The following is a 56,286-nucleotide window of genomic DNA, read 5'->3' on the forward strand; positions in this document are numbered from 1 at the left end:
CTTCGACGTGGTGATCGCGAACGGCCGGGTCGTCGACGGGACCGGCGCCCCGCCGTTCCGCGCCGACGTCGGGATCTCCGGCGGGAGGATCACGGCGGTCGGGCGGCTGCCGCACCACGACGCCGTCGACGCCGTCGACGCCACCGGCCGGCTCGTCCTCCCGGGGATGATCGACTGTCACTCCCACGGTGACGCGCTGGTCCACGACGCGGGCTTCCAGCTCGCCAACCTGCGCCAGGGCGTCACCACGGTCGTGCTGGGCCAGGACGGGCTCTCGTTCGCGCCGACCACCACCAGGGCCGCCTTCGACTACGCCACCCGCTACTTCGCCGCCATCAACGGCGACTTCCCGGGCGACGGCCCGCTGTCGGTGGCGGAGATCAGGGCGAGCCACGACCGGGCCGCGCTGAACAGCGTCTTCCTGCTCCCGCACGGGACGATCCGCTACGACGTGCTCGGGTCCGCTCAGACCACCGCGTCTCCGGACGAAATCCACCGGATGCGCTCGATTGTGGAGAAGGGGCTCGACGAGGGCGCGGTCGGTCTGTCGACCGGTCTCGAGTACGTGCCCGGCCGCTACGCCGACGTCGGCGAACTCGCCGCCCTGTGCGCGCCGCTCCAGGGTCTCCCGTACGTCACCCACATGCGCGGCTACGGCCAGTCGGCGCCCGTGGGGATGAAGGAGGCGCTCGCCGTCACCCGGCGGGCCGGCGCCCCGTTGCACGTCTCCCACTTCCACGGCCCGGCCGACGTGCTGCTGCCGCTGCTCGACGGCGACACGACCTTCGACACCTACCCCTACCTGCGCGGCAGCACGATCCTGGCGATGATCGTGTTGCCCGCGAACGTGCCGGCGGCCGACCCGGCGGCGGCCCTGCCGATGATCGAGCGGCTCGACCTCGACTACGCCTGGGAGCGCCTCACCATCGCCCACGCCCCGGGCCTCGAATGGTCCGAAGGGCTCACCATCCCGCGGGCGGCCGAGCGCCAGGGGGAGAGCCCGGCGCTGTTCGCCCGCCGTCTCCTCGTCGAGACCGGCCTCCAGGCGGGCTGCGTCAGCGCCCGGCCCGACGAGGGCCCCGAGGGCGAGGAGTCGGTCCGCCGGATCCTGCGCCACCCGGCCCACACCGGCGGCTCCGACGGCCTGCACGTCGGCGGCCACCCGCACCCCCGCGCCTACGGCGCGTTCGCCCGTTTCCTCGGCCATCACGTGCGGGAGAAGGCCGACCTGAGCTGGTCGGAGGCCGCCTCACACCTCGCGGCCCACCCGGCCCGCCGGTTCCGGCTGTTCGACCGGGGGCTGGTCCGCCCCGGCCAGGCCGCCGACCTGATCCTCGTCGACCCGGCGACGGTCGCCGACCGGGCCACCTACGCCCACCCGCGCGAGCTCGCCCAGGGCGTCGACGACGTGTGGATCAACGGGGTACGCGTCCTCGAAGACGGACGAATGACCACAGCCCGCCCCGGCCGGGCCCTGCGACCGGCGTAGTCTCCTATACGATCCACGAGTGCTCATTTCCGGCATGACCATCGACTGGCGCACGCGGGGGTTCGTCCAGCCGGAGCCGGTCACGGCGGAGGAGTTCCTGGCGGCCCGCCACCGGCTGTTCGACGGCCCGTTCACGTGGCCGCTCATGGTCGCCCGTGAGAGCGCCCTCGACCACAACGTGCGGGTGCTGGCGGACCACGTACAGGAGAACGGTCTTCTGCACGCCCCTCACGGCAAGACGACCATGTCGCCGCAGCTGTTCGCCAAGCAGCTCGCCGCGGGCGCGTGGGGGCTGACGGCCGCGACCGCGAGCCAGGTCATGGTCTACCGGAACCTCGGGGTCGAGCGGGTGCTGCTGGCCAACGAGATCTACGACGAGCGGGCCGTCGAGTGGCTGGCCCGCCAGGACCTGGAGCTGCTCGTCTACGCCGACTCGCCGCGCGGCGTCGAGCTGCTGGCCGGGAAGGGCTTCCGGATCCTGGTCGAACTGGGGCATCCCGGCGGGCGGACCGGCTGCCGCACCCTCGACGAGGCGAAAGCGCTCAAAGAGCTCATCGACGCCACCGACGGCGTCGAGTTCGCCGGGGTGTCCGGCTACGAGGGCACCCAGCCCGACCGCGCCGGCGTCACCGCCTACCTGAAGGACCTGCGCCGCCTCGCCGAAGACCTGGCCGCCCCGATCGTCTCCGCCGGGGGGAGCTCCCACTTCGACCTGGTCACCGAGGAACTGGCCGGTATGGACGCCCAGGTCATCGTGCGCCCCGGCGCCTACATCGGGCACGACGAGGGCTTCTACGCCCGCATGAGCCCCTTCGCCGACCGGCTGAGACCCGCGCTCGAGGTGTACGCCCAGGTCGTCTCCACCCCCGAACCCGGTCTGGCGATCGTCGGCCTCGGCAAGCGCGACATCCCCTACGACCTGGATCTCCCGTTCGCCCCCGACGGGCTCACGGTGACGAAGCTGCAAGACCAGCACACCTACCTCAGCGACCCCGGCGGCCGGGTCAAGCCGGGCGACGTGCTGAGGTTCGGCCTCTCCCACCCCTGCACCGCCTTCGACAAGTGGCGGGTCATCCCCGTCGTCGACGACGACCACGTCGTGGTCGACCTGCTCACCACGTACTTCTAGGAGAAAAAGTGAAGGAAGAGATCCGCACGACCGACGGAGCCGCCCCGGTCGGCGCCTACTCGCAGGGGCTCGTGGTCGGCGACTTCGTCTACACCTCCGGCATGGGGCCGCTCGACCCGGAGACCGGCGAGATCGTCGGCGCCGACGTGGCCGAGCAGACCCACCGGACCATGAAGAACCTGGGCGCGGTGCTCGCCGTCCACGGCCTGACCTTCGACGACGTGATCAAGTCGACGGTGCACCTGCAGAACCTGAAGGAGGACTTCGCCGCCTACAACGAGGTGTACAAGTCCTACTTCACGCAGCCCTATCCGGTCAGGACCACCGTAGGATCGCAGCTCATGAACATCCTGGTGGAAATCGACTTCGTGGCCTACAAGGGGCGTTAGTGGATTCTTCGGTGTACGTCTTCGTCGAGGACCTGCGCGACGAGGGCGTCGACGCGGTGCTCGACCGGATCACGGACCTCGGCGTGGCCGGGGTGACCGTGGCCGCCGCCGTCCACCAGATCACGGACGTCACCCCCCACGGCTCCAGCCGGATCACCCTCCGGCACGACGGGGTGCACTTCCCGCCGCCGCCCGACCTGTTCGGACGGCTCTCGCCGCCACTCCAGCCCGGCGCCGACGACAAGATCCTCGACGACCTGCGGGCCGCCTGCCGGGCGCGCGGCCTGTCCTTCCACGGGCAGGCGGTATTCCTGCGCAACGCGACCCTGGGGGCGGCCCACCCCGAGGTGACGGTCCGCAACTGTTTCGGCGACCGCGCCGCCCCCGCCGACCTGTGCCCGGCCAACCCCGACGTGCGCGCCTACGTGGTGGGCCTGGCCAGGGCGGTGGCCCGCCAGGGCGTCGACCGGGTCGTGGCCGACGCGCTGCACTTCGCCGCGTTCGAGGCGGGCCGCTCCTACATCCCCCTCGGCCCCATGGACGCCTTCCTCCTGGGCCTGTGCTTCTGCCACCACTGCCTGCTGAGGGCGACCCAGCTCGGGGTGAACGCCGAGGTGGCCCGCGAGGAGTGCGCCCGGATCGTCGGCGGCGTGCTCGACGGCGACCCGCCCGCCCAGGGCCAGGTGACCCGGGCGGCGCTGACCGCCTACGCCGGCCCCGAGGTGGTCGCCTACGCACGGGCCCGCTCCGAGACCGTGACCTCGCTGGTCGCCGAGGTCTCGGCGGCGGTCACCGAGGAGGGCTCCCAGCTCACCTTCACCGACGCCACCGGCGCGCTGAAGGGGGCCGCCGACGGGCTGCCCACGGCGGGCCTGGCCGCCCACGACGCCTGGCAGATCGGCGTCGACCTGGTGGCGCTCGGCGACCTGGTGCCCTCGTTCGCGGTGCTCGCCTACGCCCGCGACGCGACCCGGATCGCCGACGACCTGGCCGCCTACTCGCGCTCGGTCGGCAAGGACCGCGAACTGCGCGCGGTGCTGCGGCCGGGCATGCCCGACATCGAGGGCTGGGGCGAACGCCGCCGCGACGTCGACTCGACCGAACGCCTGGCCGCCAAGGTCAGGGCCGCCAAGGCGGCCGGGGCGGCCGGCGTCGACTTCTTCGCCTACGGCCTGGTCTCACGGAAGGTGCTGAGCCGGATCGACGGAGCCCTCTCAGGCTGACTCGCGCACGACCAGTTCCGTTTCCAGGATCACCGGGTCGGCGGCCGTCTCGCCGCGCTCCAGCAGGCTGAGCAGCAGCTTCACCATGGCCGCGGCCTGTTCGATGATCGGGTGGCGGACGGTCGTCAGCGGCGGGTCGGTGTAGCGGGCCGCCTCGATGTCGTCGAAGCCGACGATCGCGACGTCGCCGGGCACGCTGCGGCCCGCCTGGCGCAGGGCCTGCATCGCGCCGATCGCCATCAGGTCGTTGGCGATGAAGACGGCGTCGAGCTGAGGGTCGTCTTCGAGGAGCTGGCGCATCGCGATGGCGCCGGACTCGCGGGTGAAGTCGCCGACGGCGACGATCGAGCGGCGGTCGCTGTCGCGCAGCGCGTTGCGGTAGCCGGTCAGCCGGTCCTGCCCGCCGATCATGTCCTGCGGGCCGGCGATCGTGGCGATGCGGCGGCGGCCGCGTTCGAGCAGGTGCTTGACGGCCTTCTCGGCCCCGCCGACGTTGTCGTTGTCGACGTAGGGCAGGGCCACCGGCACGGCCGGGCGGCCGTAGGAGACCGCCGGCACGCCCATGCGGGTGATCGCGGCGGGCAGCGGGTCGGCGCCGTGCATCGAGATCAGCATGACGCCGTCGACGTGGCCGCTCGCTATGTAGCGCTCCACACGGGCGTGGGACTGGGCCGAGCCGCTCAGCATCAGCACGACCTGCTTGTCGGCCGCCTCCAGCTCGACGCTGGCCGAGCGGATGACGGTGGAGAACATGGGGTCGTCGGAGAACACCCGCGTCGTCGGCTCCGACACGACCAGGGCGATCGAGTCGGTGCGCTGGGTGACGAGGCTGCGCGCCGCCGAGTTGGGCACGTAGCCCAGCTCACGGACGGCGCGCAGCACCACGTCGCGGATTTCGGGACCGACGGTGGACTGGCCGTTGACGACCCTGGAGACGGTCGCCCGGGAAACCCCGGCACGAGCGGCGACGGCCTCCAAGGTGGGGCGCTTCATCGACGGGTCCCTCCCACGGGGCTCGGGTTGCGGACGATAACGATATCGGCCCCTAGCCCTTCACACTTCCGGCCAGCAGGCCGCGAACGAAGTAACGCTGCATCGACAGGAACACGATCAACGGGATGATCATGGAGACGAACGCGCCCGAGGTGAGGCGCTGCCACTCGTTTCCTCTGGTCCCGGCCATCTGCGCCAGCCGTACCGTCATCGGGGCGGTCTCGGCGGTGCCGCCCGAGAAGATCAGCGCGACCAGCAGGTCGTTCCACACCCACAGGAACTGGAAGATGCCGAACGCCGCCAGCGCGGGGGCCACCAGCGGCAGCACCACCTTGCGCAGGATCGTGCCGTGGGTGGCGCCGTCGACGCGGGCCGCCTCCATCAGCTCGCCCGGCAGCTCCGACATGAAGTTGTGGATCAGGAAGACGCCCAGCGGCAGCGCGAAACAGGTGTGGGCGAACCAGACCTGGATGAACTGCGCCGAGCCTTCGAGGTTCCAGGCCGGCATCAGGGTGATGCCGAAGACCTCCACGCCCTGCGAGAAGAACGACAGCAGCGGCACCAGGGCCATCTGCAGCGGCACGACCTGGAGGGCGAAGATGCCGATGTAGACCCAGTCGCGGCCGCGGAACCGCGTCCACGACAGCGCGTAGGCCGCGAAGGTGGCCAGCGCCAGCGGGAACAGCACCGACGGGATCGTGATCACGACCGAGTTGATCAGGAACGACGCCAGCCGGCCCGACGACGACGAGCTGCCGAACAGCACCTCCCGGTAGTTCTCCAGGGTGAGCTGCGGGTTGGTGAAGAACGTCCACCAGCCGGTCTGCTTGATGTCGTCCTCGGGACGGAACGACGACAGGAACAGGCCGAACGTCGGCGTCGTCCAGAGCAGCGCGATGACGACCGCGACGAGGCTCGCGACGCGGCCGGAGAGCCGCTTGCGGACCCGTCCGGCCGCGGTCTTCGGCTGCGCCGTCTTGGCGATGCTGGGGGCGATGGTGGTCATGCTCATGCCTCCCGGCGCTGCCGCAGCGAGCGGATCTGGTAGACGACGATCGGCGTGACGAGCACGAAGAGGAACACGGCCAGCGCCGCGCCCTTGCCCGCCTCGCCGTAGCGGAACGCCTGGTTGTACATCTCGTTGGCGATGACGCTGGTGTCGAACTGGCCGCCGGTCATCGTGCGGACGATGTCGAACAGCTTCAGCGTGCCGATCGACTGGGTCACCAGCACCACCACGAGCGCGGGGCGGATCGAGGGGAGCGTGACCCGGAAGAACATCTGGAGCGGGGTCGCGCCGTCGAGCCGGGCCGCCTCGACGATCTCGGCCGGGATGCCCTTGATCGCGGCCGACAGGACCACCGTGGCGAAGCCGGCCTGGATCCAGACCATGACGACGATCAGGAACAGGGTGTTGGTCGGGGCGCTCTGCAGCCACTGCTGCGGTTCGCCGCCGAGCCAGACCACGAACTGGTTGAGCAGGCCGATCTGGTCGGCCTCCTCGGGACGGTAGGCGTAGACGAACCGCCAGATGATGCCCGCGCCGACGAAGGAGATCGCCATCGGCAGGAACACCAGCGACTTGGCGATCGACTCGAAGCGCGACTTGTCCACCACGACGGCGTACACGAGACCGATGGCCGTCACCAGAAGCGGCACCAGCAGCACCCAGATCAGGGTGTTGCGCAGGACCGTGATCGCTTCGGGCTGGGTGAACATCCAGGCGTAGTTGTCGAACCCGACGAACTGGCTGCTGTCGCCGCTCATGAACGACAACATGGTGGTCCGGATGCCGGGCACCACCAGGCCGATCGTGAGCAGCACCAGCGCGGGACCGAGCAGCAGGAGCGAGTGCCCCCACGACCGTTCCTTCATCGGGGCGCGGTCGAGCAGCAGGAGCATGAGGCCGACGAAGGCGAGGAACGCGACCACGCCGATCAGAAGCTGGATGAGTTTGGGCGCCTCTGCGGCGAAATCGAAGAAGAAGTCCATGGGGGAGGTCTCCCGGGTGCGGATGTGCCCGGCCCCGGAGCGCGTGGCTCCGGGACCGGGCAGCGGTCCCTAGATCAGTTCTTCGGCCAGGAGGCCTCGATGAAGTCGAGGGTCGACTTCGTGTCCTTGCCGTTGATCCAGTCGGTCATGCCCTTCCAGAAGGTGCCCGCGCCCACGGCGGCCGGCATCAGGTCGGAGCCGTCGAAGCGGAAGACCGTGCTCGGGTCCTGCAGCATCTCGATCGAGAGCTTGTCGATCGCGTTGGCGGCCTTGCTGACGTCGACCTTCTTGTTGGCCGAGACGTAGGTGCCGAGCGCCATGCGGCGGTTCGGGAAGTCGCCGCCGGCGAGGTAGGCCTGCACGGCCTGGACCTCGGGACGGTCGGCGAACGCGGCCACGAACTCACCGGCGCCGAGCACCGGCTTGCTGTTGGCGTCGTTGCCCGGCAGGTAGAACGCGAAGACGTCGCCGTCCTCGGCCACCTTGGTGCCCTCGGGCCAGAAGTTGGCGTAGAAGGACGCCTGGCGGTGCAGGGCGCACTGGCCCTCGGTGATCGGCACGCCGCCCTCCTGGAAGGCGGTCGCGGCGATCGACTTCACGGGGCCGTAGCCGCCGTTGACGTACTTCTCGTTCTTCAGGATCGCGCCGACCTTGTCGACGGCGGTGACCATCTTGGGGTCGTTGAACGGCAGGTCGTGGGCGACCCACTGGTCGTAGCCCTCGGGGCCGAGGTCACGGAGGACGACGTCCTCGATCCAGTCGGTGGCGGGCCAGCCGGTGGCGTCGCCCGACTCGATGCCGGCGCACCACGGCTTGATGCCGGAGGCCGCGATCGTCTCGGTCAGGGTCATCAGCTCGGCCCACGTGGTGGGGATCTTCCAGCCCTTTTCGGCGAACATCGAGGGGGAGTACCACACGAACGACTTCACGCTGGCGCCCAGGGGCGCGCCGTAGAAGACGTTGTCGACCGTGGAGTACTTGATCCAGTCGGGGGACCAGTTCTCGTTGGCGAGGGACTTGACCTTGTCGCTGGCCGGCTTCAGCTTGCCGGCCTTGGCGAAGCGCTCAAGGAGACCGGGCTGCGGGAAGAACGCGATGTCCGGCGGGTTGCCGGCGTCGGCGCGCACCTGGATCTGCGCCTCGAACTCGCCGGTGCCCTCATAGGAGATCTTGATGCCGGTGCACTTGCTGAAGGGACCCCAGGCCTGCTCGAACAGGTCGGCCTCAGCGTCACGGATCGGCGAGTAGATGCTCACCGTCGTGCCGTCGAACTTGCCGTACTCGGTGAACGGCGCGCAGTCCGCCGACGCCGCGTCGCCGCCGGCGCTGGCGCTGGTCGCCGGGCCGGCGGTGTCGCCGCCGGAGCTCCCGCAGCCGGTGGCGACGAGTGCCAAGCCCAAACTTGCCGCAATGGCGGACAAACGGGCGGGTCGTGAGAGGAGCGACATGGACCCTTCCTCCAAAGTTCTTCCATGAACTCTCATCAGAGAGCGGTTCCGGAAGCTTCACCCCGGTTACGACGGCGTGTCAATCCATGTGAGATTACGGTTACCGCATTGTGAATTGGACAGTTCCGTTATCGTGGAGAGCGCTCTCTGGTGACGTCGCAGCCGGTGGCGGGCCGAGGGTCGACCGTCACATTCCCGGCATTGAGCGCTCTAAGCACCATCGCAGGACACGTTATGAGGACAGGGGTGGGAGCGCGACCACGGTTGTGTTCCGATTCGGTCACCACCCCCCTGTAAGTGTTTTTCCGCATGTATCAACAAATAGGCGGCATTACTCCGCGGCGGTCGGTCGCGGCCGCGCGGGCGGCGTTCCGCCGCGGCCCGGCGGGCCCGCCCGGCGGCTCCTCCGGAAGCCATGATAGAGAGCGCTCTCAGGCGCGGATCGTTGACGCAGCGTGAAGCTCGCGTCAACAGAGCCTCATCCGTCACCGGAAAACACTGTGATGAACGCCCCGCGTTGACATCGAGGCCGCCTTGCCGGGATGCTGGCTGAGAGCGCTCTCACAGGGAGGGCCGGTTGGGTGGGGGCGGCAGCATGACCGTGTCGGCGGATCTGGCCAGGGGGGCGGAGATCCTGGAATTCCCGAAGGGGTTCGTCTGGGGCACGGCGACCGCCGCCTACCAGATCGAGGGGGCCACCCGTGAGGGGGGACGCGGCCCCAGCATCTGGGACACCTTCAGCGCCACCCCGGGCAAGGTCTTCCAGGGCCACACCGGCGAGGTCGCGTGCGACCACTACCACCGCCACCGCGACGACGTCGCGCTGATGGCCTCGCTCGGCATGTCGGCCTACCGCTTCTCGGTCGCCTGGCCGCGCGTCCAGCCCAGCGGCAGCGGCCCGGCCAACCCGCACGGCCTCGACTTCTACGACCGCCTCGTCGACGACCTCCACGCGGCCGGCGTCACCCCGATCGTCACCCTCTACCACTGGGACCTGCCGCAGGCCCTCGAAGACCGGGGCGGCTGGACCAACCGCGACACCGCCGAGCGGTTCGCCGAGTACTCCGCCGCCGTCCACCGCCGCCTCGGCGACCGCATCGAGACCTGGACGACCCTGAACGAGCCGTGGTGCTCGGCCTTCCTCGGCTACGCCGCCGGCATCCACGCCCCCGGCCGCACCGACCCCGCCGCCTCCTTCGAGGCCGCCCACCACCTGCTGCTCGGCCACGGGCTCGCCACCCGCGAGCTGCGCGCCCTCGGCGCGAAGCAGATCAGCATCACCCACGCGCTCTCGCCGGTCAGGGGCGCCGACCCCGACGCCGTGGCGGTGCCCGACGGCATCATGAACCGGATCTTCCTCGACCCGATCCTGCGCGGCGTCTACCCGGCCGACGTGGTGGCCCGCGCCGCCCGCTTCACCGACTGGTCGTTCGTCCGCGACGGCGACCTCGAGGTGATCAGCCAGCCGATCGACCTGCTCGGCGTCAACTACTACAACCCGACCTTCACCGAGCCCCGCCCCGGCGAGCCCGCCAACCCGGTCTTCCCTGGCAGCGAGGGCATCGGCTTCCCCGTGCCCGACGGTCCGAAGACCGCCATGGGCTGGCCCATCGAGGCCGCGGGCCTCACCGAACTGCTGGTGAACCTGTCCCGCGACTACCCCGGCGTGCCGCTCATGATCACCGAGAACGGCGCCGCCTTCGACGACACGCTCATCGGGGGCCGTGTCGACGACAGGCGGCGCGTGGAATTCCTCGACGCCCACTTCCGGGCCGCGCACGCCGCCATCGAGGCCGGCGTCGACCTGCGCGGATACCTGGTCTGGAGCTTCCTGGACAACTACGAGTGGGCCTTCGGGTACGACAAGCGCTTCGGCCTGGTCTACATCGACTACGCCACCCAGGAGCGGGTCCCGAAGGACAGCGCCAAGTGGTACGCCGAGGTGATCCGCAGGAACGGCCTGGCGTGAGCCGGCCCACCCTGGAGAAGGTGGCCGCCCGCGCGGGCGTGTCCCGCGCGACGGTCTCCCGCGTCGTCAACGGCTCGACGACGGTGGCCGAGCACATCCGCGTGGCGGTCCAGCGGGCCGTCGAGGAGCTCGGCTACGTGCCCAACCAGGCCGCCCGGTCGCTGGTGACCCAGCGGGCCGACTCGATCGCGCTGGTCTTCTCCGAGCCGCCGGTCCGGGTCTTCTCCGACGACCCGACCTTCGCCGGCATCATCCGCGGGGTCTCGGCCGAGGCCGACGCGGCCGACAAGCAGGTCGTCCTGATGCTCGCCGGATCGTCGCGCGGGCACGAACGGGTCGAGCGCTACACGACCTCGGGCCACGTCGACGGGGTGATCGTCGCCTCGATGCACGGCGCCGACCCGCTGCCCGCCGCGCTGGCCCGCCGGGGCATCCCGGTGGTGTGCAGCGGGCGGCCCCTGACGGGGTCCTCTCTCCCGTACGTCGATATCGACAACGTCGGGGGCGCGGAGTCGGCGGTGCGGCGCCTGCTGGAGTCGGGCCGCCGGCGGATCGCCACCGTCGCCGGGCCGCCCGACATGGTCGCCGGGATCGACCGGCTGACCGGCTACCGGAACGCGCTGCGCGACTCGGGGAGGCGCTCGATCATCGCGATCGGCGACTTCACCCGCGACAGCGGCTTCGAGGGCATGACCCAGCTGCTCGACGACGACCCGGGCCTCGACGCGGTGTTCGCGGCCTCCGACATGATGGCGCTGGGCGCGCTGCGGGCGCTGCGGCAGGCGGGCCGCCGGGTGCCCGACGACGTGGCCGTGATCGGCTACGACGACGTCCCGGCCGCGCCCTACGCCGACCCGCCGCTGACCACGATCCGGCAGCCGACCATGCGCATGGGGCGCGAGCTGGTCAGGCTGCTGCTGAACCCGGGGGAGCCGTCGGTGATCCTGCCGACCGAGCTGGTGGTCAGGGAGTCGGCCTAGCGTTCTCGATCGCGGTCTTCATCTCGGCGGCGCCGTAGCGCATCCGGATCTCGACGTCGGCGTAGGCGGAGTCGGGGAGGAAGTCGGCCGTCCAGACGAGCACCCCGTCGGGCCGCACCTCGAACGAGGCGTGGTGGTGGGTGAGCGGCGGCCGGGCGCCCTCGACGACCGCGTAGGAGAAGCGCCGGGCCGTGTCGTCGAGAGAGACGATCAGCTCGGTGACGACGTTGCCGTCGGGGAAGGTGAGGAGACGCCGGCCGTCTTCGATCGCCGTGCCGGCGACGCGGCCGGGCAGCAGCCTCTCGTGGACGGCCCCGATGTCGCGGATGACGTCCCACACGTGATCGGGCGGGGCGTCGATCGGCAGTTCGACTCTGACGGAGGCCACGGCGGGACCCTACCGTGTTTCCCGGAGCGGACTCACGGGGCTCAGACGATCTTCCCGTCGATGCCCCAGAGCGCGGCGACGTGGTCGAGGTTCTCCTGGAACACGCCGTCGACGCCGGTCGCCACCCACCCGTCAGGGGGCTCGCGATCGGCGGGGCAGAGGGAGTAGTTCCCCTCCCCATCCATGATGACCTTGAACGTACGGGGGGCCATAACTGCCCCTTTCCACCGACTGAGAGCGCTCTCTGTTCAGAGAACACCCGTTCCACTGGAACGTCAAGAGGTGTACGTTCAATCCCTGAACAAGGGAGATCTTTCGATGGCCAACTCCTTGACGGCTCTGCGGGAGACCAACCGCCGCCTGATCACGGAAACGGTGCGTAAGTCGGGCGCCCTCACCCAGGCGCAGCTGGCCCGCCAGACGGGCCTGTCCCCGGCCACCGTCTCGACCATCGTCAGGGAACTGCGCGACGCGGGGCTGGTGGAGATCTCCCAGGCCGGCGGGCGGCGTCACCTCATCTCCCCGGCCCGCGAGACCGGGCTCGTGGTCGGCGTCGACTTCGGGCACTCGCACCTGCGGGTGGCGCTGGCCGAGCGGTCCCACCGCGTGCTGGCCGAGGAGGCGATGCCGTTCGACGTGGGGGCCCGCGCCCCCGAGGGCCTGGCGGCGGCCGAACGCCTGATCGTCGGGCTGCTGGGGCGGGCGGGCGTGAACCGCGCCGAGATCAAGGCCGTGGGGCTCGGGCTGCCCGGCCCGATCGACCCCGAGACGGGGATCATGGGGTCGAGCACCATACTGCCGGGCTGGGCCGGCGTCGATCCCGCCGCCGAGCTGGGACGACGTCTCGGCGTGCCGGTCGTGGTCGACAACGACGCCAACCTCGGTGCGCTGGCCGAGGCCACGTGGGGGGCGGCCAAGGGGTGGCGCGAGGTGGCGTACATGAAGATCGGCACGGGGGTCGGGGCGAGCATCCTGATCAACGGGCTGCTCTACCGGGGGGCCACCGGCACGGCCGGGGAGCTCGGCCACATCACCATCGACGAGAACGGCCGGTTGTGCCGGTGCGGCAACCGCGGCTGCCTGGAGACGCTGGCCGGCGGCCAGCAGCTGATCGACCTGGTCCGGCCGACCCACGGGCAGGTCACGGTGTCGCGGCTGGTCGAGCTGGCGCACGGCGGCGACATCGGCTGCCGCCGCGTGATCGCCGACGCGGGGCGGCACCTCGGGGTCGCGGTGGCGAGCCTGTGCAACATCCTCAACCCGGGCCTGGTGGTGATCGGCGGGGCGCTGGCCGAGGCCGGTCCGCTGCTGATCGAGCCGATCATGACCGTGGTCGGCCGGCTGGCCATCCCGAGCGCGGCCCGCGCGGTCAACGTGGTGAAGGGTGAACTGGGAGAGCGCGCCGGAGTGCTCGGAGCGCTCGCGCATGTTCAGAGCCCGAACGTGGAGAGCGCTCTCTAAAACCTTCACCTTGGGCCTTGACGACGTGTGAAGCCGAGCGCACAGTAACGGCAATCTGCGACTTCCCACGTCCCGAAAGGTTCCGATGGCGACCTTACGAGTCGGTAAACGCTCTCTGATCGGGTGGATCGCCGCACTGATGGTCCCGGTCCTGTGCATCGGCGTCGCCAACGCCGCCGTCCCCTCGACCCCCTCGGGCTGGACCCTCGTCTGGTCCGACGACTTCAACGGCTCGGCCGGCACGCTGCCCTCGTCCACCAACTGGATCATCGACACCGGCCACGCCTACCCCGGCGGCCCCGCCAACTGGGGCACCGGAGAGATCCAGAACTACACGTCCAGCACCAGCAACCTCAGCCTCGACGGCAGCGGCAACCTGCGCATCACCCCGATCGGCAGCGGCCAGAACTGGACCTCCGCCCGCATCGAGAGCCGCCGCGCCGACTTCAAGCCCGCCTCCGGCCGCATCCTGCGCATCGAGGGCCGGATCCAGATGCCCAACGTGACCGGCAACGCGGCGCTCGGCTACTGGCCCGCCTTCTGGGCCCTCGGCGCGCCCTACCGCGGCAACTACTGGAACTGGCCCGGCATCGGCGAGTTCGACATCATGGAGAACGTCAACGGGATCAACCAGGTCTGGGCCGTGCTGCACTGCGGCGTCTCACCCGGCGGCCCGTGCAACGAGACCAACGGCCTGGGGGCCTTCAGAACCTGCCCCGGTTCGTCCTGCCAGTCGGCGTTCCACACTTACCGGTTCGAATGGGACCGCTCGATCACGCCCAACCAGTTCCGCTGGTACGTGGACGGCGTCAACTACCACACCCTGTCGCAGAACCAGTTCGACGCGACGACCTGGAACAACATGACCAGCCACGCGGGCTACTTCCTGCTGCTCAACGTGGCCATGGGCGGCGGCTTCCCCAACGGCGTCGCCGGGTTCGGCACCCCGACCTCCGCCACCGTCAGCGGCCGCCCGATGGTCGTCGACTACGTCGCCGTCTGGCAGAGCGGCACCGGCACGACCCCGCCCCCGTCATCGCCGCCCCCGACCGGCGGCGTGATCCAGGCCGAGTCGTACGCCGCCCAGCAGGGCACCCAGCTGGAGACCACGACCGACTCGGGCGGCGGCCAGAACGTCGCCTACATCTCCAACGGCGACTGGCTGCGCTACACGGTGAACTTCAGCGGCGAGACCCAGTTCAACGCCCGCGTCGCCTCCGGCGCGGCCGGCGGGGTCAGCGGGCTCGTGCAGGTCAGGCTCGGCAGCCCCACGGGCACGATCATCGGGCAGATGTCGGTCGGCAACACCGGCGGCTGGCAGTCGTGGCGGACCGTGCCGGCCAACATCTCGGCGGTCAGCGGCACCCAGACCGTCTACCTCACCTTCAGCAGCGGCCAGCCGGCCGACTTCGTCAACCTCAACTACTTCAGCTTCTCCCGGTAGAGGTCGCGCAGCAGCGCGACCTCGGCGCAGTGGTGGACGAACTCCCGGTTCAGCCACCAGACGATCGAGATGAACGGCACCGTGGGGTCGAGCCCCGCAGGGAACTGGCTGAACCCCACGGTGTCGAGCTGCCCTTCGGTCAGCCCGTCGACGTCCTCCATCCACCGCTCGACGCTCTCGAACATCCGCTTCTGGGCGTCGTCGGCCGTGTGGGGGATCTCCAGGTCGTCGAAGAGCAGGCGCCGGTTGCCGAACGTCCAGTCCCAGCGCATCTCGAAGCAGGCGAGCAGGTGCGTCATCCGCCAGCCGATGCTGGTGACGGGCGGCGGGATGGGCTCGTGGGGGCTGAAGTCGGCGATCCAGTCGCCCTTGCCGTAGACGTCCACGTCGCCGTCGAGCCGTCTCCTGACCGTCCAGGAGTTGCCCGGGGAGGGTTCCCAGAAGTACTCGTCGTCGGTCAGGCCGGCCAGCCGGGCCCTGGTGAAGCTGATCGAACTCTCCAGCTGGTCGAGCAGCAGGCCGACCCGATCGGTGCGCAGTTCCATGCCCGGGGCACTACCCCCGGACCGTCCACTCATGAGCGTCGAGGAACGACCGGTCGCCGACGAGGTAGAGCAGCACCATCCGCCGGACCTGCTCCTTGTCGGTCGTGGACGTCGACCTGATGACGCCCTCTTCCTTGAAGTCGACCTCGTAGCCGGGGGAGACCTGGATGAAATGGTGCCCGTAGACGACCAGCGCCATGAACGGATTCTCGGCCGACAGGGTCTCCAGCACGTCGTTGACCAGATTGAGGTCGGGATCGAGGGCGTTGACGCCGTCACCGGTGTGCAACTGGACTTCCCGGTACGCCCCCAGCGGCTCCCGGTTGTGGATCAGGTGGCGGCGGGCGTCGTAACAGACGAGCCCGTGCTCGCGGGCGAACTCGAAGGCGGCGTTCCCGACCTCGTCGACGGCCTCGTCGGGCCCCGACACGAGCGCCCCGTCGACGGTGCCGCCCGGCAGGGCGGCGGCGAGACTCCGGCTGACGTCCTCGGGGATCCGGACCTTCCGGTACCGGTCCCGCGCCTCCTCCTTGGAGATCGGTTCGGGTTCGTACCAGAGGGCCAGCTCGAAGGTCATGCGTAGACGATAGGGCTAGATCTCCTGCGCCCGGCGCCTGGCCGCCACCGCCAGGTCTCTGACGACCTGGATCAGCTCGGCCGGATCGAACGGCTTGGTCAGATAGGAGTCGACCCCGATGCCGAGCCCCCGCCGCTTGTCGTCCTCCTGCGCCCGCGCCGTGATCAGCACGACCTTGACGTGGGTGGTGCGCGGATCGGTCCGCAACTTGGTGGCCGTCTCCCACCCGTCGAGCCGCGGCATCATGACGTCGAGGGTGATCACGTCGGGATCGACCTCCCTGACCCGATCGAGGCAGTCCTGCCCGTCGAAGGCTGTATAGACATCGAAGCCCTCCAAGGTCAGATTGACCGCGATGAGCTGCCGGATGACCTCGTCGTCGTCGACGACCAGTACGCGCCCCAAAACCTCACCCACGGCCGCGAGGCTACCCGGGAGGGACGGCGGGCGCGGGGTTTTCGGGGGATGTGTGCCCGGGCGCGTCGCATAACGGTGTGCGAAGGGGGTGTGGAGTGCTGGTAACCTAGGCTTGTTCCTGAGCCCCCTTAGCTCAGGGGATAGAGCACCGGCCTCCGGAGCCGGGAGCGCAAGTTCGAATCTTGCAGGGGGCACCTGAATCCGAACCCTCACGACCCCGGTCGTGGGGGTTTCCTCGTTCTCAGGCCACGTCCCCGCACATCGCGTCCAGCGCCTCCGCCGAGTGCCCGTCGTGTCCCGCCTGAAAAGTGATCAGGTGCAACCCCGGCGACCCCGCCAGCGAGAACACCTCGCAGTTGACCGCCAGTTCCCCCACCAGCTCGTGCCGGAAGCGCCGCGTCCGGCCCGGTTCGATCTGGACCTCGTACCGGGCCCAGGCGTCGCGGAACTCCGGGCTCTGGTCGGTCAGTTCCTCGATCAGGTCCGACATGCGGGTGTCGTGGAGGTTGCGGCCGGCGTTGGCGCGGAAGTGGGCGACCTTGGCTCTGGCGGTCGACTCCCAGTCGGCGTAGAACTCGCGGGCGACGGGGTCGAAGAACATCGCGCGCAGCGTGTTGTTGCCGATCTTCGGGGTGCGGCCGAGGCCCTTCTCGTAGAAGGCCGTGGCCGAGGGGTTGAGGGCGACCGTCTCCATGTACTGGTTGACGATGAAGGCGGGGGTGCGGGGCCAGCTGTCCATCAGGCGGATCAGGTGGGGGCTGACCTCGTCGGAGGGGCTCTCCTCCGGGTCGGCGGGTGAGGGGCCCCTGGCCAGGGCGTAGAGGTGGGCGACGGCGTCGGCGCCGAGGGCGTAGACCTCGGTCAGGGCGGCGATGACCTGGTCGGAGGGGTTGCGTTCGCGTCCTTGTTCCAGGCGGACGTAGTAGTCGGTGCTGACGCCGATCAGCATCGCGACCTCCTCCCGTCTGAGGCCGGGGGTGCGGCGGGAGCCGGCGTCCGGGAGGTCGACTCGGGCGGGAGCGGTGATCTCGCGCCGGGCCCGGAGGAACTCGCCGAGCTTTCTGTCGGTTTCCATATACGCACCTTATGCGCCCTATGTCTGTTTTGCCTGGGTGTGCCACGGCCACCCACGGTCAGGCGATCCGGCTTACGTTCGGTGGCATGAACAGCAGTTTCCCGTCCGATCCGGGCCTTCGGGGGCTCATGGACGACTGGCAGGACCTGGCCGTCCTGCTCTGCGACCCGGTGATGAACGTGCGCGCGGCCAACGATCTCGGCGCCGCGCTGCTCGGCGGGCTGAGCCATGCCGACAACCTGTTCAGGCTGGTCTTCCTCGACCCGGCGGCGACCGAGTTCTTCACCGAGTGGACGCACATCGCCGCCGCCGCGATCGACGTCCTGCACACGATCGTCGCCGAAGGACAGGCGTCCGGCCTCGACGACCTGCTCGGCGAGCTCACCGAGGGCAGCCGGGACTTCCGGCGGATCTACGCCGGGCACGACCTGTCGTCGGACGCCCGCCGGGTCAAGCGCCTGCGCCACCCCGTGGTCGGCGAACTCACGCTCTTCTGCGACGTCCTCGACGTCGTCCGCCTGCCCGGCTACCGGGTTCTCGCCCTCCAGGCCGAGCCCGGCAGCCCGTCGGAACACTCGCTCAGTCTCCTGGGCAGCCTGGCCGCGACGGCCAGTTGAACGAACGACCGGAGGTCAACGTGACCATCGTCCATCCGTCCCGATCCATCCGTACGCGTTGCACCACGGCGACCCTGCTGCTGGTCCTGACCGTCCTGGCTGTCCTGATCACGCTGGACGCGATCGTCATGCCCCTCCACCCCTCCCTGTCCCTCCACGGGCACGACCTGGAACTGCTGCTGATCGGGTCGGGCCTGGTGCTGACCGCCGTCGCGGGGGCCGGGACCTGGTGGGCCGTCGGCCGGGCGCTGCGGCCCATCAGGGCCATCCAGGGCGACATCGACAAGATCACCGCCAACGACCTGGGCCGGGGACTGGCCGTGCCGCCGGGGGGCGCCGAGTTCGCCGAGCTGGTCCGGGCCGCCAACCTCACCTTCGCCCGCCTGGAGGGGGCGGTCGCCCGGCAGCGCGGGTTCGCCGCCCTGGCCTCCCACGAGCTGCGCAACCCGCTGGCGGGCCTGCGCGCCGAGCTGGAGGACGCCATCGACCACCCCGAGGACACCGATCCGCGGCGCAGCCTGCGGGCGGCCCTGTCGTCCGTCGACCGGCTGGAGACGATCGTCACCGACCTGCTCGCCCAGTCGAGCGTCGACGACGCCGACACCGCCGTCCCGCACGAGCTCGTCGACCTGACCGAACTGCTCGTCCAGGAGACCGCGCGGGCGAACCGGAGCGGGCACGGGGTCCCGGTCCGGCTCTACGTCGAGGGTCACATGTGGATCTGCGGGTCGCGCATCCAGCTCATCCGCGCTGTGACCAACCTGCTCGGCAACGCCCGGCGGCACGCCGCCACCTCGGTTCGCCTCAGCCTGACCACGGTCGGCGACCAGGCGGCGGTGGCCGTCACCGACGACGGTCCGGGCATCCCGCCCGCCGACCGCCAGCGGGTCTTCGAGCGGTTCGTCCGACTGGACGACGCCCGGCGCCTCGACGCGGGCGGCAGCGGCCTCGGCCTGGCGATCACCCGCGACATCGCGCACCGCCACGGCGGCAAGCTGACCTTGGAGGACTCGGTGGCGGGGGCCCGGTTCGTGTTGTGGATCCCGCTCTTCGGCGCCGTCGCCGACACGTGCGCAGACGACCCTGCAGTAGTCCGCTAATTCGTACATATGGTGATGAAATGGACAACGGTAGCAACAATCTCCTCGGCGACTTCCTGCGCGCCCGGCGTGCGTCCACCAGTCCAGCCCAGGCGGGCTTCCTGCACGCCCCCTCGCGCCGCACACCGGGGCTGCGGCGCGAGGAGGTGGCGATGCTCGCCGGAGTGAGCAACTCCTATTACGTCCGGCTGGAACAGGGCCGCGAACGCAACCCCTCCGCCCAGGTGCTCAGCGCCCTGGCCCGGGTGCTGCGGCTGGAATCCGACGCCACCGAATACCTCTACTCGCTGGCCCACCCGTGGGCCCGGCCGCAACCGGAGACGGGGGTCATGGACCAGGTCAGCCCGAGCCTGCTGCGCCTGGTCAACCTGTCTCGCCACGCGCCCGCGCTGGTGCTGGGCCGCCGCTTCGAGGTGCTGGCCCACAATCCTCTCCTCGAGGCCCTGTACGAGGGCATGACGCACATCGACCACTGCGTGCGCATGATCTACCTCAGCCCGGTCGCGGCCGACTTCTATCCCGACTGGGAGAAGGCCGCCCGCGCCAAGACGGCCCAGCTGCGCACCGTCGTGGCGGCCGACCCCGACGACCCCTACCTCCGGGGCCTGGTGGCCGAACTGACCGCCGCGAGCCCGGAGTTCCGCCGTATCTGGGCGCTGCACGAGGTCCAGGCGCGCGGCAACGAGATCAAGGAACTGCGCCATCCCCGGCTGGGCGACCTCAGCCTGACGTGGGAGGTGCTGTCGGTCAGCGGCACCGGCCAGAAATTCGTCTCCCTGTCGGCCGAGCCCGGCAGCCATTCGGAATGGGCGCTGCGGGAACTCGCCACCGAGGCCACTCCGGCATCGATCGCATAATCCGCGATCTGTATAGAGAAGTCGTTCCGGCGTGAGCCGGCCGGTGTCTCGCGTGACGCTCTGAGCAGGGGTTTCGTCACGCGGACCGGCCGGCTTTCGCTTGTCACGAAATGGTAACGACGATGCTTTGTCGAAATATCAACTAACCGTGTCAAGGTACTTGACTACTCTCGGGCCTGCCTGAATTGGTAGTAGTTCGGAATCGGAGAAAGTCCCGATGGAGCCCCTGCACCCGTACTTCCGCCCAGAGTCGGTCCAATGAGCGCGTCACCCCAGCCGGAGCCGGCCATTCTCCGCGCACGCGCGTACGCCAGAACCCATCACCTGCCCAGTCCTTCTCTGCTCGTCGACCTGCCAACGGTCTCCGCGGCCTACCGCGCGCTGTCCGGGGCGTTCCCCGGCGCCGGCATCCTCTACGCGGTCAAGGCCAACGCCGCACCCGAAGTGATCTCCACGCTGTTCGACCTCGGCTCGGGGTTCGACGTCGCCAGCATCGGCGAGGTCGAGCGCTGCCTCTCCCGGGGCGTGCCCGGCCGGTTCCTCAGCTACAGCAACCCGGTCAAGAAGGCCGCCGACATCGCCGCCGCCTACCGGCTCGGCGTCCGCACCTTCGCCTTCGACAACCCCCGCGACCTGGCCCACATCGCCCGGTGGGCGCCCCGGTCGAACGTCTTCTGCCGGATCGCGGTCAACCCGCCCGATGCGGTGATGCCCTTCGGCGGCAAGTTCGGCTGCGACCCCGACGCCGCCGCGCAGCTGCTCGCCGACGCCGCGGCGAACGGGCTCCGGCCGCTCGGCCTCACCTGGCACGTCGGGTCGCAGCAGTGCAACCCCGACGCCTGGGACGTCGGCATCGCGGCGGCGGCGAAGATCGCGCTGCAGCTGGAGCCGGCCGGGGTCAGGCTGCCGATGATCAATCTCGGCGGCGGCCTGCCGATCTCGTACAACCCCAGCCCCGCGTTCGGGAACCGGCCCCTCATCGAGGTGTTCGGCGAGGCGGTCAACTCCTCGGTGAACCGGCACTTCGGCAGCCGTGACCGTCCTCGCCTGCTTCTGGAGCCCGGACGGGCCATGGTCGGGGCGGCCGGGATCATCCGCTCGGAGGTGGTGACCGTCAGGGAAGGGCGGGCCGCCGACCACCGTCGCTGGGTGTTCCTGGACGTCGGCCGCTACAACGGCCTCGTCGAGACCGAGAACGAGGCCATCGCCTACCGGCTGCGCACCCCCGGCGTGACCGGCCCCACCGGCCCGGTCGTGCTGGCCGGCCCGACCAGCGACGGCGACGACGTGATCTACCAGCGCGTCCAGTACGAACTCCCCCTGGCGCTGGCGCCCGGCGACGTGGTGGAGATCCTGGACGCGGGGGCGTACACCTCCAGCTACTCGTGCGCCGCCGTGAACGGGCTGCCCGCGCTCCCCACGTTCTGCGTGGAGGAACGATGACCGTCGCGATCGGCGAGTTCGCCGGCTGTCACGTGCTCGCCGAGCTGCGGGGGGTCGACGCCGGGCTCCTCGACGACCTCGCCCACCTGGAGGTCGCGCTCAAGCGGGCGCTGGCCGCGGCGGGGGCGACCATCCTGGAGATGAGCTCGCACCGGTTCATGCCCCAGGGGGTCACCATCCTGGCGCTGCTGGCCGAGTCCCACGCGTCGCTGCACACCTACCCGGAGCACGCCGCCGTGTTCGTCGACGTGTTCACCTGCGGCACGGCCGACCCGCGCACCGCGGTCGACCTGCTCACCCACGAGCTCCAGCCCGGCGAGGTCACCGTCCAGGTGATCCGCCGCGGCGACCCGCCTTCGTCGGAGGTACGCGCATGATCACCATCAACGGCACCACCTGGGTCGCCGAGCCCATCGCCGACGGCATGGAACGGCTCTGGCGCGTCGACGAGGTCATCCACAGCGAGATCACCCCGTTCCAGACGCTCGACTTCGCCCGCACCGCCCACGGCATCACCCTGTTCGCCAACGGCGAGCGGCAGAGCAGCGAGCAGACCCAGCAGGTCTACCACGAGGCGCTGACCATCCCGCCGGTGCTTCTGGCCGACCGGGTCGATCGTTGCCTCGTCATCGGATCGAGCGAGGGCGTCGCCTGCCAGATGCTCGTCGCCTGCGGCGCGACCAGGGTCGACCACGTCGACATCGACGAGCAGGCGGTCAAGCTGTGCGCGAGCCGCCTGCCCTACGGCTACACGGAGAAGGAACTGGCCGCCGCCGAGGGCGACGAGGGCCCGATCCACGTCCACTACGAAGACGGCTACGCCTTCGTCGAGGCCGCCGTCGCGGCCGGCCAGACCTGGGACGTCGTCATCGTCGACCTCCCCGACGAGACCGACGGCGGCACGGCCCAGCACGACCGCCTCTACAGCCCGACGTTCCTGACCCTGTGCGCGCGGGCGCTGGCCCCCGGCGGCGTCATCGCCACCCAGGCCGGCTGCCCGACCATGTGGCGCCAGACCACCCTGCGCCGCTCATGGCACAACTTCATCGCGGCGTTCCCGACGGTCGTCTACTTCGGCTCGGCGGCCCACGAGTGGGCCTTCATCAGCGGCCGCCGCGACACCGTCGACCGCCCCCACGCGGTGATGGGCAACCGCCTCCGCACGTTGTCGTACCGCCCGGCCAGCATCGACGTCCGGACCCTGGACGCCGCCCTCGTCCCCCCGCTGGAGATCCGGGGAAAATACCCGAAGGCCTGGCGACGCCGCCCTTTCGGGGGCCCGTCGCCCCGATCGTGACGCTCACGGTCGGCGGGGTCAGCGCAGTTCTCTGGCTCCCCGAAGGCTGACCGCCGAAAGGCCCCGGACCACGTCCGGGGCCCTTCTTCCGCCGGCCGCCCCCAGCCGGAACAAGCCCCAGCTGATCACCAGGGCCGGGACCACGCCCACGACGGCGAGGACGATGCCGCCCAGGCGCCCGCCCCCGCTCCACCCGGTGGCGCCGACGCTGACGACCGTGAACCACAACGCGAGCCAGGAGATCCACCGGTTCGTGTCGGCCCGCAGCCACACGAGCGACGCGAGAAGCGCGATGGCCCCGCCGATGGCGACCGGGGCCGCGTACACGGTCCAGTTGCCGGAGTACACGATCCCGGCGTAGGCGAACGGGAGCCAGGCCAGCCAGCCGGCCCCGATGGCCACGACGACGGCGGCACGCGAGGCCGCGACAGTTCTCACCCCTGCACCGTCGGAGATGGCGGGCCGGGGGGTCAAGGCGTCCGGAGGTCTCACCTTCGTCCCCTATATCCTGCGGACTCAGGTCGGCGTCGTGATGGGGGTTCGCCTTGTCTGATCATCTGCTCTTCTCCTACGGCACGCTGCGGCTCCCGCAGGTCCAGCGGGCCCGGTTCGGCCGGGAGCTCGAAGGCCGCTCCGACGCCCTGCTCGGGTTTCGGCTGGAGACGGTGAAGATCACCGACGCCTCCGTCGTCGCCGACAGCGGCAGTGACGAGCACCCCGTCGCCGTCCCCTCGCACGACCCGGGTGACGCCGTCGAGGGCATGGTTTTCACCCTCACGCCCGACGACCTGGCCGCGGCCGACGCCTACGAGGTCGACGACTACCTGCGGGTCAAGGCCGACCTGCGGTCGGGGGAGAAGGCGTGGGTGTACGTCGACGCGGCCACCGCCGAGGAGTTCCGGGCCGCCCGGCTGCTGGCGGCGCAGGCCAACGCGGTCACCCTGTTCGACGAGATCGTCAAGCGGGAGCTCATCGTCCCGGGCCTGACCGAGAAGGACCTCAGCGACGCCGTCCGCGACCTGGCCAACGAGCTGTTCGGCACCACCCGCCACTGGCACAAGCGCATCGTCAGGTCGGGGCCGAACACGCTGCTGCCCTACCGCGAGAACCCGCCCAACCGGGTCGTCGAGGCCGACGACATCCTGTTCTGCGACTTCGGGCCGATCTTCGAGGAGTTCGAGGCCGACCTCGGGCGCACCTACGTCCTGGGCGACGACCCGGTGAAGCACCGGCTGGCCGCCGACCTGCCGGTCGTGTTCGAGGCCGGGCGGCGGTTCTTCGCCGCCGACCCCGAGATGACGGGCGCGCGGTTGTTCGCCGAGGTCGACCGGCTGGCCCGGGAGCGCGGCTGGGTGCTCGGGCACGTCCACGCCGGGCACCTCGTCGGGGAGTTCCCGCACGAGAAGATCGACGCCGACGACATCGAGTCGTACGTCGCCGAGGGCAACACGACGCCGATGCGGCGCACCGACAAGGCCGGCCGGGTCGCCCACTGGATCCTGGAGATCCACCTGGTCGACGCCGAGCGCGGGTTCGGCGGCTTCTACGAGCAGCTGCTCGACCTCTAGCGGCCGGCCGCGATCGTGTCGTAGTCGGGGATGCGGGCGGCGATGGGGTCGCCGGTGAAGTCGCCGACCCAGCCGTCGTCGTCGTGGAAGAAGCGGATCGCGGTGAAGTGGGGCCTGGTGCCCATGTCGAACCAGTGGGTGGTCTGCTTCGGCACGCTCAGCAGGTCGCCGGGCTCGCAGAAGACGGCGTGCACCCTGCCGTCGACGTGCAGGTAGAAGATGCCCGAGCCCGACACGAAGAAGCGCACCTCGTCGTCGTCATGGGTGTGCTCGTTGAGGAACTTGGCGCGGGCCGCGGCGGCGACGTCGGCGGGGGCGTCGGGGCCGAGCTGGGCGACGTCGACGAAGGTGTAGCCCTCTTCGGCGACGACGGCGGCGACCTGGTCGCGGTAGGCGGCGAGCACCTCGTCCTGGGTGGCGCCGTCGAGGCCGTCGACGATCTCCCAGTGGCGCAGGCGGACGCCGATCTCCTTCAGGCTCGTCGCGATCTCGGCCTGGTCATCGGTGCGCAGGAGGGTCTCGGGGGCCGGTCCGTCGGTGTACACGGTGAGGTAGGTCATGACTGTCGTCCCTAATCAGCGGCTATCTGAGTAAATCCTACTTGAAAAGTGGACAATTCTCCCGGGCGCTGCCTAGCATCCGTGTGTGATTCACGCACGACTTCTCGGCGCATCCCTTCTCCTGGGCGTTTTGGCGCTCGCGGGATGCTCCCAGGGAACCTCCACGACCACCTCCGCGCCCTCGTCCGCTCCGGCGGCTCCGGTCGCGTCGCCCACCGCCTCCGTGCCGGCCAGGTTCGCCGCCGGGGGAGTGCGGGTCGCTCTCGTACGTCAGCTCTCCTCCGGCGACTACTTCGAGCAGTGGCTCGCTGGGGCGCAGGCCGAGGCGCAGGCCCTCAAGATCACGCTGGAGGTCTCCAGCGGCGACGGCAACAACGACAAGCAGGCGCTCAACCTGGAGCAGGCCGTCCAGCAGAAAGCCGACGCGATCATCGTCGACCACGGGTTCGCCGACACCGTCCAGCCCGCCATCAAGAAGGCCGCCGACGCCGGCGTCCCGCTGGTCGCCTTCGACGTCGACCCGGGCACGCCTGAGGCCGTGGCGCTGACGCAGGACGACCACAAGATCGCCGAACTGGCGCTCGGCGCGCTGAAGGCCGACACCGGCGGGACCGGCGACGTCCTCTACGTGTACGTCTCGGGCTTCGCCCCCCTCGACCGGCGCAACGAGGTCTGGACCCAGTTCAAGAAGGACAACCCGGGCATCAAGGAGGTCGCCCAGATCGGCGTGGTCAACAACTCCACCGCCTCGGCCGTGGCCGACCAGGCCAAGGCCGCCCTCCAGGCCAACCCGGACGTGAAGGCGATCTTCGCGCCGTACGACGAGTTCGCCAAGGGCGCCGCCATCGCGGTCAAGGAGCTCGGCCTCCAGGACCAGATCAAGATCTACGGCGCGGACGTCTCCACCGCCGACATCGGCGTCATCACCGAACCGAACAGCCCGTGGGTGGCGACCGCCACGACCGACCCGTCGAACGTCGGCCGGATCGCGGTGCGCGCCGCCGCGCTGCTGGTCGCCGGGCAGCAGGTCGGCCCCGAACTGAAGATCCCGCCGGCCCTGGTCACCCAGAAGCAGCTGCGCGACGCCGGCATCGCCAACATCGAGCAGCTCACCGGCGCCGTCCCCGAACTGACCACACCCGACGTCGCCCGGGTGCCCTGGGCCGCTCCGTGACCCGTCTGCTCTACCGGTACGGCCTGCTCGTCATCCTGGCCGCCCTGCTGGTCGTCTTCGCGGTGCTCCGGCCCGCCTTCGCCTCGTACGCCAACACGCTGATCATCCTGCAGTCGGTGGCGATCGTCGGGGTGGTGGCGCTCGGGGTGACCGTGTCGATGACCACGGGCGGCTTCGACCTGTCGGCGGGCGCGGCGGTCGGCGCGGTCGTCATGACGACCGCGCTGACGATGGTCCGGTTCAACCTCACCGGCGGCACCGCGATCGTCGTCGGGCTGCTCACCGGGCTGCTGGTCGCGGGGGCGAACGCGCTGCTCACCGTGGTGGCGCGGATCCCCGACCTGGTCGCCACGCTGGGCACGATGTTCCTGTTCCAGGGCCTGGCCCTGATCATCACCTCCGGGAAGTCGGTCGCGCCGGGCATGACCGTCGACGGCGCGCCCGCCCCCGGCCGCTACACCGAGGGCTTCGCCTGGATCGGATCCGGCAAGGTCGGCTCGGTGCCGGTCCCGGTGATCGTGTTCGCGCTGGTCGCGGTGGTCGTCTACCTGTTCCTCGAACGCACCCGCTGGGGCGTCGCCCTCTACGCCATCGGCGGCAACGCCGAGGCCGCGCGCCTGGCCGGCATCCGGGTGGCCCGCTACCGGGCCCTGGCCTACGCCGTGTCGGGCGTCTGCGCGGCCGTCGCCGGGATCATGTTGTCGGCCCGGCTCGGCCGCGGCGACGTCGGCGCGGGCGACCCCTACCTGCTCCAGTCGGTGGCCGCGGCCCTCATCGGCTACGCCGTGCTCGGCGCCAACCGCCCCAACACCGTCGGCACGGTCGTCGGCGCCGTCTTCATCGGCGTGGTGATCAACGGCATGACCATGCTGAACGCCCCCTACTACACCCAGACCTTCGTCCAGGGCGCCCTGCTCGCGGGGGCCCTCGTCGTGAGCTACACCCTCAGGAGTTCCGTTGAGCGCCTATGAGCTGCTGACCGTCGACACCGTGCCCGGCTACCTGGCGAGCCGCCCGGCGCTGGCGGCGTTCGCGAACCCGGTCTCGGTACGGGAGATCGGCGACGGCAACATGAACACCGTGTTCGCCGTGGCGGTCGGGAACGGCCCCGGCGTGGTGCTGAAGCAGTCGATGCCCTACGTCCGGGTCGACCCGGCGTGGCCGATCACCCCCGACCGCAACCGCATCGAGGCGGCCGTGCTGGCCGAGCACGGCCGGGTGGCCCCGGGCCTCGTGCCCGCCCTGCTCGACGCCGACCACGACCGGCACGTCGTCGCCCTGGAGGACCTCTCGGACCACCGGGTCTGGCGCGGGCTGCTCAACGAGGGCGTGCGCACCGACGGGGTCGCCGCCGATCTCGGCCGGTACGTCGCCAGGGTCGCCTTCGGCACCTCGGTGTTCGGCCTGGGCAACTACCGGCACAAGGCCGCCCTGGCCGCCGCCGTCAACCCCGAGTTGTGCGAGATCACCGAGGACCTGGTCTTCACCGAGCCGTACGTCGAGCACGAGCACAACAAGATCCTGCCCGCCACCAAGGCGGACGTCGCCGCCTACGCGGGCGACCCCGAGGTGCGGACCGCGATCGGGCTGGCCAAGCTGGCGTTCATGACGCGCGCCGAGGCGCTGATCCACGGCGACCTGCACACCGGCTCGGTGCTGGTGAAGCCGGGCTCGACCCGGGCGTTCGACGTCGAGTTCGCCTTCTACGGCCCGGTCGGCTTCGACCTCGGCGCCCTGTGGGGCAACTACGTGCTCGCGGCGGCGCGCGGCTTCGTCCAGGGAGACGACGCGCACGCCCGATGGGTGCTCGGGCTGGCCGAGGAGACCTGGGCCGCCTTCGAGACCGAGTTCCGGGCGTCGTGGCCCGAGCGGGTCGACCCCCGGATCTACGGCGACGGCGTGCTGGAGGGCTACCTGGCCACGGTGCGCGCGGACGCGGCCGTGTTCGGGGCGGCCAAGGCGGCCCGGCGGATCATCGGGTTTGCCCGGGTCAGCGACATCGAGACGCTGCCCGAGCCCGAGCGGGCCGTGGCGATCAGGCGGTCGCTGCGCGCGGCCCGGCACCTGCTGACCGCCGAACCCGGCCGGGATCTGTTCGACCGGGTCGGCGACCTGCTCTCCTAACGGATGGCGATCCGGTAGGACAGCAGCCATTCGACGCACTCGGTCACGTGCCGGGCGCGGTGCAGGGTGGGCGCCCACGTGTAGAGGCCGTGGTTGGCGACGATCACGGCGGGCGTCGCGGGGTCGTACCCGGCCTCGAAACGGTCGCCGAGTTCGGTCATGTCCTGGCTGTTCTCGATGACGGGGATGACGACCTCGTCGTCGTGGGCCAGGCGGCCGATGCCCTTGAGGGTCTCGACGTCCTTCAGGAGCACCCCCTTCGGCCAGTGGTGGGCCGCCACCACCGCGTTCAGCGCGTGGACGTGCACGATCGCGTCGGCGCCGGTCACCGCCGCGACCCGCGCGTGCAGACCGGCCTCGGCCGAGGGGGTCAGCGGTTCGACGCCCGCCACCGCGACCGGCTCGCCGCGCTCGCCGACCACGGCGACGTCCGACGGGGTGAGTTCGCCCTTGTCGAGGCCGCTCGCGGTGACCGCGAGCCGCAGCGGGTCGCGGGTGAGCACCTCCGACAGGTTGCCGGAGGTGCCGCGCATCCAGCCGATGGCGGTGTACCTGGCCGACTCCGCCGCCAGCCGCCCCCCGGCGGCCAGCACGTCTTCCCTGTTCATACGATCTCCTCGAAGCTCGTGACCACCCGGTGGCCGCCGAAGTCGGCCCGCTCGGCGGGCTCGCCCGGCCGCCGCAGCCCGATCGCCTGCCAGCCGGCCGCCGCCGCGGCGTCGAGTTCCGCCGGCACGTCCGACAGGAACAGCAGGTCGTCATCGCCCAGCGTGGCGGCGATGCGCTCGTAGGAGGCGCTCTCGCGTTTGGGGCCCGCGTTGACGGTGTCGAAGTGGTGCTCGACCAGCACCGAGAGGTCTCCATCGGCACTGTGCCGAAACCACGGCCGCTGGCTGGAGACCGCGCCCGACGAGAACACGGCCAGGCGGCGGCCCTCGGCGTGCCACCTGCGCAGCGCGGGCGCGACGTCGGGGAAGAAGTGGGCGGTCAGCTCGCCGCCGGCGAACCCGGCGGCCCAGATCCGGCCCTGGAGGGTCTTCAGCGGGGTGGCCTTGACGTCGCCGTCCATCCAGCCGTGCAGGATGGCGACGGTCTCCTCGGTCGTCGCGCCGCCGGTCTCCTCCACCGCCCGCGCGACCTCGGGGTCGTCGCGGTGGGCGTCGATCCACGGGCCGAGGCGCGAGCGGGCGTAGGAGTAGAGGCCGACGTGCACCGACTCGGTCGAGCTCGTGGTGCCTTCGATGTCCAGCACGATCCAGCTCATCGGGTCAGAACCTCCACGAAGTCGGCGACGAAGCGGGCCGCGTCCACCTCGGTGATCACCTTGGTGGGCGGGGCGGGCTGGTAGGGGAAGGCCGGCGGCAGGCCGTCGTGCGTCCGCATCAGCCTGGCCCTGGCCAGGAAACCGTCGGTCCGTACGTTAACCGGCCCGTCCACCCACGCGGTCGCGAACGCGGGGTCGAGCAGGATGCCGGCCGCCAGGGGGTCGTGCAGCGGGATGATCCGGCGGCCCCACTCGTTCTGGTAGAAGTCCAGATAGGCGTCGAGGATCTCGGTCGCGAACCGGGCGACCGGGGTGCCGGCGGCCCGCAGGGCGTTGACGGCCACCTCGTCGAGGATCGTGGTCGCGGTGACGTTCACGCCCACCATGACCAGCTCGTTGCGCGGGGCCGAGAAGACCGCGCGGGCCGCCTCCGGGTCGTTGTCGATGTTCGCGTCCACCATGAGCAGGCTGCCGGGCGGGGCGTACGGGCCCGAGCCGCCCATCAGCACGACCGAGCGGTAGCGGGTGAACAGCTCCGGGTCGAGGCGCAGCGCCTGGCCCAGGTTGGTCAGCGGGCCGAGGGCCAGCAGGTCGAGCTCGCCCGGCTGCTCCCGGCCCAGCCGCACCAGCAGTTCGGCGGCGCTCTCGCCGGTGGTCTCCGGCAGGGGGCGGTCGTAGCCGACGTCGCCGAGGCCGTCCTTGCCGTGGACGTATCCGGCGATGTGCGCGGTTCCGGTCAGCGGTTCGGCCGCGCCCCGGGCGATCGGCACGTCGAGGCCGAGCAGGCGGGTGACGTAGGCGATGTTGCGGGCGGCGTCGGGCTCGACGCAGTTGCCGAACACCGAGGTGAGCGCCACGATCTCGGCGTCGGGACGGCCCGCCAGGTAGAGCAGCGTGTGGGCGTCGTCGATGCCCGTGTCGGTGTCGACGACGATGCGCCTGGTCATAGTGCTTGTCTCACATCCTCCGGGCGGAAGGCGCCCTGTTCGGTGACGATCCGGGTGACCAGGTCAGGTGGTGTCGTGTCGAAGGCCGGGTAGTGGCCGGTGACGCCGTGGGCGGCGGTCCTGACCCCGAGGACGTGCAGCACCTCGTCGGGGTCGCGGTGCTCGATCACCACGTCGGCGGGGGTCGGGGCCTGCGGGTCGGGGCGCTGGACGAGCGCGTGGAAGGGCACGCCGAACCGGTGCGCGGCCAGGGCGACGCCGAGCGTGCCGACCTTGTTGATCACGTGGCCGTCGAGGGTGACGCGGTCGGCCGCGACCAAAACGACATCGGCGACGCGGTTAGCCAGCGCGGCGGCGGCCATGCCGTCGGTGATCAGGGTGGGTTCGTAGCCCATCTCGACCAGGGTCGCCGCGGTCAGCCGCGCGCCCTGGAGGTAGGGGCGCGTCTCGGTGCAGACGAACTCCAGGTACTTGCCCTGGTCCTGGGCGGCCTGGACGGTGGCGATCAGGTAGTGGTCGGCCCAGCAGTGGGTCAGCACCGTCGAGCCGTCGGGCAGCAGGCCGGCGGCGTGCCGGCCCAGGGCCGCCGACCGGTCGCGATAAGCCTGGTCGTGGGCGGCCGCCGCCGCTTCGACCTGCTCGGCCAGGTCTCCTTCGCGCAGTTCCCCGAGGATCGCGGCGACGGCGTCGCGGATGTGGTTGTTGGTGGGACGGGTGGCGACGAGCCGGTCGCCGGCCGCCCGCAGTTCCTTGAGGGCCGCCTCGCGGGGCTCGTGCCGGACCGAACGGGCGGCCAGCACCATCGCGGCCGTGGTCGCGAACAGCGGGCCCGAGCTCTGCGTGACCATGTCCCTGATCGCCCGCGCGACCTCGTCGCTGGTCGTGCAGCGCACCCAGCTCCGCTCGAACGGGTAGACGCGCCGGTCGAGGATCTCCACGGCGTCGCCGGTCAGCCTGACCGAGTTCGCCAGTTCAGGCGTGTTCACGGGTGGCCTTCCTTCTCCAGACGGCGGCGAGCACCAGCGCGGCCAGGGTGATCACATAGGGGGCGGCGTCGGCCGCCTGCTGCGGCAGGCCCGCGCCCTGGAGCCGGAACCCGAACGCCTCGGCGACGCCGAACAGCAGGCAGGCCAGCAGCAGCCGCCCGGGGCGCACGCCGCTGAGCATGACCGCCACCACGGCGATCCAGCCGCGACCGGCGCTCATGCCCTCGCCGAACAGCGTCACGTTGCCGAGCGAGAGCTGCGCCCCGGCCAGCCCGCACAACGCGCCCGCGACCAGCGTCGCGCCGTGCCGGTAACCGGAAACGCGCAGCCCCACGGCCTGGGCGGCGTCGAGATGCTGGCCCACCGCGCGCAGCCGCAGGCCCGACCGGGTCCGGGTCAGCCAGAAGGCCATGACGGCGACCAGCAGCAGCGCCACCGGCACGAGCGGCGACTGCTCTCTCAGCACGGGCACGTCGACGCCGAGTTCCCCCAGGTCGGGCAGGCCGGCCAGGTCGGGGGAACTGTAGGTGCCGCCGCTGCCGAAGATCTGCCGCATCAGGAACGCGGTCAGCCCGAGCGCGAGCAGGTTGAGCCCGACGGCGACCACGATCGGGTCGGCCCGCAACGCCACCGACGGCCCCGACAACAACGCCGAGAACAACACGGTCGCGGCGACCGCGCCCGCGACGCCGGTCCACGCGCTGCCCGTCAGGTCGCTGACCACGACGGCGACGAACGCGCCCCAGAGCAGCTGGCCCTCCAGCGCGATGTTGAACACGCCCGCGACCTGGCAGAGCAGCCCGCCGAGCGCGGCCAGCAGCACCGGCGCGGTCGCGGTCAGCACCCCGGCCAGGAACGACCATTCGAAGACGTTCACCGCGCCCTCCTGGCCCGCAGGGTCGCGAGCACCGCCACGATCACGATGATCAGCCCCTGCACGATCTGGGTGAGCTGGCTCGGCACGCCGGCCTCCCGTTCCATGCCCTGGCCGCCGACCTGGAGGAACGTCAGCAGCGCCACGGCGAGCGGCACCACCACCGGCCGCGCGCCCGCCAGCAGCACCGCCGCGACGGCGGTGAACGTGTACCCGGGCGCGGTGAGCGCGCCGTCGACGAACCGGTGCGGCGGCCCCAGCACGATCAGCGCCCCCGCGAGCCCGGCGAACGCGCCGCCGCCCGCCAGCGCGAGGGCGGCCACCCGGTCGACCCCGACCCCGCCGTAGCGGGCGAACTCGCGGTTCCGGCCGGTGGCCCGGATCTCGTAGCCGAGCACGGTCCGGCCGTTGGCGTACAACCACAGGGCGGTCAGCACCACGATCAGCGGCAGGCCGATCGTCAGGTAGCCGCTGCCGCCGAGGGCGGGCAGGTGGGCCGCCTCCGGCAGCGCCGGGGTCTGCGCGAGGCCCGTGTTCGGTTCGGCCAGCGGGAAACGCACCAGGTAGGAGGCCAGCGAGACGGCCGGGGCGCTGACGAGCAGGGTGCTGACGATGGCCGGGATGCCGAGGCGGGTGCTGAGCGGCGCCGCGACCACGGCCACCAGCCCGCCCGCGAGAGCGCCGAAGGCCAGCGGCAGCACGACGGCCACGCCCGGCGGCAGCGGCACCAGCAGCGCGACGGCCGCTGCCGTCACCCCGCCCATCGCGAGCTGGCCGTCGCCGCCGAGGTTGAACTCCCCCGCCCGCAGCGGCAGGGCGAACGCCAGCGCCATGCCGAGCGTGGGCACGAACGCGGCGACGGTGTACTCGAGGTTCCCGTCGAGCAGGGCCCCTCTGACCAGCGCCGGATAGGCCAGGGTGGGATCGACACCCACCACCAGCATCACGAGAGTGGTCAGGAGAAGCGCCCCGGCCACCGCCACGACGGGCGCGGAGGCCACCACCCGGCGGGCGACGACGGGGGCGCTCACAAGAGCCCCCCGATCCGCCGTTTCCTGAGGGGCGTCATCCGGCCCGTTTTGCGCATCGCAAGGCTTCGCGGTTTCGCGGTAAGCGTCCTCTTGTCCGCTTCGGGTTTCGCGAGGTTCGCGGTAAGCACCCTCGGGTCCGCGTCGGGTTTCGCAAGGCTTCGCGGTTTCGCCAAGGGTGTCATCCGGTCGCTCCCGTCATCGCGCGACCGATGTCCGTCTCGGGGGCGTCGCCGGGGAACTCGGCGACGACGCGGCCCTCGTACAGGACCAGGATGCGGTCGGCGAGGTCGCGGAGCTCCGTGAGCTCGCTCGACTGGAGGAGGATGGCGGCGCCCTCGTCGCGGGCCGTGCGCAGGAGGTCGTGGACGCGTTCCCGCACGCCCACGTCCACGCCCTGGGTCGGCTCCTCTGCGACCACCACCTGTGACGGGCGGGTGAGTTCGCGGGCCAGCACCGCCTTCTGGGCGTTGCCGCCCGACAGCGTGCCTATCGGGACGTCGACCGAGGCGGCGCTGATCGAGAAGCGGTCGACCAGGTCGCGGGCGCGGGCCCGCACCGCCGCCCGGGGCAACGACCAGCGGGAGGCGAGGTCGCGCTGCGCGCCCATCAGGACGTTCTCGGCCACCGACATGTCGGGCGCGGTGCCGCGGCCGTGGCGGTCCTCCGGCACGTAGGCCACCCGGGGGTCGCGGCCGGCCCGGACGGGGGTGCCCGCGAGGAACACCCCCGGGACCGCGCCGCGCAGGCCCGTCACGGAGTCGACGAGTTCCCGCTGCCCGCTGCCCGCCACCCCGGCGAGGCCGACGATCTCGCCGGGGCGCACCGCGAAGGAGACCCCCGACAGGCGGGCCACGCCGTCGGCGTCGCGCACGGTCAGGTCGCGCACCTCCAGGAGCGGATCGCCCTCCGGCGGGCGGGCCCGGCGCGGCGCCGAGGGGGCCAGCGAGCGGCCGATCATGGCGTTGACCAGTTCGTCGGCGTCGGTCTCCGACGTGGCGAACCGGCCGGTCACCCGGCCCTGGCGGAGCACGGTCACCCGGTCGCCGACGGCCAGCACCTCCGCGAGCTTGTGGGTGACGAGAAGAATCGAGACCCCGGTCGCGGCGACCGTGCGGAGCACCTCGAAGAGGCGGTCGGTCTCGCCCGGCGTCAGCACTGCCGTCGGCTCGTCGAGGATGAGCACCTCGGCGTGGCGGTAGAGGGCCCGCAGGATCTCCACCCGCTGGCGCACCCCCACCGGCAGCCCGCCGACCAGGGCCGACGGGTCGGCGCGCAGGCCGTAGCGCTCGGAGAGGGCGGCCACCGCCTCGTTCGCGGCGGCGCGGTCGAGGCGGCCGCGCCGGACCGGCTCGGCGCCGATCACGATGTTCTCGGCCACGGTCAGGCCGGGGAACAGCCGGAACCGCTGGTGGACCATGCCGAGGCCGTGGCGGATGGCGTCGGCGGGGGAGCGCAGGGCGATCCGGGTCCCGTCGCGGCGGACCTCGCCGGCGTCGGGGCGGTGCAGGCCGTACAGGATCGACATCAGAGTGGACTTGCCGGCCCCGTTCTCCCCGACCACGGCGTGCACCTCGCCCCTGGCGACCGCCAGGTCGATGCCGTCGTTGGCGAGGACGGGGCCGAACCGCTTCGTCACTCCGACGAGTTCGGCGGCGTACATCAGCTCTGGAGCGGGTCCGCGACGGTGATCTTCCCGGCGACGATGTCGTCGCGGGTCTGCTTGACCTTCGCCACCACGTCGGGGCTGGCCGCGACCGTGCAGCCGGAGGAGGCCAGGTCGTCGGCCAGGGCGGTCACGCCCACGCCGCCCTCGGCCAGGCCGTAGACCTTCACGCCGCCGGTCTTGCCGCCGAAGATCTCCTTGATGGCGGCCCGCTCGGCGACGTCCACGTTCTTGAGGACGTTGTCGACCACGTTGCCGGGGCTCAGCGCGCACTGGTTGACGTCGACGCCGAACGCCTTGCCGCCCGACGCCGCGACCGCCTCGAACACGCCCGGGTTGCCCCCCGAGGCCGCCGCGGCGATGAGGTCGACGCCGCGTCCGGTGAGGGTCTGGGCCTGCGACTTGGCCCTGGCCGGGTCGCTGAACGGGTTGGCGCCGCCGACGTAGAGCGGGGTGCCCTGGACGCCCGGCTTGGCCGAGGCCGCCCCGGCGAAGAACGGCTCGATCCAGCGGTGGATGAACGGGGTGTCGAGCGCGGCGACCACGCCGATCTGGCCGCTCTTGGAGAGCAGGCCCGCCTCGACGCCGGCCAGGTAGGCGGCCTCGTGCTCCTTGAACGACACGCACGCCAGGTTGGGCGCCTGGTCCTTGGCGCACGAGTCGACCTGGAGGAACTGCTGGCCGGGGTTGGCCTTGGGGACGGTGGCGAACACGTCGTCGAAGGAGAAGCTGATGCCCACGATCACGGTCGGCTTGGCCCGGACGGCCGCGTCGACGTTCTGCGCGATGGAGGTGGGGTCCTTGCTCTCGTACAGCTTGAAGGAGGCGCCGAGTTCCTGGGCGGCGGCCTCGGCGCCCTTGACGCCGAGCTGGAGGAAGCTGTTGGCGCCGACCGGGTTGGGGGTGATCAGGATGATCGACTTCGCCGGAGGGGCGTCGGCGGTCTGGGCGGCGTCGGTTCCGCCGCACGCCGCGAGGCCGAGAAGGAGGAGGGCTGCGGTCGCGATGGCGGGGATTGATTTCATGGTGTCCCGGTTCGAGCTGCGTAGATGGTGCCCGCAGAGCATATCTACACAATTCCTACCAAAACAACATGGTATGCCTCACCCCGCCTTGTGCAGCGACGCCATGATCAGTTTCGCGAACGCGTCGATGGTCGTGTAGCCCGTCTTCGGGCCCGAGTAGTAGAGCCACATCATGACGTTCCCGGTCCGCACCACCAGCCGGGTCTGGTTGTACGCCCCCGCGTCGCGGGTCCACGCGACGGTCGCGTCGCCGATCCGCCCGCCGACCCGGAGCCGCGTCGTCTTCTCGCGCTTGGGCTCGTCCTCCTCGGTGGCCCGGCTGCTGTCGAAGGTGAGCCGCGCCGTGGTCTCGGAGTCGAGCTGCACCTTCTGGATCTGGAGGTACTCCCCGCCGGGGGCCATCCACTGGCAGGCGTCGTTCGTCATGAACTCCTGCTTGGCCGGCGTGCCGAGCAGCTTGCGGATCTGCGCCTGGCTGACCAGGGCGCACGCCTCGGGGTTGCTGGTCAGCACCGCCTTGCCCGGCGGCTGCGTCGTGGTGGTGACCTTGGTCGCCGTCGTGGTCGTCGGCGCGGCGGGAGAGGCCGCGGTGCCGCCGGTCGAGTTCAGGTAGAGCACGCCCCCGCCGACGCCCACGACGAGCACCGCCAGCCCGGCCGCCGCGAACGCGGGCGCCTTGCTCTTCTTCGGCTTGAGCACCGACAGGGCGGTCTGGCCGGTGCCGGCGGCGACGGCCCGGAGCATGTTCGCGGCGTGCGGGGCCGGGACACGGCGGGCGGGGTCCTTGTCGAGCATGGCCGCGAGCACGGGGCCGAGGAGCGGCCCGGCGCGGCGCATCGGCGCCGGTTCGTCCATCAGCACGGCCGCCATCACGGCGGCGGGGTTGTCCCGGTGGAACGGCGCGGCGCCCTCGACCGCCGAGAACAGGGTGGCGGCGAGCGACCACAGGTCGGACGGCGGCCCGTCGGGCTCGCCGCGCAGCCGTTCGGGCGCGATGTATCCGGGCGACCCCGAGACCAGGCCCGTCTGGGTCAGGTTGACGTCGCCGGCGACGCTGGCGATGCCGAAGTCGGTCAGCAGCACCCGGCCCTGGTCGGTGACCATGATGTTGCCGGGCTTCACGTCGCGGTGCAGGATGCCCATCGAGTGGGCGGCCGAGAGGGCGTCGAGCACGGTCACGCCGATGGCGGCGGCGCGCTGCGGCGGGATCGGGCCCTCCTGCCGCACCACGGCCTGCAGCGACCGCCCTCTGACCAGCTCCATGATGATCCAGGGCCGCCCGCCTTCGAGCACCACGTCGTGGACGGTCACGATCGACGGGTGCGAGCGCAGCCGCGCCGCGGCCCGCGCCTCGCGGAGGGTGCGCTCGCGCATCTCGGCGAGCTGGTGCTCGGCCAGGTCACGGGGGAGCAGCACCTCTTTGACCGCGACCTCCTGGCGCAGGAGCTCGTCGACGGCGTGCCAGACGGCGCCCATGCCGCCCTGGCCGATACGGGAGAGCAGCCGGTAGCGGCCGGCCAGCAACGTCACGGCACAAACCGTACTTCATCCGGCGTGTCGCAGGCGTTCGAACCCGTCGAGGAGGAGGTCGAGGGCGAACTCGAACTCGAACTGGTCGTCGCAGCCCGACCCGACGACGGTCTTCTCGTCGTGGGCCACCCGCAGCGCCATCTCGGCCAGCCACGGGAACGTGGCCGCCATGGCGTGCGCGGCCTGCTCCTGGGCGTCGGGGTCGGCCGGGGTGTCGTCGAACAACTCCTGGCTGAAGCCCAGGATCCGGCTGCCCAGGGCGTGGATCGCGTGGTGGACCTCGTCGACGCCGAACCCGCCGGCCCGGAACAGGCCGATGATCGAGTCCATGTACGCCAGCACCGCCGGCGTCGGCTCGCGCCGCGACTCGATGGCCCCCGACGCCCACGGGTGCCGCAGCAGCGCCTGACGGGCGGTCAGGATGCGGCTCCTGATCGCGGGCTTCCAGTGGCCGTCGACCGGGGTGAGGTCGATCTCCGAGACGACCGCGTCGATGATGCCGTCGAGCAACTCGTCCTTGTTGGCGACGTGCTTGTAGAGCGCCATCGGCACCACGCCGAGTTCGGTCGCGAGCTTTCGCATGCTCAGCCCGTCGAGCCCGGCCTCGTCGGCCAGGGCCACGGCGGCCGCCAGAACCCGTTCGCGGCTGAGTCGAGCCAATGTTTCGTCGCCTCCTTGACGGGTGTACAGCGTACACCTATGGTCTAGGTGTACGCCGTACACCCATAGAGAGGGGAACCCCCGTGAAGGCGATTGTGCAGGACCGCTACGGCCCGCCCGACATCCTGGAGTGCAGAGACGTCCCGGCGCCCACGCCCGCGCCCGGGGAGGTGCTGGTCAAGGTGATGGCCGCCTCCCTCAACGCCCGCGACTGGCACGTGCTGCGCGGCGACCCCTACCTGGCCCGGCTCGCCTTCGGGCTGCGCAGGCCCAAGGCGCCGATCCTGGGCACCGACTTCGCCGGGGTCGTCGTCTCGGGCGAGGGCTTCGAGCCGGGGGAGGAGGTCTACGGCGAGTTCGGCGGCGCGTTCGCCGAGTACGTCCGGGTCCCGGCCGATCGCGTCGAGCGCAAGCCCGCGAGCCTCACCTTCGCGCAGGCCGCCGCGATGCCGCTGGCCGCCAACACGGCCCTCCAGGGGCTGCGGTCGCTGGAGAAGGGGCAGTCGGTGCTGATCAACGGGGCCTCGGGCGGCGTCGGCACGTTCGCCGTGCAGATCGCCAGGGCGCGGGGCGCGCGGGTGACCGCGGTGTGCAGCGCCAGGAACGCCGACCTGGCCGCGGGCCTGGGCGCCGACCGCGTCGTCGACTACCGCCAGGAGGACTTCGCCCTGACCGGCGGGCGCCACGACCTGGTCTTCGACCTGGTGGGCAACCGGTCGCTGCGCGACCTGCGCAGAGCTCTCGTGCCGGGCGGCACGCTGGTCATCTCAGGCGGCGGCGTCTTCAGCGGCGGCAGCCTCTTCGGGCCGCTCGGGCTGATCGTCCGCGCCCGGCTGGCCGCCCCCTTCGTCAAGGAGAAGATCGTCGTCCTGGAGGCCGTGCAGAGCCGGGCCGCCCTGACCGCCCTGCGCGAACTGGCCGACAGCGGTCAGGTGGTGCCGGCCGTCGACCGCACCTACGACCTCGCCGACGCCGCCGAAGCCATGCGCTACATGGAGGTCGAGCACGCGCGGGCCAACGTCGTGCTCACCGTGCATGCGGCACCTTGACCAATTCCGGGACGAAACGACGACCTCGCCTCCCCGCCCCGGCGGCACCGCTCTGAAGATCATGAGCACATGTCCTCGATGCGCCTTCTGCTCCTCGCCGGAGCACTCGCCGCCGCCGCTGTCACTCCGGTCCCCGCGTCGGCCGCCGCCGCCCCGGGCGCCATCACCTGTACGGGCGGGGAGATCGCCTTCACGATCAGCCCCGGCCTCACCCTCACCCCCAAGGACCGGTGGCTGAGCCTGGCCGGCCCGGTCGGCCACTGCGTCACCCCCGACCACCCGTCGATCAGCTCCGGCGTGCTGCGCGCCCACGGCGCGTTCACCGGCGCGTGCCCCGGCCCGCTGAACCCGGCCGACCTGGAACTGAGCATCGCCTGGAACGACGGCACGGTCAGCACCGTCACCGGCGCGAAGCTGCACGCCGACCTCCGGCAGTGGACGCTGCTGCCCGGCACGATCACCTCGGGCCCGTTCACCGGCGACGGCCTCGCCGCCCTCGGCCGGAGCCAGGGACTGCCGGACCCGTGGGTCATCCCCTGCGTCGTCGGCGGCCTCAACCACCTCGGGACGGTCGTCACGGCCTTCGCCGTCGGCTGACCCGTCCGTACGACCCGACGTCGTCGCCCCGCCGACTCGCCGATACTTGTGCCTGGCGTGCCGTCCGACCTCATCCTGTCGGGCGGCCTGGCCGTGCTCACCGGCCTGTTCGAGGGAGGATGCCCCCATGGTCACCGCACCCGACGGCGTGGAGCTCTCCGTCACGCGCACCGGCAGCGGCCCCGCCCTCATCGTGATCGACGCGGCCGGCAACTTCAGCGGCTTCCGCCCCCTCGCCGCCCCCGTCGACCTCCTGGCGGAGCACTTCTCCGTCTTCGTGTACGACCGCCGCGGGCGCGGCGCGAGCGGCGACGCGACGACGTACACGGTCGAGAAGGAGGTCGGCGACCTGGCCGCGCTCATCGACGCGGCCGGCGGCTCGGCCTGCCTCTACGGCATGTCGTCGGGCTGCCTGCTGGCCGTGCACGCCGCGGCGGCCGGGCTGAACGTGCCGAAGATCGCCCTGTTCGAGCCGCCGCTGTCCTTCGACCCCGACCCGGCGTTCACGGCGGCGGTCCGCGACGTGCTGACCTCGAAGGGCCCGCGCGCGACGGTCGAGTTCTTCAACCGCGCCATCGGCGTGCCCGACGACCTGATCGCGGGCCTGCCCCCGGAGGCGTGGTCGGTCGGCCACACCCTGGTCTACGAGTGCCTGCTCCTGGAGACGGCCTCACCCGAGTTGCTCGGCTCGGCCGACGTGCCCGCGCTCGTGATCGACAGCACCGGCAGCGCGGGACCGCTGGCCGACATGGCCGGCCTGGCGGCCGGCCACCTGCCGAAGGCGACCCGGCTGACACTGCCGGGCGAGTGGCACGGGGTGCCGGGCGAGGTGCTCGCGCCGGCGTTACGCGACTTTCTCAGTAGGGAGATCACATGAAGCCCGACCGCGTCCGCGGTTGTCTCATCGGCGGGGCCGTCGGCGACGCGCTCGGCGCCCCCGTCGAGTTCGACTCGCTGAGCCGGATCCGGGCCGCCTACGGCCCCGGCGGCATCACCGACCTGACCGACGGCCTGGTCACCGACGACACCCAGATGACCCTGTTCACCGTCGAGGGGCTCATCCGGGGTTCCGTCCGCGGCAGGGAACGCGGGCAGGGGCACGTCCCCTCGACGGTCCGGCACGCCTACCTGCGCTGGCTCGACACCCAGGACCACCAGGGCCCGCCGGTGCCCGGCGACGTCCTGCACCGGACCGGCTGGTTACGCGAGCAGACCTGGCTCTACGCCCGCCGCGCCCCCGGCAACGCGTGCCTGTCGGGGCTGCGCGGGCACGTCGCCCCGAACTCCAAGGGCTGCGGCAGCGTCATGCGCTCGGCCCCCTTCGGGCTCGGGCCGTGGCCGGCCGGCCAGGCGTACGAGTGGGCGGCCGAATGTTCGCACTTCACCCACGGCCACCCGACGGCCGCCGCCTCATCGGGCGCGCTGGCGGCGATCGTCCACCACCTGGTGAACGACACCACGCTGGACGACGCCGTGGCCGCCGCGTTGAAGCTCGTCGACGACCCCGCCACGGCCGGCGCGCTGCGGGCCGCCGTCGACCTCGCCCACGGCGGGCCGCCGTCGGCGGAGAAGGTCGAGTCGCTGGGCGAGGCGTGGGTGGCCGAGGAGGCGCTGGCCATCGGCGTCTACTGCGCGCTGGCCGGCGGCTCGTTCACCGAGGCGCTCGTTTTGGCCGCCAACCATTCGGGCGACAGCGATTCGACCGCCGCGATCTGCGGCAACCTGCTCGGCGCCGAGGGCGTGCGCATCCCGGCCGGGTGGATCGACCGGGTCGAGGGCCGCGACACGATCGAGCGGCTCGCGGCCGACTTCGTCGACGAGATGACCCGGGGCGGCGCCCCGCGCGACCGCTACCCCGGCCACTGACCTAGTGGGGGTACTGCTGCGGCACCGCGTGCGGCGGCGCGACGGGCCGGGGGAGCGCCTGCAGCGAGGTGATGCGGTTGAGCACCACGATGGCGAGCACACCCGCCAGCAGCGTCAGCGGGAAGAACAGCATCTCCACCAGCGCCGCGTTCCGCACGTCGGACAACTCGGCCGCCCCGATCAGCCCCCGGGCGACCAGGTTGGAGCCGAAAACCGCCAGCACCCACGTGATCCACCAGGTCATCGCCAGCCCGCCGGGCTTGCGGTTCTGCGGGTCGGACGCGGTCCAGACGTCGTCCACGATCTGCTTGGGGAACCAGAACGACACGATCGGGACGATCCACGCGAACACCAGCCACGGCCGCCCGAGCCGCTGCTTGACGTACGGCGCCAGCGCCTCGGCGTTGGCCCGCACCCGGAACAGCCAGATCCAGTAGCAGACCCCGGCCAGCAGCAGCGTGCCGGCCTGCAGGATCCCGGTGAAGTCGTAGAGGCTCGCGCTCTCGGTGACCTCGGCGACGTCGGCGTCGAGCGGGCTCGCCAGCACCTCCCCGATCTTCTGGTAGAGGTCGAGGCTGACGAAGACGGCGGCGGCCTCAATGAGCAGGTTGAAGGCAATCGCGATCGTGGCGACGACGGCGAGCCCACGGGCGGGACGGACGGGTTGGGGATGCATGCGGAATCCTTGGATGAGGGAGAGAAAGAGCGCATCACGCTAACTTTCCGAGGCCCGAATCCAGGATTGCGGACGCGGTAGTCGCGCCTTAGTGGTCCATTCGCCAGCGCGGTCGAGAGCCGAAGGGGGCCACTTCAGCCGGCGGTGACCTTCGCGAAGTGGAAGACGTCCGGCGGCAGCGGGTGCCGCAACTCCCACCGGAACCTGACCGGACGTTCGCCCTCGTCGGACAGGTAGGTCATCGGCCCGGCGTAGAGGTAGGGCGGCGCGCCCTGTTTGCTCTCCCGGATGAACAGATGCACCGTCGTCTCGCCGGAACGGTAGCGGTCGGCCGTCGGAGTGGTTCGCCGGAGCCCCGACTGCGACTCCCACTGGAACAGTGTGTCGGTGATGGCACGGTCGGCGTACATCGTGGTCGGCGAATAGTGCGTGGCCGACTTGTCGATGGTCACGAAGAACACGTCGGCCTGGGCGTCCCGCACGAAGGCCACGCCCTCCCGCATGTGTTCGGGCTTGGAGATCCCGAAGGCGGCCAGCGCCTCGTTCTTCGTGTACGTCGCATGCACGTGCAGCGGAAGTGTTCCACCGGTGACGTGGGTGACCCGGTGCCTGCGTTCGGCCAGCAGGGAGGTCAGCTCCAGGAGTTCCGCGGCCCGGTCGGGATGCTCGCGGAGGTCGGCCAGGCCGGTCGTCCGCACCATCGCGAGCAGCCGCTCTTCCCTGGCGCTCCGGGCTGTGTCACCCCGCATGACGCGGGCGATGAAGTCGAGGCGTTCGGCGTCGTCGATGTGCAGGACGCGGCCCAGCGCGTTGCCGATCCGCCGGTCGTCGGGGCCCGCGGGCAGCCCGCGTCCGGCCGCCCGGAGCAGGTCTGACCAGCCGAGGCGGTTGCCCCGATAGAGGTCCTCCAGCTCGACGCCGCTCGCCTCCAGGAAACCGGCCAAGGTGGTCTCCTCGGGCAGGCTCCGCAGTTCGGACACCAGCAACGGCCAGCGCATGCTGATGGTGGCCCGCAGGTTGGCCAGCACCAGCCGGGAGACCTCCCGGTCGAGGTCGATGTGACACCCGGCGGGCAGGGTGGGGAACTGCGCCTCGACCTCGGCGACCACGTCGGTCCGCCGCACCCCGGTCAGCGCCCGGAACCGCCGGTCGAACCGGAACTCCCGGTGCTGGTTGCCGATGAAGTCGAGCACCGTCAGGCACGCCTTGCCCTCGGCCAGCCGCAACCCGCGCCCGAGCTGCTGGAGGAAGACCGTCGCGCTGTCGGTCGGCCGCAGGAACAGCACGGTGTCGATCGACGGGATGTCGACGCCTTCGTTGAACAGGTCGACGGTGAACGCGACGTTGACGGTCCGGTCGGCCAGGGCCTTGATCGCCGCCGCCCGGTCCTGCGTCCGTGACGTGATGGCCGTCGCCGGGATGCCCGCTTCGGTGAACCGGGCGGCCATGAACTCGGCGTGCGCGATGCTCACGCAGAAACCGAGCGCCCGCATCCCGCGCGGGTCGCCGACCTTGTCGCGGAGCGCCTGCAGCACCAGCCGCACCCGGGCGTCGTTCCCGGTGTAGACGTCGCTCAACGAGGCCAGGTCGTAGCCCTGGCCCCGCCGCCACGGCACCCCGGCCAGGTCGACGCCGTCGTGCACGCCGAAGTACTGGAACGGCGCCAGCAACTGCCGTTCGATCGCCTCCCACAGGCGCAGCTCGGAGGCGATCCGCCCGCCGAACCAGTGCAGCACGTCCTGCCCGTCGGACCGTTCCGGCGTCGCCGTCAGCCCGAGCAGCACCCGTGGGGTGGCCTGTTCGAGCAGCCGCGTGTACGTCGTGGCGGCCGAGTGGTGGAACTCGTCCACGATGACCATGTCGGCGTCGAAGGGGTCGAGCCGCGACAACGACTGGATGGAGGCGAACACGTGCCGCCACTCGGTGGGCCGCTGCCCGTCGACCAGCAGTTCGCCGAACGACCCGTCGCGCATGACCTGCCGGAACACCTCGCGGCTCTGCCCGAGGATCTCCTTCGTGTGGGCCACGAACAGCAGCGAGTCGACCACGCCCTCGGCCCGCAGCCGCCGGTAGTCGAGCGCCGACACGATCGTCTTGCCGGTGCCGGTCGCCATCACGACGAGGTTGCGCCACCGGTCGTGCAGCGTACGTTCGGCCGCGAGGTCGGCCAGCACCTCGGCCTGATAGCCGTAGGGCCGGACGTCGAGGGTGGTGAGGATCTCCCGGTCGGCGAACCGCTCCTGGCCGAGCGCGCGGTCGAGCAGGGCGCGGTCGCGGGCCGGGTCGTAGGTCTCGAACGACGGGTCGGCCCAGTACTCCTCGAAGGTCGCCGCGAACGTGTCGAGCAGGTGCTCCTGCTCCATCGCCGACAACCGGACGTTCCACTCCAGCCCGTCGATCAGGGCCGACTTCGACAGGTTCGACGAGCCGACGTACGCCGTCGAGTAGCCCGACGACCGGCGGAACAACCACGCCTTGGCGTGCAGGCGGGTGGTTCTGGTCTCGTACGAGATCTTGACGGTCGCGCCCAGCTCCACCAGCCGATCGAGGGCCCGCCGTTCGGTCGCCCCTCGGTAGGTGGTGGTGATGACCCGTAAGTCGCCACCCCGCCGCACGAACTCGGCCAGTTCGCGCTCCAGGATCCGCACCCCCGGCCACCGGATGAACGCGCACAGCAGGTCGATCCGGTCGGCGGAGCCGATCTCCTTACGCAACTCGCTGCCCACGTTGGGCTGCCCGTGCCCGTTGACCAGCAGCGCGCTCGCGCCGAGCGGGGTGCTGGGCCGGACGGGGAACACCGCCTTCCCATCGGGCGTACGGGTGCGGGTCACCGCCAGCAGCAGGTCGTCGACCGCCTGGTCGTCTGGGTCGCCGACGAGCTTGGCCAGCTCATTAGCGACGGTGAGCTGTTCGGCGAGCCGTTCCTCGTCGGTGCCCCGCACAGCGCGCAGCCGCCGCCGCACGAGCGAGGCGATGTGGGCGGTCAGCACGTCGGCCGACTCGGTCGGATCGAGATGGCGGGATTGCGCCAAATCGCCGTGGGCGGCCAGTTGCCGCTGCCATCCTTCCGTGACGAGTTTCTCGTAGACGCCGGGCGCGAGTTCCGTCATGGCCGGCACGGTATCCGACGGCGCCGGCCTGTTCGGTACCTTTCCGGGCAGAGGAGGGATCATGGGTGTACGCGAGGCCGACGACCTCTGCCGGGTGGCCGAAGCCCTGGTGCGCGATGCCCGCACCCTGCTCGCCGACCACGACGCCGTCCAGGCCCAGGCCCTGGCCGCGCTCGACACGCTGCGCAAGCACGCCGTCCGCGACGACCTGGCGCGGATGCCCGTCGCCCGGCTCAAGGACGTCACCGGCGGGCGGCTGCGCACCGGCATGCTCGAACGGTCGGGCATCACCACGGTCCTCCAGGTCCACGACATGTCGGCCTACCGGCTTCAGGAGCTGCCGGGGGTGGGGCCGCAGACGGCCCGGCAGATCAGGGCCGCCGCCGACCAGATCGAGGAGGCCGCCCGGCAGCTCGCGAGCGTGCGGATCGAGCGGGGCGACTGGAAGTCCGAGGCGCTCGTCGTCGCGGTGAAGCGGCTGCTCGACGCCGGAACCGAGTTGCCGTTCCACGTCAGGGCCGCCCGTGACGTCGACTCCTCCCTCACCCCGTTGCTGAAGGCCGCCCACCCCGCCCGTTCGCGCTGGCGGCTCGTCACCTCCGGCCGGCGGCGGCGGGCGGAGGCGCAGGAGGCCGTCGCGGCGATCGACGCGCTGCTCGACGACGCGGCCCAAGCTGGCAGGGAATTTCCGCAGGTCATCACCGATCTGTTGCGGCCGCCGTCGAGCGGGCACGAGGCGTGGGCCGATTTCGAGTACCGGTCGGCCGACTACTACGCCCTGCTGGCCGACCTCGCGGGGGAGCGGGTCACCGAGGGGGTGCTGCCCGACGACGTCCTGGCCCGGGTGAACGCGCAGCCGCTCGACGACGCCTTTCGGCGGGTCTCGTTGCGGGGTTACCAGTCGTTCGGGGCGCGGTTCGCGCTCGCGCAGAAGCGGGTGATCATCGGCGACGAGATGGGGCTCGGCAAGTCGATCGAGGCCATCGCGGCGCTCGCACATCTGGCCGCCGAGGGGGCGACCCGCTTCCTGGTCGTCTGCCCGGCCAGCGTCGTCGTCAACTGGGTGCGCGAGATCGAGGCGCGCAGCACGCTGAAGGCGCAGAAGGTGCACGGGCCGCGCCGCGAGGCGGCGCTCGACGAGTGGGAGAAGGAGGGCGGGGTCGCCGTCGTCACGCTCGACGGGCTGCACCGGCTGACGCCGACGCCGGCCGTCGCGATGCTGGTCGTCGACGAGGCCCACTACGTCAAGAACCCGGCCACCAAGCGGGCCCAAGCGGTCGCCGCCTGGTGCCGTACCGTCGAGCGGGTGCTGTTCCTGACCGGGACGCCGATGGAGAACCGGGTCGAGGAGTTCCGGGCGCTGGTCGCGCACGTGAATCCCGCGCTGGAGATCAGCCAGGGCGGGCCGCAGGCGTTCCGCCGGTCGGTGGCCGCGACCTACCTGCGCCGCAACCAGGAGGACGTGCTGCACGAGCTGCCCGACCGGGTCGAGGCCGACGAGTGGGTGGAGTTCTCCGGCGACGACCTCGACGCCTACCGGCAGGCGGTCGCCGACCGGCACTTCCCGCGTATGCGCCGGGCCGCGTTCGCCCATCCGGCGACGTCGGCCAAGCTGAAGCGGCTGACCGAGCTGGTCGAGGAGGCCGAGGCCAACGGGCTGAAGGTGATCGTGTTCTCCTTCTTCCGCGACGTGCTGACCGCCGTCGGGGAGAGCCTGGGCACCCCGCACAAGCTGACCGGCGACCTCGACCCCGACCGCCGCCAGGAGCTCGTCGACGCCTTCTCGGCGACCCGGGGGCACGCCGTGCTGCTCAGCCAGATCGTGGCCGGCGGGGTCGGGCTGAACCTCCAGGCGGCGTCCGTGGTGATCATCTGTGAGCCGCAGCTGAAGCCGTCGACCGAGACCCAGGCCATCGCGCGGGCCCACCGCATGGGGCAGACCCGCAAGGTCCAGGTGCACCGGCTGCTGGCCGTCGACTCGGTCGACCAGCGGCTGCTGGAGATCCTGGCGACCAAGACGCGGCGGTTCGACGAGTACGCCCGCCGCAGCGATCTGGCGGAGTCGAGCCCGGCCGCCGTCGACGTCTCGGAACAGGCACTCGCGCACCAGATCATCGAAGAGGAACAGCGCCGACTTTTGGGTTAATGTTCATGAGCGCTCCCAACGCCACTCCTCTCAGATGGGGCCCCGGGATGCGTTCCTCGATCTATCTCTCCTACGCGGCGTTCGTGCTCGTCGGGATCGGCGCCGCGGTCGGCGGGGTGTTGTTACCCGCCCAGATCGCCGACTACGGCGTCGACAAAGCCCTGATCGGGCTCGGCTTCTTCACCAACTCGGCCGGCTTCCTGCTGGCCGGGCTCACCAACGGCGCGCTCATCGAACGGCTCGGGCTACGGCTGGCCCTGGTCGCGGGCAGCGCCGTGTTCGTGCTCGCCGCCGTCGTCACGGCGGCCCGGCCGTCGTTCTGGGTGCTGATCGCCGCCCAGCTGTTCTGCGGGTACGGCGTCGGGGTGCTCGAATCGGTGCTGAACGTGCACCTGGCGGCGCTCCCGAACGCGGCCACCCTGCTCAACCGGCTGCACGCCTTCTTCGGCGTCGGCGCCCTGGCGGGCCCGGCCATCGCGGCCGTGACGCTCACCCACGCCTCGTGGACCGCCGTCTGGTGGGGCCTGGCGGTCGCGACCGCCCTCATGGCCGTCGCCTTCCTGCGGGCGTTCCCGGCGAGGGTCGTCCAGGAGAAGGAGGAGAAGACGGGCGGCCTGCTGCCGACCGCGCTGCGCAACAAGTACGTCCTGCTCGCGTCGGTGTTCCTCACGGTCTATCTGGGCGTGGAGATCGGGGTGGGCAACTGGGCCTACTCCTACCTGCGCGAGGTCGAACTGGAGAGCCACCTGATCGCCGGGTACGCCGTCAGCGGCTACTGGGCCGGGCTCACCGCGGGCCGCTTCGTGATCAGCCCGATCGCGGGCCGGCTCCGGCTGACCCCGGCGCAGACGTCGCTCTGGTGCTGCGTCGGCGTCGCCGCCTGCACGGTGCTGATCTGGCTCGGCGTCGTGCCGGTGGCCGGGTTCGTCCTGCTCGGCTTCTTCCTCGGCCCGCTGTTCCCGACCACGATGGCGATCCTGCCCGAGCTGCTCCCGGCCCGCCTGGTGCCGACCGCCATCGGGGTGCTCAACGGCGGCTCGGTCATCGGCGGCTCGCTGCTGCCGTGGACGGCCGGGGCGCTGGGCCAGGGCGTGGGCATGCAGGCGCTGATGCCCTTCGCCCTCGTGCTCGCCCTGGTCCAGCTCGGCGTCTGGTACTACTTGTCGGCCCCCTCGTTGGCGCCGCGCACGAAGTAACGCTGGAACACCACGAAGATGATCGCGACCGGGATCGTCGCCAGCACCGCCGCACCCAGCTTGAGCGGATACTGGTTGCCCGACCCGAGCGATCCGCTCACCAGCACCGCCAGGCCTCGCGGCAGCGTGTAGAGATCGGGGCTCTGCACCGCCACGAGGCTGTGGGGGAGCTCGTTCCACGAGCTCTGGAACGAGATGATCGTCAGCGTGATCAGGGCCGGGCGGCCCATCGGCAGCACGACCGACCAGAAGGTCCGCCACGTGCCCGCGCCGTCGATCCGGGCCGCCTCCTCCACGCTGCGGGGGATCGACTCGAAGAACTGCTTCATGATGAACACGCCGCCGGCGTCGGCGATGATCGGCAGGATCAGGGCCGTGTACGTGTCGTACATGCCGAACTGCTTCAGCACCAGGAACTTCGGGATGAACAGCACCACGCCCGGCACCGCCAGGATGGCGATCACGGCCGAGAACAGCGCCTTGCGGCCGCGGAAGCGCAGCCGGGCCAGCGCGTAGCCGGCCATCGAGTCGAGCAGCACCCGGCCGAGCGTGATCGCGATCGTCACGATCAGCGAGTTGCCCAGCCACAACGGCATGTCGGTGCTGAGGAACACCTTGTGGTAGGCGTCGGTGACGAACGGGTCGGGGACCGGGTTCAGCGGGTTGAGCGCCGCGTTCGGCTCGGTCTTGAACGACGCCGAGAGCTGGATGACGAACGGGTAGATGAAGACCAGCGCGAAGAAGATCAGGATGAAGTAGCCGACGAACGTCGACGCCACGGTCCGCGCCCCGTGGTCTGCCCTGACGGTGGCCATCAGGCGTTCCTCTCCCTCAGCAACCACCGCTGCGCGATCGTGAACAGCACGATGATCGCGAACAGCACGAACGAGATGGCGGTCCCGGTGCCGTACTCGAAGTTGTCGAACGCCTGCGTGTACGACAGGTACGCCGGCGTCAGCGTCGTCTTGCCGGGGGCGCCCTGGCTCATCACGTAGACCTGGTCGAAGACCTGCCAGGTCGCGATGATGCCCATGGTCAGCACGAGGAACAGGGTCGGCTTCAGCATCGGCAGGGTGACGTACCGCAGCCGCTTCCACCGGCCCGCGCCGTCGAGCATCGAGGCCTCTTCGAGGGTGACCGGGATGTCCTGGAGGGCGGCCAGGAACATCAGCATGAAGGTGCCGGACGTCGTCCAGATGACCAGGAGCATGATCGTCGACATCGCCACCGACGGACCGGCCAGCCAGTCCCACCAGCTCAGCCCGAACGGGCCGCCATCGGTCAGCCACGATGGCGGGTTGTCGACGTCGACCAGCCCGAGCCCGCCCAGGGCCAGGTGCAGGATGCCGCGCGCGTCGGCGAACCACTGCGGGCCCTGGATCCCGAAGAACGCCAGCAGGTTGTTGACCGCGCCCGAGCTGGCGAAGATGAACAGGAAGACCACGCTGATCGCGACCGAGCTGGTCACCGACGGGAAGAAGAACGCGGCCCGGAAGAAGCCCTTGCCCTTCAGCATGCGCGCGTTGACCACCAGCGCCAGGCCCAGCGCGAGCACCGTCTGCACCGGCACGACGATGCCGACGTAGTAGATGTTGTTGCGCACGCTGGTCATGAAGTCCTGCCGCGTCAGCCCGTCGTCGGTGAACAACTTCGCGTAGTTGTCGACGCCGACGAACGGCACGCCCGACTTGAACGGGCTGCCCTGCCCGTTCCAGTCGGTCAGGCTGACCCACATCGCCATCAGGATCGGCAGCAGCATGAACAGGCCCAGGATCACGATCACCGGGGCGACGAACAACCAGCCCGCGATGTTCTCCCTGGCCTTCGCAGAGAGCCGCATGTGCTCAGTCGCCGAGTGCGGCTTGGGTGTTCTTCTGCACCCGCGCGAGCAACGTCTTGGGCGCGATGGAGGTGAGCTGCTGGATGCCGGTGTCGAAGTCGGCCAGCACGCTGTCCATCTTCGGCGCGTTCACCGGGCCGTGGGCGTAGTCGGCGCCGTTCACGAACGGGGCGTCATCCGGGAACTCGGCGGTGTAGGCGTCCTTGGCCGACTGGCGCGAGGGCATCACGCCGAACGCCTTGGCGTAGGTCATCTGCTGCTCGGCCGTGGTCATCGCCTCGACGAAGCTGATCGCCGCCTCCTTGTTCTTCGACTTGGCGGCGACGCCCCAGCAGGTGGTGAACGACAGGGTGCCCTTGCCCGCCGGACCGGCCGGGAGCTCGTGGACGGTGTACTTCACGTCGGGGAAGTCGTTGGTGAGCGCGCCCTTGATCCAGTTGCCCTCGATCGTCATGGCCGCGGCGCCCTTGCCGAACGCCTCGCCGCCCCAGCCCGCGCCGAGCTGCTTGGGGTACTGGGCGGTCTTGTCCTTGACCAGGTTCTGGACGTAGGTCAGCGCCTCCAGGTTCTCGGGGGAGTCGGCCGTGGCGGTCTTGCCGTCGGCGCTGGTGACCCAGCCGCCCGCCTGCACCATGAACGCGCCCACCCGGTCGCGCGTGTCGCCGAGCGCCAGCGGGGTGACGTCCTTGGCCTTCAGCTTCTCGCCGACCGCGGTGAGCTGGTCCCACGTGGTGGGGATGTCGGCGTCGGTCAGCCCGGCCTTGCTCCACAGGTCGGTGTTGACGATGAGCGCCAGCGTCGAGAAGTCCTTGGGCGCGCAGTAGAACTTGCCGTCGAAGGTGAAGGTGGTGCGCAGGCTCTCGTAGAAGTCGGTCGGGTTGGAGATCCTGTCGCCGTACGGCTCCAGCGCGCCGACGCTGGCGTAGTCGGCGAAGCGGCCGGCGTCCACGTAGAACACGTCGGGCGGGGTGTCGCCCGCGAAGGCCTGGCCGAGCTGCTGGCCGAGGTCCTGCGCCGGCGTGACGGTCGCGGTGTTGCCGGTGGCCGCGCCCCACGCGGCGGCGGCGTCGGTCACCGCCTTGGTCTCGGCGTCGCCGGAGGAGCCGATGAGGACCTGCAGCTGGGCGGGGCCGGCCGAGGCCTGGCTCGGCTGCGCGGCCGGGTCGCCGGCCTCCTCGAAACCACTGCCGCCGCAGGCTGCGGAGGACAACAGGACGGCGCCGGCGGCCGTCGACAGGGCCGCCTTCCGGACGTTGCTGCGCTTCATCGCGATTTCCTTTGTTTCTGTTCTCAGGTGGAGGGGGTCAGCCCGACGCGCGGACGACCAGGGAGGGCGGAAGCAGGAGGTACTCCGGAGACGCCCCCGCGCCTCCGTCGAGCCGGTGGGTCAGCAGCCGCAGGCAGCTCGACGCCACCTCCGCCAGGGGCTGCCGGACGCTCGTGAGGCCGATCGCCTTGGCGACCGGGGTGTCGTCGAAGCCGACGACGGCGACGGGACGGTGCGGGTGGCCGCCCGCGAGCCAGGCGGGGCCGGGGGCGCGCGCCACGTGCAGGGCGCCGAGCGCGAGCGAGTCGCTCGCGCAGACCAGGGCGGTGATCTCGGGGTCGCGTTCGAGCAGGTCGCGGGCGGCGTGTTCGCCGGGGGCGACGTCGTCTTCGGTCTCGCGGTGGAGCCCGGCGACGCCGAGGCCGACCTCGGCCAGCGCCCGCCGCCAGCCCTCGCGCCGGTCGTCGCCGACGCCCGAGCCCTTGGGCCAGCCGAGGAAGCCGATCCGGCGATGGCCCTGGGAGAGCAGGTGGCGGGTGGCCGCCTCGGTGCCGGCGGCGCCGTCGACGTCGACCCAGCAGTGGGGGGCGTCGGGCTCGCTCCAGGCCCGGCCGAAGGTGACGAAAGGCACCCCGCGCCCGGCCAGCCAACTCGTGCGCCGGTCGCCGTGGTGGGTGGCCGTCAGCACGAACGCGTCGGGCTCGTACGCGCCGAGCAGGTCGTCGAAGGCGGCGGTCTCGGCGTCGTCGCCGTCGGCGGTGTAGAGCAGCACCCGGTAGCCCTCATGGGCGGCCGTCTCGGTGAGGCCGTGCAGGAAGCGGTCGCCGACCAAGCCGTTGATGCCGTCCTGCTCGGGGTCGATGCGGGCGGCGATCAGCCGCGACCGGCCGGTCCGCATCTGGCGGGCCGCCTGGTTGACCCGGTAGCCGAGCTCCTCGACGACGTCGAGGACGCGGCGGCGGGTCTCCGCGCGGACCACCTCGGGGGTGTTCAGAGCGTTGGAGACCGTCTGGCGAGATACGCCGGCAGCACGCGCCACATCGGCGATCGTCACCTTGTCGGCCATCTGTGCACCTTTCGGGGGGTTGAACGATCAAACGGAAGTAATGCATGATTTGATCGTTCAAGTTAGGGAATTGTTTCGCAATCTGCACCCCTGCTCTTGATCTGTCAAGACACAACTTCGTGAAGGACCACCGCGTGCCTGCCGACTCCCCTTCTGCCGCCGACGTCCGGCTGCAGCCGCTCCTGCACGACCTGGTCAGCACCGTCACGGCGCCCACGAGCGCACTCGGCGGGGCCGACGGCCAGATACGGGCGGCGGGGGTGCAGGGGGTCTTCCACGCCGACCGGCGGGTGGTCTCGGAGGCGGTCCTGCTGATCGACGGCCGGGAGGCCGAGCCCATCGCGCACGCCGCCGCCGGCCCCGGCCGCAGCCGGTTCACCTCGCTGGCGCGCTGGCTCGGCGACGTGCAGCCCGACCCGGTGGTCCGCGTCGACCGGCTGCGCGAGATCCGCGCCTACGGCCTGACCGAGGAGATCACCGTCGCCTCGACCGCCACCATGCCGGTGACGACGACCGTGGCGATGCGGGTCGACTGCGACCTGGCCGCCATCGAGACCGTGAAGTCGGGCCACGACGCCGAACCGGTGACCCCGGTCGGCGGCGAGCTGACCTGGGTCTCCGGCGGCACCACCGTGGCGATGACGGGCGAGGGGGCGCAGGTCCACGGGCGTGAACTGCGCTGGGAGGTGGCCCTCAAACCCGGCGAGAGCGTGAGACTGTGCTGGCGCGTGATGGTGACCGACCCGGCCGCCGTCGTGGCGGCGCCGACGGGCCCCGTCGAGTGGACGCGGCCTGCCCTGAAGGCCGCCGACAGCAGGCTCAGCCGTCTCCTGGCCCAGAGCCTCGACGACCTCGCCGGCCTGCGCCTCACCGAGACCGGCCACCCCGCCGACACCTTCCTCGGCGCGGGCGTGCCGTGGTTCCTGACCGTGTTCGGCCGCGACAGCCTGTGGGCCGCCCGCATGCTGCTGCCGCTCGGCACCGGCCTGGCAGGGGGCACCCTGCGGGTGCTGGCCCGCCGCCAGGGCGTCAAGCGCGACCCGCTGACCGGCGAGGCCCCCGGCAAGATCATGCACGAACTCCGCAGGGGCGAGTTCGTGGTGCCGGTGAACGGGCTGCGGCTCCCCGCCGCCTACTACGGCACGATCGACGCCACCCCGCTGTGGATCAGCCTGCTGCACGACGCCTGGCGCTGGGGCCTGCCCGACCGCGAGGTCGAGGCGCTGCTCCCGGCCATGGAGGCGGCCCTGGGCTGGCTCGCCACCGACGCCGACCCCGACGGCGACGGCTTCCTGGAGTACATCGACGTCAGCGGGCGCGGCCTGGCCAACCAGGGCTGGAAGGACTCCGGCGACTCGGTCAGGTTCCGCGACGGCCGCCTGGCCGACCCGCCCATCGCCCTGGCCGAGGTCCAGGGCTACGCCTACGAGGCCGCCGTCAAGGGCGCCGCGATCCTGGACGCCTTCGGCCGCCCCGGCGCCGACGTCTGGCGCGCCTACGCCGCCTCGATGGCCTGCCGATTCCGCGAGCGGTTCTGGGTCGAGGGCGGCTACCCCGCTCTCGCGCTCGACCGCGACAAGCGGCCGGTCGATGCGCTGACCAGCAACATCGGCCACCTGCTCGGGACCGGTCTCCTCAACCACGAGGAGTCGGCCCGGGTAGCCTCCCTGCTCGCCTCACCCGAGATGTCGGCCGGGTTCGGCCTGCGCACGATGTCGTCGGCCGACAAGGGCTTCAGCCCGCTGTCGTACCACTGCGGCTCGGTCTGGCCCCACGACACCGCCATCGTGATCGCCGGCCTGGCCCGCGAGGGCTTCGGCGCCGAGGCCGCCGTCCTCGCCGAAGGGCTGCTGGCCGCGGCCGAGCCGTTCGAGAACCGGCTGCCCGAACTGCTCTCGGGCGACGCCCGCGACGCGGTCGGCCGCCCGGTGCCCTACCCGGCCTCCTGCCGCCCGCAGGCGTGGTCGGCGGCGGCCGCCGTGGTGATCACCCACGCGGCGCTCGGCCTCCACCCCGACGTGCCGGGCGGCACCGTCGACCTGCGCCCGATGGCCGGCGCGCCCCTCGGCGCGCTCGCCGCCGACGGGTTCGTGGTCGCCGGGACCTCGGTGTCCGTATCGGTCGACGCCGCCGGGACCGCCGAGATCGATCGGTTGCCCGGCCGATTCAAGGTGGTAACCACGGGTTAACCGGCCGACCGCACACTGGGCTCTCCCGATCATCGACGCGCCCAGGAGCGTTCCATATGGCCGAGCCGGTGCAGCCGCCGCGCCCCGCGATGTTCTCCCTGACCGACATGCGGGACGCGGAGGAGGTCTCGGTACGCGGCCTGGTGTTCACCGGGTTCCTGCTGGCCGCGCTGGTCACCACGTCGTGGATCCTGCTCACGGTGCCGACCGTGCTCACCGAGCAGTGGATCGTCGGCGCGACCGTCACGCTGACCGGCATCGTCGCGTTCTTCGGCCTCTACGCCTCGGTCAGGAAGATGCGGGTCGCGCTGGCGGGGGCGCTGTTCGTGGCGTGGCTGCTGCTGAACACCTACGCGTTCGTCATCGGCCCGCTCGACGACCGCAAGGAGTTCTGGGACACGCTGCGCCAGTTCATGACCGTCGCCGTCGCGTTCTACTTCGGCTCGGAGACGATCGTGCAGGCCACGAAGGTCTTCCAGGCCGGGAAGATCACCTCGGAGACCATCCGCCGGACCGGTGTGGCGCCCGATCCGGCGGGGGTGCGGGCGGCGCTCAACGTCGACGCCGAACGCGCCCGCCGCAAGGACTAACGCAGGCCGCGGAACAGGTCGTCCTCGACCCCGTCGGGGGCCGGGACCGTCGACCTGACCAGCGTGTAGGCCTCACCCGAGAACATCGCCCGCTGGGTGTCGGCCGGCAGGCCCAGGAAGAACGCGCTGTCGCCCTGGCTGCCGTGGGCGGTGATCGCCTTGATCTTGTGCTCGACGTACTCGGACGTGTCGAGGATCGCGCTGATCTCCTCGTCGGGGGTGGACCAGTCTTCGTACTCGTCCCAGCCCTCGGTGTCCATGCCGGCGGCGACCATGCCGTCGTACATGGACTTCATCCAGCTGCGCGGGGTCGCGGTGTAGTAGAACTTCGCCGGTACGCCGCTCAGCTCGACCGCCCGCGCCGCCACCCGGTGGGCCTGGATGTGGTCGGGGTGGCCGTAGCCGCCGTTCTCGTCGTAGGTGAGCACCACCTGCGGCTGATAGGTCCGCATCAG

At 71.2% G+C, this 56,286-nt stretch carries 55 protein-coding genes and 1 tRNA gene (2 of these 56 cut by a window edge); 27 read left to right on the top strand and 29 right to left on the bottom strand.

The window, feature by feature from the left end:
- The 4 genes in view from AW274_RS29035 to AW274_RS29050 are tightly spaced (at most 19 nt apart) and all read left to right on the top strand, a layout consistent with a single transcriptional unit that may run on beyond the window.
- Positions 1–1,489 carry the 3' portion of an N-acyl-D-amino-acid deacylase family protein gene (locus AW274_RS29035; RefSeq protein WP_062438468.1) on the top strand. 5 nt of this gene lie to the left of the window's left edge, so 1,489 of the gene's 1,494 nt are visible here — the last part of the coding sequence; the start codon falls outside the window, past its left edge; it ends in the stop codon at positions 1,487–1,489.
- Between the two features lie 19 nt (positions 1,490–1,508).
- Positions 1,509–2,618 (top strand): alanine racemase, encoded by a 1,110-nt coding sequence (locus AW274_RS29040; RefSeq protein ID WP_439648796.1) that lies wholly within the window; start codon positions 1,509–1,511, stop codon positions 2,616–2,618.
- A gap of 8 nt (positions 2,619–2,626) precedes the next feature.
- Entirely contained in the window at positions 2,627–3,007 is a 381-nt protein-coding gene (locus AW274_RS29045) for a Rid family detoxifying hydrolase (RefSeq protein ID WP_062438474.1), read from the top strand.
- Entirely contained in the window at positions 3,007–4,230 is a 1,224-nt protein-coding gene (locus AW274_RS29050) for a hypothetical protein (protein ID WP_062438478.1), read from the top strand. The genes AW274_RS29045 and AW274_RS29050 overlap by 1 nt, the downstream gene beginning before the upstream one ends.
- Here the strand turns inward: AW274_RS29050 and AW274_RS29055 are convergent.
- The 4 genes from AW274_RS29055 to AW274_RS29070 all read right to left on the bottom strand — a co-directional run bounded on the left by AW274_RS29055 (position 4,222) and on the right by AW274_RS29070 (position 8,609).
- Complete coding sequence (locus AW274_RS29055; RefSeq protein WP_062335548.1) at positions 4,222–5,223, bottom strand: LacI family DNA-binding transcriptional regulator; 1,002 nt, start codon at positions 5,221–5,223, stop codon at positions 4,222–4,224. The genes AW274_RS29050 and AW274_RS29055 overlap by 9 nt on opposite strands.
- Positions 5,224–5,275: 52 nt before the next feature.
- Complete coding sequence (locus tag AW274_RS29060) at positions 5,276–6,229, bottom strand: carbohydrate ABC transporter permease (protein WP_062438482.1); 954 nt, start codon at positions 6,227–6,229, stop codon at positions 5,276–5,278.
- Between the two features lie 2 nt (positions 6,230–6,231).
- Entirely contained in the window at positions 6,232–7,215 is a 984-nt protein-coding gene (locus AW274_RS29065) for a carbohydrate ABC transporter permease (RefSeq protein WP_062438487.1), read from the bottom strand.
- Between the two features lie 74 nt (positions 7,216–7,289).
- The gene (locus AW274_RS29070) at positions 7,290–8,609 is read right to left on the bottom strand and encodes an ABC transporter substrate-binding protein (protein ID WP_369408682.1); all 1,320 of its coding nucleotides are present in this window, start codon (positions 8,607–8,609) and stop codon (positions 7,290–7,292) included.
- A 649-nt stretch (positions 8,610–9,258) separates the two neighbouring features.
- Between AW274_RS29070 and AW274_RS29075 the strand changes: the two genes are divergently transcribed.
- Together AW274_RS29075 and AW274_RS29080 are read left to right on the top strand one after the other, a co-directional pair.
- Positions 9,259–10,632 (top strand): GH1 family beta-glucosidase, encoded by a 1,374-nt coding sequence (locus tag AW274_RS29075; RefSeq protein WP_062438495.1) that lies wholly within the window; start codon positions 9,259–9,261, stop codon positions 10,630–10,632.
- Positions 10,629–11,612: a LacI family DNA-binding transcriptional regulator gene (locus AW274_RS29080; RefSeq protein ID WP_062438499.1), complete on the top strand. Its 984-nt coding sequence runs from the start codon at positions 10,629–10,631 to the stop codon at positions 11,610–11,612. Before AW274_RS29075 ends, AW274_RS29080 begins: the two co-directional genes overlap by 4 nt.
- Here the strand turns inward: AW274_RS29080 and AW274_RS29085 are convergent.
- Together AW274_RS29085 and AW274_RS39600 are read right to left on the bottom strand one after the other, a co-directional pair.
- Positions 11,596–12,000 carry an SRPBCC family protein gene (locus AW274_RS29085; RefSeq protein ID WP_062438502.1) on the bottom strand — a complete coding sequence of 135 codons (405 nt, stop codon included), beginning with the start codon at positions 11,998–12,000 and terminating at the stop codon, positions 11,596–11,598. The two genes, AW274_RS29080 and AW274_RS29085, sit on opposite strands and share 17 nt — an antisense overlap.
- Before the next feature lie 41 nt (positions 12,001–12,041).
- Positions 12,042–12,212, bottom strand: a complete 171-nt coding sequence (locus AW274_RS39600; RefSeq protein WP_083975055.1) for an MbtH family NRPS accessory protein — start codon at positions 12,210–12,212, stop codon at positions 12,042–12,044.
- Positions 12,213–12,318: 106 nt separating this feature from the next.
- On the opposite strand from AW274_RS39600, the gene AW274_RS29090 reads away from it, so the two are divergent.
- Together AW274_RS29090 and AW274_RS29095 are read left to right on the top strand one after the other, a co-directional pair.
- Positions 12,319–13,461, top strand: coding sequence for an ROK family transcriptional regulator (locus AW274_RS29090; protein WP_062438506.1), 1,143 nt, complete (start codon positions 12,319–12,321; stop codon positions 13,459–13,461).
- Positions 13,462–13,600: 139 nt separating this feature from the next.
- Entirely contained in the window at positions 13,601–14,905 is a 1,305-nt protein-coding gene (locus AW274_RS29095; protein WP_198169475.1) for a glycoside hydrolase family 16 protein, read from the top strand.
- On the opposite strand, the gene AW274_RS29100 is transcribed toward AW274_RS29095, so the two are convergent.
- From AW274_RS29100 to AW274_RS29110, 3 genes are read right to left on the bottom strand one after another with little or no spacing between them, the layout of a single operon-like run.
- Positions 14,884–15,450, bottom strand: coding sequence for a DinB family protein (locus AW274_RS29100; RefSeq protein ID WP_062438513.1), 567 nt, complete (start codon positions 15,448–15,450; stop codon positions 14,884–14,886). The two genes, AW274_RS29095 and AW274_RS29100, sit on opposite strands and share 22 nt — an antisense overlap.
- 10 nt (positions 15,451–15,460) lie before the next feature.
- Positions 15,461–16,027 carry a hypothetical protein gene (locus AW274_RS29105; RefSeq protein WP_062438516.1) on the bottom strand — a complete coding sequence of 189 codons (567 nt, stop codon included), beginning with the start codon at positions 16,025–16,027 and terminating at the stop codon, positions 15,461–15,463.
- Between the two features lie 15 nt (positions 16,028–16,042).
- On the bottom strand, positions 16,043–16,444 hold the full coding sequence (locus AW274_RS29110) for a response regulator transcription factor (RefSeq protein WP_198169476.1): 402 nt from the start codon (positions 16,442–16,444) through the stop codon (positions 16,043–16,045).
- Positions 16,445–16,566: 122 nt separating this feature from the next.
- Here AW274_RS29110 and AW274_RS29115 point away from each other — a divergent pair.
- Positions 16,567–16,638, top strand: a tRNA-Arg gene (locus tag AW274_RS29115).
- Between the two features lie 47 nt (positions 16,639–16,685).
- On the opposite strand, the gene AW274_RS29120 is transcribed toward AW274_RS29115, so the two are convergent.
- Positions 16,686–17,519, bottom strand: a complete 834-nt coding sequence (locus AW274_RS29120) for a helix-turn-helix transcriptional regulator (protein WP_062438522.1) — start codon at positions 17,517–17,519, stop codon at positions 16,686–16,688.
- A gap of 86 nt (positions 17,520–17,605) precedes the next feature.
- On the opposite strand from AW274_RS29120, the gene AW274_RS29125 reads away from it, so the two are divergent.
- The 6 genes from AW274_RS29125 to AW274_RS29150 all read left to right on the top strand — a co-directional run bounded on the left by AW274_RS29125 (position 17,606) and on the right by AW274_RS29150 (position 22,833).
- The gene (locus AW274_RS29125; RefSeq protein WP_157520786.1) at positions 17,606–18,136 is read left to right on the top strand and encodes an MmyB family transcriptional regulator; all 531 of its coding nucleotides are present in this window, start codon (positions 17,606–17,608) and stop codon (positions 18,134–18,136) included.
- Between the two features lie 20 nt (positions 18,137–18,156).
- On the top strand, positions 18,157–19,236 hold the full coding sequence (locus tag AW274_RS29130) for a sensor histidine kinase (protein WP_157520787.1): 1,080 nt from the start codon (positions 18,157–18,159) through the stop codon (positions 19,234–19,236).
- Between the two features lie 20 nt (positions 19,237–19,256).
- Complete coding sequence (locus AW274_RS29135; RefSeq protein WP_062438536.1) at positions 19,257–20,093, top strand: helix-turn-helix domain-containing protein; 837 nt, start codon at positions 19,257–19,259, stop codon at positions 20,091–20,093.
- Positions 20,094–20,351: 258 nt separating this feature from the next.
- Positions 20,352–21,536: a type III PLP-dependent enzyme gene (locus tag AW274_RS29140; protein WP_062438539.1), complete on the top strand. Its 1,185-nt coding sequence runs from the start codon at positions 20,352–20,354 to the stop codon at positions 21,534–21,536.
- The gene (gene speD, locus AW274_RS29145; RefSeq protein WP_062438542.1) at positions 21,533–21,913 is read left to right on the top strand and encodes an adenosylmethionine decarboxylase; all 381 of its coding nucleotides are present in this window, start codon (positions 21,533–21,535) and stop codon (positions 21,911–21,913) included. Before AW274_RS29140 ends, speD begins: the two co-directional genes overlap by 4 nt.
- Complete coding sequence (locus tag AW274_RS29150) at positions 21,910–22,833, top strand: spermidine synthase (protein ID WP_062438546.1); 924 nt, start codon at positions 21,910–21,912, stop codon at positions 22,831–22,833. The genes speD and AW274_RS29150 overlap by 4 nt, the downstream gene beginning before the upstream one ends.
- 18 nt (positions 22,834–22,851) lie before the next feature.
- Here AW274_RS29150 and AW274_RS29155 read toward each other — a convergent pair whose 3' ends face one another.
- Positions 22,852–23,271, bottom strand: coding sequence for a hypothetical protein (locus AW274_RS29155; RefSeq protein ID WP_157520788.1), 420 nt, complete (start codon positions 23,269–23,271; stop codon positions 22,852–22,854).
- Positions 23,272–23,378: 107 nt separating this feature from the next.
- Between AW274_RS29155 and AW274_RS29160 the strand changes: the two genes are divergently transcribed.
- On the top strand, positions 23,379–24,401 hold the full coding sequence (locus AW274_RS29160) for a M24 family metallopeptidase (protein WP_083974991.1): 1,023 nt from the start codon (positions 23,379–23,381) through the stop codon (positions 24,399–24,401).
- Here AW274_RS29160 and AW274_RS29165 read toward each other — a convergent pair.
- Complete coding sequence (locus tag AW274_RS29165) at positions 24,398–24,961, bottom strand: 1,2-dihydroxy-3-keto-5-methylthiopentene dioxygenase (protein ID WP_062438553.1); 564 nt, start codon at positions 24,959–24,961, stop codon at positions 24,398–24,400. The two genes, AW274_RS29160 and AW274_RS29165, sit on opposite strands and share 4 nt — an antisense overlap.
- 85 nt (positions 24,962–25,046) lie before the next feature.
- On the opposite strand from AW274_RS29165, the gene AW274_RS29170 reads away from it, so the two are divergent.
- Genes AW274_RS29170 through mtnK form a run of 3 tightly spaced genes read left to right on the top strand, consistent with a single transcriptional unit; the run spans position 25,047 to position 28,259 of the window.
- Positions 25,047–26,135 carry a substrate-binding domain-containing protein gene (locus AW274_RS29170; protein ID WP_083974993.1) on the top strand — a complete coding sequence of 363 codons (1,089 nt, stop codon included), beginning with the start codon at positions 25,047–25,049 and terminating at the stop codon, positions 26,133–26,135.
- A complete protein-coding gene (locus tag AW274_RS29175; RefSeq protein ID WP_198169477.1) occupies positions 26,132–27,106 on the top strand; it encodes an ABC transporter permease in 975 nt (324 codons plus the stop codon). The genes AW274_RS29170 and AW274_RS29175 overlap by 4 nt, the downstream gene beginning before the upstream one ends.
- Positions 27,093–28,259, top strand: coding sequence for an S-methyl-5-thioribose kinase (gene mtnK, locus AW274_RS29180; protein ID WP_062438561.1), 1,167 nt, complete (start codon positions 27,093–27,095; stop codon positions 28,257–28,259). Before AW274_RS29175 ends, mtnK begins: the two co-directional genes overlap by 14 nt.
- On the opposite strand, the gene mtnB is transcribed toward mtnK, so the two are convergent.
- From mtnB to AW274_RS29230, 10 genes are all read right to left on the bottom strand, one after another.
- Entirely contained in the window at positions 28,256–28,867 is a 612-nt protein-coding gene (mtnB, locus tag AW274_RS29185; RefSeq protein ID WP_062438564.1) for a methylthioribulose 1-phosphate dehydratase, read from the bottom strand. The genes mtnK and mtnB overlap by 4 nt on opposite strands.
- Positions 28,864–29,523, bottom strand: a complete 660-nt coding sequence (gene mtnC, locus AW274_RS29190) for an acireductone synthase (protein WP_062438567.1) — start codon at positions 29,521–29,523, stop codon at positions 28,864–28,866. The genes mtnB and mtnC overlap by 4 nt, the downstream gene beginning before the upstream one ends.
- Positions 29,520–30,470 (bottom strand): nucleoside hydrolase, encoded by a 951-nt coding sequence (locus tag AW274_RS29195; protein ID WP_062438571.1) that lies wholly within the window; start codon positions 30,468–30,470, stop codon positions 29,520–29,522. Before AW274_RS29195 ends, mtnC begins: the two co-directional genes overlap by 4 nt.
- Positions 30,467–31,456: a s-methyl-5-thioribose-1-phosphate isomerase gene (locus AW274_RS29200; protein WP_062438574.1), complete on the bottom strand. Its 990-nt coding sequence runs from the start codon at positions 31,454–31,456 to the stop codon at positions 30,467–30,469. Before AW274_RS29200 ends, AW274_RS29195 begins: the two co-directional genes overlap by 4 nt.
- Positions 31,443–32,333 (bottom strand): ABC transporter permease, encoded by an 891-nt coding sequence (locus AW274_RS29205; protein ID WP_062438579.1) that lies wholly within the window; start codon positions 32,331–32,333, stop codon positions 31,443–31,445. The genes AW274_RS29200 and AW274_RS29205 overlap by 14 nt, the downstream gene beginning before the upstream one ends.
- A complete protein-coding gene (locus AW274_RS29210) occupies positions 32,330–33,361 on the bottom strand; it encodes an ABC transporter permease (RefSeq protein WP_083974995.1) in 1,032 nt (343 codons plus the stop codon). The genes AW274_RS29205 and AW274_RS29210 overlap by 4 nt, the downstream gene beginning before the upstream one ends.
- Positions 33,362–33,539: 178 nt before the next feature.
- Complete coding sequence (locus AW274_RS29215; RefSeq protein ID WP_198169478.1) at positions 33,540–34,997, bottom strand: ABC transporter ATP-binding protein; 1,458 nt, start codon at positions 34,995–34,997, stop codon at positions 33,540–33,542.
- Between the two features lie 23 nt (positions 34,998–35,020).
- Entirely contained in the window at positions 35,021–36,049 is a 1,029-nt protein-coding gene (locus AW274_RS29220) for a BMP family ABC transporter substrate-binding protein (RefSeq protein WP_198169479.1), read from the bottom strand.
- Between the two features lie 78 nt (positions 36,050–36,127).
- Positions 36,128–37,579: a serine/threonine-protein kinase gene (locus tag AW274_RS29225; RefSeq protein ID WP_062438586.1), complete on the bottom strand. Its 1,452-nt coding sequence runs from the start codon at positions 37,577–37,579 to the stop codon at positions 36,128–36,130.
- A gap of 15 nt (positions 37,580–37,594) precedes the next feature.
- On the bottom strand, positions 37,595–38,239 hold the full coding sequence (locus AW274_RS29230; protein WP_198169480.1) for a TetR/AcrR family transcriptional regulator C-terminal domain-containing protein: 645 nt from the start codon (positions 38,237–38,239) through the stop codon (positions 37,595–37,597).
- Between the two features lie 83 nt (positions 38,240–38,322).
- On the opposite strand from AW274_RS29230, the gene AW274_RS29235 reads away from it, so the two are divergent.
- The 4 genes from AW274_RS29235 (at position 38,323) to AW274_RS29250 (ending at position 41,751) form a co-directional block, all read left to right on the top strand.
- On the top strand, positions 38,323–39,288 hold the full coding sequence (locus tag AW274_RS29235) for an NAD(P)-dependent alcohol dehydrogenase (RefSeq protein WP_062438590.1): 966 nt from the start codon (positions 38,323–38,325) through the stop codon (positions 39,286–39,288).
- Positions 39,289–39,366: 78 nt separating this feature from the next.
- A complete protein-coding gene (locus tag AW274_RS29240) occupies positions 39,367–39,885 on the top strand; it encodes a hypothetical protein (RefSeq protein ID WP_157520789.1) in 519 nt (172 codons plus the stop codon).
- Positions 39,886–40,012: 127 nt separating this feature from the next.
- Positions 40,013–40,762 carry an alpha/beta fold hydrolase gene (locus AW274_RS29245; RefSeq protein WP_062438598.1) on the top strand — a complete coding sequence of 250 codons (750 nt, stop codon included), beginning with the start codon at positions 40,013–40,015 and terminating at the stop codon, positions 40,760–40,762.
- On the top strand, positions 40,759–41,751 hold the full coding sequence (locus tag AW274_RS29250) for an ADP-ribosylglycohydrolase family protein (protein ID WP_062438602.1): 993 nt from the start codon (positions 40,759–40,761) through the stop codon (positions 41,749–41,751). Before AW274_RS29245 ends, AW274_RS29250 begins: the two co-directional genes overlap by 4 nt.
- A gap of 1 nt (position 41,752) precedes the next feature.
- Here AW274_RS29250 and AW274_RS29255 read toward each other — a convergent pair whose 3' ends face one another.
- Together AW274_RS29255 and AW274_RS29260 are read right to left on the bottom strand one after the other, a co-directional pair.
- Positions 41,753–42,427 (bottom strand): DUF4328 domain-containing protein, encoded by a 675-nt coding sequence (locus AW274_RS29255; protein ID WP_062438606.1) that lies wholly within the window; start codon positions 42,425–42,427, stop codon positions 41,753–41,755.
- Positions 42,428–42,561: 134 nt separating this feature from the next.
- Complete coding sequence (locus AW274_RS29260; protein WP_062439474.1) at positions 42,562–45,537, bottom strand: DEAD/DEAH box helicase; 2,976 nt, start codon at positions 45,535–45,537, stop codon at positions 42,562–42,564.
- Between the two features lie 61 nt (positions 45,538–45,598).
- Here AW274_RS29260 and AW274_RS29265 point away from each other — a divergent pair, with 61 nt between their 5' ends.
- On the top strand, positions 45,599–47,683 hold the full coding sequence (locus AW274_RS29265; protein WP_062438608.1) for a DEAD/DEAH box helicase: 2,085 nt from the start codon (positions 45,599–45,601) through the stop codon (positions 47,681–47,683).
- A gap of 47 nt (positions 47,684–47,730) precedes the next feature.
- On the top strand, positions 47,731–48,879 hold the full coding sequence (locus tag AW274_RS29270; protein ID WP_198169481.1) for an MFS transporter: 1,149 nt from the start codon (positions 47,731–47,733) through the stop codon (positions 48,877–48,879).
- Here AW274_RS29270 and AW274_RS29275 read toward each other — a convergent pair.
- Genes AW274_RS29275 through AW274_RS29290 form a run of 4 tightly spaced genes read right to left on the bottom strand, consistent with a single transcriptional unit; the run spans position 48,840 to position 53,052 of the window.
- Positions 48,840–49,694 (bottom strand): carbohydrate ABC transporter permease, encoded by an 855-nt coding sequence (locus AW274_RS29275; RefSeq protein WP_062438616.1) that lies wholly within the window; start codon positions 49,692–49,694, stop codon positions 48,840–48,842. The two genes, AW274_RS29270 and AW274_RS29275, sit on opposite strands and share 40 nt — an antisense overlap.
- The gene (locus AW274_RS29280) at positions 49,694–50,719 is read right to left on the bottom strand and encodes a carbohydrate ABC transporter permease (protein ID WP_062438621.1); all 1,026 of its coding nucleotides are present in this window, start codon (positions 50,717–50,719) and stop codon (positions 49,694–49,696) included. The genes AW274_RS29275 and AW274_RS29280 overlap by 1 nt, the downstream gene beginning before the upstream one ends.
- Before the next feature lie 4 nt (positions 50,720–50,723).
- A complete protein-coding gene (locus tag AW274_RS29285; RefSeq protein WP_062438625.1) occupies positions 50,724–51,986 on the bottom strand; it encodes a sugar ABC transporter substrate-binding protein in 1,263 nt (420 codons plus the stop codon).
- A gap of 37 nt (positions 51,987–52,023) precedes the next feature.
- Positions 52,024–53,052 (bottom strand): LacI family DNA-binding transcriptional regulator, encoded by a 1,029-nt coding sequence (locus AW274_RS29290; protein WP_062438629.1) that lies wholly within the window; start codon positions 53,050–53,052, stop codon positions 52,024–52,026.
- 134 nt (positions 53,053–53,186) lie between these two features.
- Here AW274_RS29290 and AW274_RS29295 point away from each other — a divergent pair, with 134 nt between their 5' ends.
- Positions 53,187–55,241: an amylo-alpha-1,6-glucosidase gene (locus AW274_RS29295; protein ID WP_062439477.1), complete on the top strand. Its 2,055-nt coding sequence runs from the start codon at positions 53,187–53,189 to the stop codon at positions 55,239–55,241.
- A 56-nt stretch (positions 55,242–55,297) separates the two neighbouring features.
- On the top strand, positions 55,298–55,831 hold the full coding sequence (locus AW274_RS29300) for a hypothetical protein (RefSeq protein WP_062438633.1): 534 nt from the start codon (positions 55,298–55,300) through the stop codon (positions 55,829–55,831).
- Here AW274_RS29300 and AW274_RS29305 read toward each other — a convergent pair.
- Positions 55,828–56,286 carry the 3' portion of a PIG-L family deacetylase gene (locus tag AW274_RS29305; RefSeq protein WP_062438636.1) on the bottom strand. The gene runs 351 nt beyond the window's last position, so 459 of the gene's 810 nt are visible here — the last part of the coding sequence; its start codon lies beyond the right edge, outside the window; its stop codon occupies positions 55,828–55,830. The genes AW274_RS29300 and AW274_RS29305 overlap by 4 nt on opposite strands.

The organism is Herbidospora daliensis (genome assembly GCF_001570585.1).
GTDB lineage: Bacteria > Actinomycetota > Actinomycetes > Streptosporangiales > Streptosporangiaceae > Herbidospora > Herbidospora daliensis.

What these genes read in the sequence shown, in the direction of transcription:
- AW274_RS29055 (WP_062335548.1), bottom strand. Translation starts at nt 5,223, where the DNA reads ATGAAGCGCCCCACCTTGGAGGCCGTCGCCGCTCGTGCCGGGGTTTCC.
- AW274_RS29060 (WP_062438482.1), bottom strand. Translation starts at nt 6,229, where the DNA reads ATGACCACCATCGCCCCCAGCATCGCCAAGACGGCGCAGCCGAAGACC.
- AW274_RS29065 (WP_062438487.1), bottom strand. Translation starts at nt 7,215, where the DNA reads ATGGACTTCTTCTTCGATTTCGCCGCAGAGGCGCCCAAACTCATCCAG.
- AW274_RS29075 (WP_062438495.1), top strand. Translation starts at nt 9,259, where the DNA reads ATGACCGTGTCGGCGGATCTGGCCAGGGGGGCGGAGATCCTGGAATTC.
- AW274_RS39600 (WP_083975055.1), bottom strand. Translation starts at nt 12,212, where the DNA reads ATGGCCCCCCGTACGTTCAAGGTCATCATGGATGGGGAGGGGAACTAC.
- AW274_RS29090 (WP_062438506.1), top strand. Translation starts at nt 12,319, where the DNA reads ATGGCCAACTCCTTGACGGCTCTGCGGGAGACCAACCGCCGCCTGATC.
- AW274_RS29095 (WP_198169475.1), top strand. Translation starts at nt 13,601, where the DNA reads ATGGTCCCGGTCCTGTGCATCGGCGTCGCCAACGCCGCCGTCCCCTCG.
- AW274_RS29100 (WP_062438513.1), bottom strand. Translation starts at nt 15,450, where the DNA reads ATGGAACTGCGCACCGATCGGGTCGGCCTGCTGCTCGACCAGCTGGAG.
- AW274_RS29105 (WP_062438516.1), bottom strand. Translation starts at nt 16,027, where the DNA reads ATGACCTTCGAGCTGGCCCTCTGGTACGAACCCGAACCGATCTCCAAG.
- AW274_RS29120 (WP_062438522.1), bottom strand. Translation starts at nt 17,519, where the DNA reads ATGGAAACCGACAGAAAGCTCGGCGAGTTCCTCCGGGCCCGGCGCGAG.
- AW274_RS29125 (WP_157520786.1), top strand. Translation starts at nt 17,606, where the DNA reads ATGAACAGCAGTTTCCCGTCCGATCCGGGCCTTCGGGGGCTCATGGAC.
- AW274_RS29135 (WP_062438536.1), top strand. Translation starts at nt 19,257, where the DNA reads ATGGACAACGGTAGCAACAATCTCCTCGGCGACTTCCTGCGCGCCCGG.
- AW274_RS29140 (WP_062438539.1), top strand. Translation starts at nt 20,352, where the DNA reads ATGAGCGCGTCACCCCAGCCGGAGCCGGCCATTCTCCGCGCACGCGCG.
- speD (WP_062438542.1), top strand. Translation starts at nt 21,533, where the DNA reads ATGACCGTCGCGATCGGCGAGTTCGCCGGCTGTCACGTGCTCGCCGAG.
- AW274_RS29150 (WP_062438546.1), top strand. Translation starts at nt 21,910, where the DNA reads ATGATCACCATCAACGGCACCACCTGGGTCGCCGAGCCCATCGCCGAC.
- AW274_RS29165 (WP_062438553.1), bottom strand. Translation starts at nt 24,961, where the DNA reads ATGACCTACCTCACCGTGTACACCGACGGACCGGCCCCCGAGACCCTC.
- mtnB (WP_062438564.1), bottom strand. Translation starts at nt 28,867, where the DNA reads ATGAACAGGGAAGACGTGCTGGCCGCCGGGGGGCGGCTGGCGGCGGAG.
- mtnC (WP_062438567.1), bottom strand. Translation starts at nt 29,523, where the DNA reads ATGAGCTGGATCGTGCTGGACATCGAAGGCACCACGAGCTCGACCGAG.
- AW274_RS29195 (WP_062438571.1), bottom strand. Translation starts at nt 30,470, where the DNA reads ATGACCAGGCGCATCGTCGTCGACACCGACACGGGCATCGACGACGCC.
- AW274_RS29220 (WP_198169479.1), bottom strand. Translation starts at nt 36,049, where the DNA reads ATGAAATCAATCCCCGCCATCGCGACCGCAGCCCTCCTCCTTCTCGGC.
- AW274_RS29240 (WP_157520789.1), top strand. Translation starts at nt 39,367, where the DNA reads ATGCGCCTTCTGCTCCTCGCCGGAGCACTCGCCGCCGCCGCTGTCACT.
- AW274_RS29245 (WP_062438598.1), top strand. Translation starts at nt 40,013, where the DNA reads ATGGTCACCGCACCCGACGGCGTGGAGCTCTCCGTCACGCGCACCGGC.
- AW274_RS29250 (WP_062438602.1), top strand. Translation starts at nt 40,759, where the DNA reads ATGAAGCCCGACCGCGTCCGCGGTTGTCTCATCGGCGGGGCCGTCGGC.
- AW274_RS29255 (WP_062438606.1), bottom strand. Translation starts at nt 42,427, where the DNA reads ATGCATCCCCAACCCGTCCGTCCCGCCCGTGGGCTCGCCGTCGTCGCC.
- AW274_RS29260 (WP_062439474.1), bottom strand. Translation starts at nt 45,537, where the DNA reads ATGACGGAACTCGCGCCCGGCGTCTACGAGAAACTCGTCACGGAAGGA.
- AW274_RS29265 (WP_062438608.1), top strand. Translation starts at nt 45,599, where the DNA reads ATGGGTGTACGCGAGGCCGACGACCTCTGCCGGGTGGCCGAAGCCCTG.
- AW274_RS29270 (WP_198169481.1), top strand. Translation starts at nt 47,731, where the DNA reads ATGCGTTCCTCGATCTATCTCTCCTACGCGGCGTTCGTGCTCGTCGGG.
- AW274_RS29275 (WP_062438616.1), bottom strand. Translation starts at nt 49,694, where the DNA reads ATGGCCACCGTCAGGGCAGACCACGGGGCGCGGACCGTGGCGTCGACG.
- AW274_RS29280 (WP_062438621.1), bottom strand. Translation starts at nt 50,719, where the DNA reads ATGCGGCTCTCTGCGAAGGCCAGGGAGAACATCGCGGGCTGGTTGTTC.
- AW274_RS29285 (WP_062438625.1), bottom strand. Translation starts at nt 51,986, where the DNA reads ATGAAGCGCAGCAACGTCCGGAAGGCGGCCCTGTCGACGGCCGCCGGC.
- AW274_RS29290 (WP_062438629.1), bottom strand. Translation starts at nt 53,052, where the DNA reads ATGGCCGACAAGGTGACGATCGCCGATGTGGCGCGTGCTGCCGGCGTA.
- AW274_RS29300 (WP_062438633.1), top strand. Translation starts at nt 55,298, where the DNA reads ATGGCCGAGCCGGTGCAGCCGCCGCGCCCCGCGATGTTCTCCCTGACC.